General features: G+C 44.0%; 69 protein-coding genes (2 of these 69 cut by a window edge). 14 read left to right on the plus strand and 55 right to left on the minus strand.

Going from position 1 to position 55885, the window contains the following annotated elements:
- Positions 1-111: the 3' end of a D-alanyl-D-alanine carboxypeptidase family protein gene (locus R2J37_RS08805; RefSeq protein WP_230106154.1), read on the plus strand. It extends 861 nt beyond the left edge of the window; 111 of the gene's 972 nt are visible here — the last part of the coding sequence; its start codon lies off the left edge, out of view; it ends in the stop codon at positions 109-111.
- 75 nt (positions 112-186) lie between these two features.
- Here the strand turns inward: R2J37_RS08805 and R2J37_RS08810 are convergent, their stop codons facing one another.
- Positions 187-399 (minus strand): DUF378 domain-containing protein, encoded by a 213-nt coding sequence (locus R2J37_RS08810; protein ID WP_230106153.1) that lies wholly within the window; start codon positions 397-399, stop codon positions 187-189.
- Between the two features lie 94 nt (positions 400-493).
- Here R2J37_RS08810 and mnmL point away from each other — a divergent pair, with 94 nt between their 5' ends.
- From mnmL to R2J37_RS08850, 8 genes are all read left to right on the plus strand, one after another.
- Positions 494-1453: a tRNA modification radical SAM protein MnmL/YtqA gene (gene mnmL / locus R2J37_RS08815; RefSeq protein ID WP_230106152.1), complete on the plus strand. Its 960-nt coding sequence runs from the start codon at positions 494-496 to the stop codon at positions 1451-1453.
- On the plus strand, positions 1450-2835 hold the full coding sequence (locus R2J37_RS08820; protein ID WP_230106151.1) for a biotin/lipoyl attachment domain-containing protein: 1386 nt from the start codon (positions 1450-1452) through the stop codon (positions 2833-2835). The genes mnmL and R2J37_RS08820 overlap by 4 nt, the downstream gene beginning before the upstream one ends.
- 30 nt (positions 2836-2865) lie before the next feature.
- Positions 2866-3561: a YggS family pyridoxal phosphate-dependent enzyme gene (locus tag R2J37_RS08825; RefSeq protein ID WP_230106150.1), complete on the plus strand. Its 696-nt coding sequence runs from the start codon at positions 2866-2868 to the stop codon at positions 3559-3561.
- A 26-nt stretch (positions 3562-3587) separates the two neighbouring features.
- Positions 3588-4190 carry a cell division protein SepF gene (locus R2J37_RS08830; protein ID WP_316264592.1) on the plus strand — a complete coding sequence of 201 codons (603 nt, stop codon included), beginning with the start codon at positions 3588-3590 and terminating at the stop codon, positions 4188-4190.
- Between the two features lie 9 nt (positions 4191-4199).
- The gene (locus R2J37_RS08835) at positions 4200-4955 is read left to right on the plus strand and encodes a YlmH family RNA-binding protein (protein WP_230106148.1); all 756 of its coding nucleotides are present in this window, start codon (positions 4200-4202) and stop codon (positions 4953-4955) included.
- Positions 4956-4995: 40 nt separating this feature from the next.
- Positions 4996-5535, plus strand: coding sequence for a signal peptidase II (lspA, locus tag R2J37_RS08840; RefSeq protein WP_230107617.1), 540 nt, complete (start codon positions 4996-4998; stop codon positions 5533-5535).
- The gene (locus R2J37_RS08845) at positions 5486-6400 is read left to right on the plus strand and encodes an RluA family pseudouridine synthase (protein ID WP_316264594.1); all 915 of its coding nucleotides are present in this window, start codon (positions 5486-5488) and stop codon (positions 6398-6400) included. The genes lspA and R2J37_RS08845 overlap by 50 nt, the downstream gene beginning before the upstream one ends.
- 95 nt (positions 6401-6495) lie before the next feature.
- Positions 6496-7140 (plus strand): cytidylate kinase-like family protein, encoded by a 645-nt coding sequence (locus R2J37_RS08850; RefSeq protein WP_230106146.1) that lies wholly within the window; start codon positions 6496-6498, stop codon positions 7138-7140.
- Positions 7141-7280: 140 nt separating this feature from the next.
- Here the strand turns inward: R2J37_RS08850 and R2J37_RS08855 are convergent, their stop codons facing one another.
- From R2J37_RS08855 to yneA, 3 genes are all read right to left on the minus strand, one after another.
- The gene (locus tag R2J37_RS08855; protein WP_230106145.1) at positions 7281-8015 is read right to left on the minus strand and encodes a tRNA 2-thiocytidine biosynthesis TtcA family protein; all 735 of its coding nucleotides are present in this window, start codon (positions 8013-8015) and stop codon (positions 7281-7283) included.
- A 173-nt stretch (positions 8016-8188) separates the two neighbouring features.
- Entirely contained in the window at positions 8189-9256 is a 1068-nt protein-coding gene (locus R2J37_RS08860) for a tyrosine-type recombinase/integrase (RefSeq protein ID WP_230106144.1), read from the minus strand.
- 404 nt (positions 9257-9660) lie between these two features.
- Positions 9661-10020 (minus strand): cell division suppressor protein YneA, encoded by a 360-nt coding sequence (gene yneA / locus R2J37_RS08865; protein ID WP_316264597.1) that lies wholly within the window; start codon positions 10018-10020, stop codon positions 9661-9663.
- Between the two features lie 263 nt (positions 10021-10283).
- Here yneA and lexA point away from each other — a divergent pair, with 263 nt between their 5' ends.
- Positions 10284-10901, plus strand: a complete 618-nt coding sequence (gene lexA, locus R2J37_RS08870; RefSeq protein WP_230106142.1) for a transcriptional repressor LexA — start codon at positions 10284-10286, stop codon at positions 10899-10901.
- Positions 10902-11102: 201 nt separating this feature from the next.
- Here the strand turns inward: lexA and R2J37_RS08875 are convergent, their stop codons facing one another.
- On the minus strand, positions 11103-11330 hold the full coding sequence (locus R2J37_RS08875) for an aldo/keto reductase (protein ID WP_256196240.1): 228 nt from the start codon (positions 11328-11330) through the stop codon (positions 11103-11105).
- 45 nt (positions 11331-11375) lie between these two features.
- Between R2J37_RS08875 and R2J37_RS08880 the strand changes: the two genes are divergently transcribed.
- From R2J37_RS08880 to R2J37_RS08890, 3 genes are all read left to right on the plus strand, one after another.
- Positions 11376-11738 (plus strand): RNA polymerase sigma factor, encoded by a 363-nt coding sequence (locus R2J37_RS08880; RefSeq protein WP_316264601.1) that lies wholly within the window; start codon positions 11376-11378, stop codon positions 11736-11738.
- A 65-nt stretch (positions 11739-11803) separates the two neighbouring features.
- Entirely contained in the window at positions 11804-12277 is a 474-nt protein-coding gene (locus tag R2J37_RS08885) for a GNAT family N-acetyltransferase (protein ID WP_316264603.1), read from the plus strand.
- Positions 12278-12495: 218 nt separating this feature from the next.
- On the plus strand, positions 12496-12675 hold the full coding sequence (locus R2J37_RS08890; protein WP_256196244.1) for a transposon-encoded TnpW family protein: 180 nt from the start codon (positions 12496-12498) through the stop codon (positions 12673-12675).
- 13 nt (positions 12676-12688) lie between these two features.
- On the opposite strand, the gene R2J37_RS08895 is transcribed toward R2J37_RS08890, so the two are convergent.
- From R2J37_RS08895 to R2J37_RS09085, 39 genes are all read right to left on the minus strand, one after another.
- Positions 12689-13387 (minus strand): flavodoxin, encoded by a 699-nt coding sequence (locus R2J37_RS08895; RefSeq protein WP_316264605.1) that lies wholly within the window; start codon positions 13385-13387, stop codon positions 12689-12691.
- Positions 13351-13680: a hypothetical protein gene (locus tag R2J37_RS08900; protein ID WP_316264607.1), complete on the minus strand. Its 330-nt coding sequence runs from the start codon at positions 13678-13680 to the stop codon at positions 13351-13353. Before R2J37_RS08900 ends, R2J37_RS08895 begins: the two co-directional genes overlap by 37 nt.
- Before the next feature lie 434 nt (positions 13681-14114).
- Complete coding sequence (locus R2J37_RS08905; RefSeq protein WP_230105002.1) at positions 14115-15404, minus strand: IS30 family transposase; 1290 nt, start codon at positions 15402-15404, stop codon at positions 14115-14117.
- A gap of 131 nt (positions 15405-15535) precedes the next feature.
- Positions 15536-15880 (minus strand): hypothetical protein, encoded by a 345-nt coding sequence (locus R2J37_RS08910; protein ID WP_316264609.1) that lies wholly within the window; start codon positions 15878-15880, stop codon positions 15536-15538.
- Between the two features lie 193 nt (positions 15881-16073).
- Complete coding sequence (rsfS, locus tag R2J37_RS08915; protein ID WP_230106115.1) at positions 16074-16430, minus strand: ribosome silencing factor; 357 nt, start codon at positions 16428-16430, stop codon at positions 16074-16076.
- 3 nt (positions 16431-16433) lie between these two features.
- Complete coding sequence (yqeK, locus tag R2J37_RS08920; protein ID WP_256195183.1) at positions 16434-17021, minus strand: bis(5'-nucleosyl)-tetraphosphatase (symmetrical) YqeK; 588 nt, start codon at positions 17019-17021, stop codon at positions 16434-16436.
- Positions 17022-17041: 20 nt separating this feature from the next.
- Positions 17042-17650, minus strand: coding sequence for a nicotinate-nucleotide adenylyltransferase (gene nadD / locus R2J37_RS08925; protein ID WP_256195185.1), 609 nt, complete (start codon positions 17648-17650; stop codon positions 17042-17044).
- A 32-nt stretch (positions 17651-17682) separates the two neighbouring features.
- Entirely contained in the window at positions 17683-17973 is a 291-nt protein-coding gene (gene yhbY / locus R2J37_RS08930) for a ribosome assembly RNA-binding protein YhbY (RefSeq protein WP_230106112.1), read from the minus strand.
- 12 nt (positions 17974-17985) lie between these two features.
- Positions 17986-19269 carry a GTPase ObgE gene (gene obgE, locus R2J37_RS08935; protein ID WP_316264614.1) on the minus strand — a complete coding sequence of 428 codons (1284 nt, stop codon included), beginning with the start codon at positions 19267-19269 and terminating at the stop codon, positions 17986-17988.
- Positions 19270-19379: 110 nt separating this feature from the next.
- Positions 19380-19664: a 50S ribosomal protein L27 gene (rpmA, locus tag R2J37_RS08940; protein WP_033125260.1), complete on the minus strand. Its 285-nt coding sequence runs from the start codon at positions 19662-19664 to the stop codon at positions 19380-19382.
- Positions 19665-19669: 5 nt separating this feature from the next.
- Positions 19670-20002, minus strand: coding sequence for a ribosomal-processing cysteine protease Prp (locus tag R2J37_RS08945; protein ID WP_230106110.1), 333 nt, complete (start codon positions 20000-20002; stop codon positions 19670-19672).
- A gap of 18 nt (positions 20003-20020) precedes the next feature.
- Complete coding sequence (rplU, locus tag R2J37_RS08950) at positions 20021-20329, minus strand: 50S ribosomal protein L21 (protein WP_230106109.1); 309 nt, start codon at positions 20327-20329, stop codon at positions 20021-20023.
- Positions 20330-20480: 151 nt separating this feature from the next.
- Positions 20481-21491 carry an aspartate--ammonia ligase gene (asnA, locus tag R2J37_RS08955; RefSeq protein ID WP_230106108.1) on the minus strand — a complete coding sequence of 337 codons (1011 nt, stop codon included), beginning with the start codon at positions 21489-21491 and terminating at the stop codon, positions 20481-20483.
- Between the two features lie 60 nt (positions 21492-21551).
- On the minus strand, positions 21552-22340 hold the full coding sequence (locus R2J37_RS08960; protein ID WP_316264618.1) for an amidohydrolase family protein: 789 nt from the start codon (positions 22338-22340) through the stop codon (positions 21552-21554).
- Positions 22337-22762 carry a CBS domain-containing protein gene (locus tag R2J37_RS08965; RefSeq protein WP_230106106.1) on the minus strand — a complete coding sequence of 142 codons (426 nt, stop codon included), beginning with the start codon at positions 22760-22762 and terminating at the stop codon, positions 22337-22339. Before R2J37_RS08965 ends, R2J37_RS08960 begins: the two co-directional genes overlap by 4 nt.
- Positions 22763-22790: 28 nt before the next feature.
- Positions 22791-24125 (minus strand): aspartate kinase, encoded by a 1335-nt coding sequence (locus R2J37_RS08970; protein ID WP_230106105.1) that lies wholly within the window; start codon positions 24123-24125, stop codon positions 22791-22793.
- A 3-nt stretch (positions 24126-24128) separates the two neighbouring features.
- The gene (locus tag R2J37_RS08975; protein WP_230106104.1) at positions 24129-24800 is read right to left on the minus strand and encodes an HAD family hydrolase; all 672 of its coding nucleotides are present in this window, start codon (positions 24798-24800) and stop codon (positions 24129-24131) included.
- A gap of 25 nt (positions 24801-24825) precedes the next feature.
- Complete coding sequence (gene ybaK / locus R2J37_RS08980) at positions 24826-25305, minus strand: Cys-tRNA(Pro) deacylase (protein WP_316264622.1); 480 nt, start codon at positions 25303-25305, stop codon at positions 24826-24828.
- Positions 25306-25360: 55 nt separating this feature from the next.
- Positions 25361-26077 (minus strand): TIGR03936 family radical SAM-associated protein, encoded by a 717-nt coding sequence (locus R2J37_RS08985; protein ID WP_316264624.1) that lies wholly within the window; start codon positions 26075-26077, stop codon positions 25361-25363.
- Positions 26061-27926 (minus strand): TIGR03960 family B12-binding radical SAM protein, encoded by a 1866-nt coding sequence (locus R2J37_RS08990; RefSeq protein ID WP_316264625.1) that lies wholly within the window; start codon positions 27924-27926, stop codon positions 26061-26063. The genes R2J37_RS08985 and R2J37_RS08990 overlap by 17 nt, the downstream gene beginning before the upstream one ends.
- Before the next feature lie 106 nt (positions 27927-28032).
- Positions 28033-29430: a DUF2142 domain-containing protein gene (locus tag R2J37_RS08995; protein WP_316264627.1), complete on the minus strand. Its 1398-nt coding sequence runs from the start codon at positions 29428-29430 to the stop codon at positions 28033-28035.
- Positions 29411-30427, minus strand: coding sequence for a glycosyltransferase family 2 protein (locus R2J37_RS09000; protein ID WP_316264629.1), 1017 nt, complete (start codon positions 30425-30427; stop codon positions 29411-29413). Before R2J37_RS09000 ends, R2J37_RS08995 begins: the two co-directional genes overlap by 20 nt.
- Positions 30428-30536: 109 nt before the next feature.
- Positions 30537-31157, minus strand: a complete 621-nt coding sequence (locus R2J37_RS09005) for a hypothetical protein (RefSeq protein ID WP_316264631.1) — start codon at positions 31155-31157, stop codon at positions 30537-30539.
- A gap of 162 nt (positions 31158-31319) precedes the next feature.
- Entirely contained in the window at positions 31320-31568 is a 249-nt protein-coding gene (locus R2J37_RS09010; protein ID WP_316264633.1) for a hypothetical protein, read from the minus strand.
- 125 nt (positions 31569-31693) lie between these two features.
- A complete protein-coding gene (locus tag R2J37_RS09015) occupies positions 31694-32014 on the minus strand; it encodes a hypothetical protein (RefSeq protein WP_316264635.1) in 321 nt (106 codons plus the stop codon).
- 137 nt (positions 32015-32151) lie between these two features.
- Positions 32152-33435, minus strand: coding sequence for a bifunctional phosphoribosyl-AMP cyclohydrolase/phosphoribosyl-ATP diphosphatase HisIE (gene hisIE / locus R2J37_RS09020; RefSeq protein WP_256195221.1), 1284 nt, complete (start codon positions 33433-33435; stop codon positions 32152-32154).
- Between the two features lie 19 nt (positions 33436-33454).
- On the minus strand, positions 33455-34045 hold the full coding sequence (gene hisB, locus R2J37_RS09025; RefSeq protein ID WP_230106087.1) for an imidazoleglycerol-phosphate dehydratase HisB: 591 nt from the start codon (positions 34043-34045) through the stop codon (positions 33455-33457).
- A gap of 2 nt (positions 34046-34047) precedes the next feature.
- Positions 34048-35349, minus strand: a complete 1302-nt coding sequence (hisD, locus tag R2J37_RS09030; RefSeq protein WP_230106086.1) for a histidinol dehydrogenase — start codon at positions 35347-35349, stop codon at positions 34048-34050.
- A 16-nt stretch (positions 35350-35365) separates the two neighbouring features.
- Positions 35366-36001 carry an ATP phosphoribosyltransferase gene (gene hisG, locus R2J37_RS09035; protein ID WP_230106085.1) on the minus strand — a complete coding sequence of 212 codons (636 nt, stop codon included), beginning with the start codon at positions 35999-36001 and terminating at the stop codon, positions 35366-35368.
- Positions 36002-36009: 8 nt separating this feature from the next.
- Positions 36010-37257, minus strand: a complete 1248-nt coding sequence (gene hisZ / locus R2J37_RS09040) for an ATP phosphoribosyltransferase regulatory subunit (RefSeq protein WP_316264638.1) — start codon at positions 37255-37257, stop codon at positions 36010-36012.
- 74 nt (positions 37258-37331) lie between these two features.
- Entirely contained in the window at positions 37332-37877 is a 546-nt protein-coding gene (locus tag R2J37_RS09045) for a Holliday junction resolvase RecU (protein WP_230106083.1), read from the minus strand.
- Positions 37878-37910: 33 nt separating this feature from the next.
- Complete coding sequence (locus tag R2J37_RS09050) at positions 37911-38906, minus strand: RluA family pseudouridine synthase (RefSeq protein WP_316264641.1); 996 nt, start codon at positions 38904-38906, stop codon at positions 37911-37913.
- Positions 38907-38934: 28 nt separating this feature from the next.
- Positions 38935-39510, minus strand: a complete 576-nt coding sequence (locus tag R2J37_RS09055) for a hypothetical protein (protein ID WP_230106081.1) — start codon at positions 39508-39510, stop codon at positions 38935-38937.
- Positions 39507-40295 (minus strand): SDR family NAD(P)-dependent oxidoreductase, encoded by a 789-nt coding sequence (locus R2J37_RS09060; protein ID WP_316264643.1) that lies wholly within the window; start codon positions 40293-40295, stop codon positions 39507-39509. The genes R2J37_RS09055 and R2J37_RS09060 overlap by 4 nt, the downstream gene beginning before the upstream one ends.
- A 16-nt stretch (positions 40296-40311) precedes the next feature.
- Positions 40312-42192 (minus strand): YgiQ family radical SAM protein, encoded by a 1881-nt coding sequence (locus tag R2J37_RS09065; protein ID WP_316264645.1) that lies wholly within the window; start codon positions 42190-42192, stop codon positions 40312-40314.
- A complete protein-coding gene (locus tag R2J37_RS09070; RefSeq protein WP_316264647.1) occupies positions 42189-42911 on the minus strand; it encodes a pseudouridine synthase in 723 nt (240 codons plus the stop codon). Before R2J37_RS09070 ends, R2J37_RS09065 begins: the two co-directional genes overlap by 4 nt.
- 1 nt (position 42912) lies before the next feature.
- The gene (locus R2J37_RS09075; RefSeq protein ID WP_316264648.1) at positions 42913-44301 is read right to left on the minus strand and encodes an RsmF rRNA methyltransferase first C-terminal domain-containing protein; all 1389 of its coding nucleotides are present in this window, start codon (positions 44299-44301) and stop codon (positions 42913-42915) included.
- A 55-nt stretch (positions 44302-44356) separates the two neighbouring features.
- Positions 44357-45058: a M23 family metallopeptidase gene (locus tag R2J37_RS09080; RefSeq protein WP_316264650.1), complete on the minus strand. Its 702-nt coding sequence runs from the start codon at positions 45056-45058 to the stop codon at positions 44357-44359.
- Positions 45059-45131: 73 nt separating this feature from the next.
- Positions 45132-46586: an aminoacyl-histidine dipeptidase gene (locus R2J37_RS09085; protein ID WP_316264652.1), complete on the minus strand. Its 1455-nt coding sequence runs from the start codon at positions 46584-46586 to the stop codon at positions 45132-45134.
- Between the two features lie 100 nt (positions 46587-46686).
- Here R2J37_RS09085 and R2J37_RS09090 point away from each other — a divergent pair, with 100 nt between their 5' ends.
- Positions 46687-47625: a transporter gene (locus R2J37_RS09090; protein ID WP_230106074.1), complete on the plus strand. Its 939-nt coding sequence runs from the start codon at positions 46687-46689 to the stop codon at positions 47623-47625.
- On the opposite strand, the gene R2J37_RS09095 is transcribed toward R2J37_RS09090, so the two are convergent.
- The 11 genes from R2J37_RS09095 to R2J37_RS09145 all read right to left on the minus strand — a co-directional run.
- The gene (locus tag R2J37_RS09095; protein ID WP_230106073.1) at positions 47617-48240 is read right to left on the minus strand and encodes an ATPase; all 624 of its coding nucleotides are present in this window, start codon (positions 48238-48240) and stop codon (positions 47617-47619) included. The genes R2J37_RS09090 and R2J37_RS09095 overlap by 9 nt on opposite strands.
- A gap of 3 nt (positions 48241-48243) precedes the next feature.
- On the minus strand, positions 48244-48735 hold the full coding sequence (coaD, locus tag R2J37_RS09100) for a pantetheine-phosphate adenylyltransferase (RefSeq protein WP_230106072.1): 492 nt from the start codon (positions 48733-48735) through the stop codon (positions 48244-48246).
- Positions 48729-49298: a 16S rRNA (guanine(966)-N(2))-methyltransferase RsmD gene (rsmD, locus tag R2J37_RS09105; RefSeq protein WP_230106071.1), complete on the minus strand. Its 570-nt coding sequence runs from the start codon at positions 49296-49298 to the stop codon at positions 48729-48731. Before rsmD ends, coaD begins: the two co-directional genes overlap by 7 nt.
- Positions 49299-49474: 176 nt before the next feature.
- Positions 49475-49681, minus strand: coding sequence for an alpha/beta-type small acid-soluble spore protein (locus R2J37_RS09110; RefSeq protein ID WP_033125229.1), 207 nt, complete (start codon positions 49679-49681; stop codon positions 49475-49477).
- A 63-nt stretch (positions 49682-49744) separates the two neighbouring features.
- Positions 49745-51775 (minus strand): ATP-dependent DNA helicase RecG, encoded by a 2031-nt coding sequence (recG, locus tag R2J37_RS09115; protein ID WP_316264655.1) that lies wholly within the window; start codon positions 51773-51775, stop codon positions 49745-49747.
- On the minus strand, positions 51776-53452 hold the full coding sequence (locus R2J37_RS09120) for a DAK2 domain-containing protein (RefSeq protein ID WP_316264656.1): 1677 nt from the start codon (positions 53450-53452) through the stop codon (positions 51776-51778). It abuts the gene before it with no gap.
- A gap of 17 nt (positions 53453-53469) precedes the next feature.
- Complete coding sequence (locus R2J37_RS09125; protein ID WP_230106068.1) at positions 53470-53829, minus strand: Asp23/Gls24 family envelope stress response protein; 360 nt, start codon at positions 53827-53829, stop codon at positions 53470-53472.
- A 224-nt stretch (positions 53830-54053) separates the two neighbouring features.
- The gene (rpmB, locus tag R2J37_RS09130) at positions 54054-54239 is read right to left on the minus strand and encodes a 50S ribosomal protein L28 (protein WP_230106067.1); all 186 of its coding nucleotides are present in this window, start codon (positions 54237-54239) and stop codon (positions 54054-54056) included.
- Positions 54240-54367: 128 nt separating this feature from the next.
- The gene (locus tag R2J37_RS09135) at positions 54368-54517 is read right to left on the minus strand and encodes a hypothetical protein (protein WP_230106066.1); all 150 of its coding nucleotides are present in this window, start codon (positions 54515-54517) and stop codon (positions 54368-54370) included.
- 81 nt (positions 54518-54598) lie between these two features.
- On the minus strand, positions 54599-54988 hold the full coding sequence (locus tag R2J37_RS09140; RefSeq protein ID WP_230106065.1) for a GerW family sporulation protein: 390 nt from the start codon (positions 54986-54988) through the stop codon (positions 54599-54601).
- A gap of 42 nt (positions 54989-55030) precedes the next feature.
- On the minus strand, positions 55031-55885 hold the 3' portion of the coding sequence (locus R2J37_RS09145) for a DUF2953 domain-containing protein (RefSeq protein WP_316264659.1). It continues 129 nt past the right edge of the window; the window shows 855 of its 984 coding nt (coding positions 130-984); the start codon falls outside the window, past its right edge — the gene reads right to left on this strand; it ends in the stop codon at positions 55031-55033.

Genomic DNA, 55885 nt, shown 5'->3' on the forward strand with positions numbered 1-55885 from the left:
GAGAACGACAGTGGAGATCAATATATATCTATTGTTATGGGAGCAGCGGATAAGCCGACTTTATATGAAGATATGACAGCACTGATCGATCAGATCCCTTCGTTGGAATAAAGAAAACAAACTTTCAGCAGGAAAAGTTGCAAATAAAAAGAGGGGAACCCGTTTTTCCGGGCTGCCCCTCTTGATTTATGAACGGGAATCGGAGAAAGTTCCAATTCTTCCAAACAGACTGATCAGGTAAAGTCCGCACAATCCGACCAGTGTGTAAATGATCCGCGAGATCCATGTGAGATTGCCGAAAAGAAATGCCACCAGATCAAAACGGAAAATGCCGATCAACAGCCAGTTGATCGCCCCGATAATAACAAGGGTTAATGCAATATTGTCAAACCATTTCATATGATTTCCTCCTTTTTATCAGATGATGATATTATGTGCGGGAAATCCCAAAATATGCATGCCATAAAATTGATGGAAAGGACCTTTTTCTTTTATGATGAAAAAGACATTCTATTATCCTTATTCGGAATATTTGAAAAAAACGTATGGGGAAAAAGTTTATAAACTGCCGATCAATCTTCCCGTTACCTGTCCCAACAGATTAGGGAGACAAAAAGGCTGTACGTTCTGCGCGGAATCCGGCACCGGATTTGAGGCTTTGTCTTCCGAAGTCAGGATAACGGACCAGCTGATGAGCACAAGAAGTCTGATCGAAAAAAAGTATCATGCGCATAAGTTTATCGCTTATTTTCAAAACTATACCAATACCTTTATGAAAATCGAACGGTTTCGGGCATACATTGAAGAGGCAGCACGGGTGCCGGATATTGTGGAGATTGCAGTATCCACACGCCCGGACTGTATACGGGGAGAATACCTTGAGGCGCTGAAGGAAACAGCCACTGCCGGCGGACAGAGAGTTACGGTGGAGCTGGGTCTTCAGACGGCCAATTATCATACGCTTCAAAAAATCCAGCGGGGACATTCTCTGGCTGAATTTATCGATGCTGTTCTTGAAATCAAAAAATACGGTTTTGATATCTGCGCCCATGTAATTTTAAATCTTCCCGGTGATACCATGGAGGATGCAAAAGAAACAGCCAAGATTCTTTCTGCACTTGGAATTGACATTGTGAAGATCCATTCTCTTTATATCGCCAAAAACACCTTATTGTGCGAAGCTTATGAAAATGGTACAATAACCATATGTTCCAAAGAAGAATATCTGCAGCGCCTGCAGGTATTTCTGGAATTTTTAAATCCTGATATCGCAGTAGAGCGCCTGTTTTCGAGGATTCCGGAAGAAGAGGCCGTGTTCTGCAACTGGGAGACAAGCTGGTGGAAGCTTAAGGATGAATTTGAAGAAAAAATGCGGGCAGACGGCTCTTTTCAGGGAAAGAGATTCAGCTATCTGAAAGGAGCTGCACTTGAGAAATTGGAGGCAGTATATTGACTGGAAATGAGATAAACAACATTCAGGTTTACCGCAAAAAGTGGAATATAAATATAGGGGTCATTATTTTCGGAGTTATCTTTGTTTATTTGGTTGTTACTGTTTTGATGTACGCAACCGCTAAACATGTGTCATCTTATGAAGTGCGGGAGGGATCAATCTTAAAGGATACTTCCTATACCGGCCTTGTTCTCAGAGAGGAAACTGTTATTGGAGCAGAGGCAGATGGATATATCAATTACTTTGCACCGGAAGGCAGTAAAGTAGGCAGAAAGACCAATGTTTACAGTATTTCTTCTGAAAAATTGGATTTTTCCGGTCAGGAAAACACAGAGGAATCAGAGGATTCCGGTTTAACTTCCGAGGAAAGAGACTCTATTATCCAAAAAGCCCAAAGTTTTAGTGAAAATTTTCAGAACAATAAATATGAGGATACCTATACGTTTAAAGATTCCATTGAAAATATTCTGTCAAGCAGCACAGCCCAGAGCCGGCAGGCACAGCTTAGCGCCATGATAGAAAGCGGTCAGGAGGGGCTGACAACCTATGTCGCATCTGATGACGGGATTATTGTATATTCGGTAGACGGATATGAAGATCTTGCTATGGATCAGGTAACTGCCGACATGATATCGCGGGCAGATTATCAGAAAACAGAGCTTTTTAACAATACAAAGGTCAAAAGCGGCGATCCTGCCTACAAGCTTGTGACAAACGAAGAGTGGACGCTTGTGATCCAGCTGGATGAGGAAATGACAAAAGAGCTGGCAGACACAACCAGTGTAAAGGTCAGATTTACAAAAGATGATCAGACAACATGGGCAGGATTCCAGATTTATAATACGGAAGACGCCGACCTTGGTTTCCTCACATTTGATCATTCAATGGTAAGATATGTAGGAGAGCGTTTTCTGGATATTGAACTGATCCTGGAGGATGAAACAGGTCTTAAAATTCCCAAATCCTCTGTAACAGAAAAAGAATTCTACATAATTCCTGAAGATTACATCACTTTGGGCGGCAACAGCAGCCAGTCCGGCGTTCTGGTCCAGAGCGATGGAGAAGATGCTTCCTTCCACGCAGTGGATGTATATTATCGTGACAGTGAGACAGGTATGGTCTATCTGAATATGGATGAGTTAAAAAAGGGAGATGTTTTGATCAAACCGGATTCAGCAGATACATATACCATTTCCGAGAAGGCTTCTTTGCAGGGAGTTTACAATATTAATAAAGGATATGCAGAGTTTAAACCTGTGGAAATTCTCTGTGAGAGTGAGGAATATTATATTGTGAAATCCGGCAATGATTATGGATTGACAAATTACGATCATATTGCTTTAGATGGAAGTGAAATTCAGGAAAATGAGCTTGTAATGTAAAAAATCTGTCATGAAAAGGAGTGTTTATATATGTTACAGGATAATTTCAGGGAAGTAGAACAGAGGATTGAAGCAGCCTGCAGACGTTCCGGCCGTGATCCGAAGGAGGTTACACTGATTGCTGTCAGTAAAACAAAACCTGTGGAAATGCTGCAGGAAGCCTATGATTTTGGCACAAGGATCTTCGGCGAAAATAAAGTTCAGGAATTGACCGAAAAATACGATCAGCTTCCCAAAGATATTCATTGGCATCTGATCGGACATTTGCAGAGAAATAAGGTCAAATATATCATCGATAAAGTTGATCTGATCCATTCTGTAGATTCCGTCCGTCTGGCAGAAGCAATAGACAAAGAAGCGCAGAAACATGGGATTACCGCTAATATTCTGATTGAGGTAAATGTGGCGGGAGAGGAGAGCAAATTCGGTATCTCACCGGAAGAAACCGAAAGCTTTATAGAAAAAATTGCTGGATTTTCCCATATAAAAGTGTGTGGATTGATGACAATTGCTCCTTTTGTAGAAAATCCGGAAGAAAATCGGCCATATTTTCAGCGTTTACGTAAATTATCTGTTGACATCGCGGCAAAAAAAGTTAATAATGTTACTATGAGTATTCTCTCAATGGGCATGACCAATGATTTTGAAGTGGCGGTCGAAGAGGGCGCCACGATGGTTCGCGTTGGAACCGGGTTATTTGGTGTGCGTGATTATGCTCGTATTTAGGATAACGTAAGATAGGAGATTTTAAAATGAGAGTATTAGATAAGTTTCTTGACATTATGAAATTAAGCGACGAAGATGACGATTACGATAACGATGATTTTTTCGATGATGAATATGATGATGATTATGATGACAGACCTGCAAAAAAAGGCGGTCTTCTTTCACGATTTAAAGGGAAAGAATATGATGATAATTATGATGATGACTACGATGATTATGATGACAGAGCGCCTAGATCTTCATCCAGAAATTCCCAGAGTTCTTCCCACGCTGTAAGCAGTGCCGGAAATAATAAAGTGACGCCTATGCGTCAGCCGGCATCCCGAAGAAACGCGCCGAATATGGAAGTATGTGTCATTAAGCCGTCTTCTGTTGAAGATGCCCGTGAGATTACAGAAACTCTTCTCAGTGGACGCACTGTTATTCTGAATCTGGAAGGCCTGGATCTTGAAGTGGCACAAAGGATCATTGATTTTACATCCGGTGCAACTTTTGCTATCAGCGGCAATCTGCAGAAGATTTCCAATTACATATTCCTTGTTACACCTACAAATGTAGATATTTCCGGAGATCTTCAGGATCTTTTGAATACCTCTTTTGACGCATCTTCTATGCGTACCAGATTTTAGGTCTGTTTCATGAATAAGGAAGAATTATTGCTTCAGAAACGTCTTGTGGAGCTTTCTAACACGGCATATCAAAGAGATATTGTTACTTTTACAGACTTTCTGAACCTGAATGAACTGAATATTTTACATTCCACTCCGAAACATATGTTTCCGGCAGCATATGAAACATATGGCGGATACGAAGCAGCAGAGCGTCAGATGGTTGCCTTTCTACCTGATGCTCTTTATTATGAGTACCGGTATCCTGTAGAAATCCTGAAGATTTCTCCGGTTAATCTGAAATTTGCGGAGAATCTTTCTCACCGGGATTATCTGGGCGGAATCCTTCATCTCGGAATTGAACGGTGCTGCCTCGGAGATCTTCTTGTATCAGAAGAGTGCTGCCGTGTATTTGTCACAGATTCCATGGCGGACTATATCTGCCGAAATTTGACAAGGATCCGCCATACGACAGTGAAAGTATCTGTGGAAAATATGGAGAATTTCCACTATACGCCGAATCTTGAACTTCACAAAGGAACTGTTTCCACGGTACGTCTGGATTCCGTTCTCTCTGTTGCATTCCCTTTGTCGCGCAGCAAGCTGACCGGACTTATAGAGGGCGGAAAAGTGTTTGTCAACGGAAAGCTGATCACCACAAATGCCTGCAGACTGAAAGAAAATGATATTATTTCTGTCCGGGGCATGGGACGTATAAAGTACCTGGGCATACTTTCAGAGACAAAAAAAGGGCGTTTGTATATCGAAATAGGAAAGTATATCTGATCCCAGAAGAGTAAGTAAAGAAGGATTGACAGAATTGATCATGGAAGAAAATCAGAAAAGACAAAATAAACATTATATTGCGGCATTCATCCTGGCGGCGGCAGGTGTTCTGCTTGATCAATGGAGCAAATATCTGGCTGTCACATATTTGAAGGATAAGAATCCTATCGATTTGATCCCCGGCATTTTTCAGCTTACCTATCTTGAAAATCGCGGGGCTGCTTTTGGTATTCTCCAGGGAAAACAATGGTTTTTCTATATCAGTACCTTTCTTGTGATGGGCGCGGTTATCTGGATTTATATGAAAATTCCGGCCTCAAAAAAGTTCCTGCCTCTTCGGATCTGCGCTATTTTGATCGTTTCCGGGGCAATCGGCAATTTGATCGATCGCATCCGGCTGCAGTATGTGATTGATTTCTTTTATTTTAAGCTGATCGATTTCCCGGTTTTCAATGTTGCGGATATTTTTGTGACAGTATCGACGATCCTTCTGTTAGTTCTGGTACTGTTTTATTATAAGGAGGAAGACTTTGAACAAATACTTTACAGCGGAAGAGACAAGCGGGATCCGGATCGATAAGTATCTGGCAGAAGAGATGCCGGAATTGTCCCGCTCTCACATACAGAAGCTGATAAAAGAAAAGATGGTCTGTGTCAACGGAAAGCCTGTAAAAAGCGGTTACAGGCTTTGTTTTGATGACAGCATAGAAGTTTCCATACCGGAGGTAAAAGAACCGGAAATCGAGGCAGAAAACATCCCTCTTGACGTTCTCTATGAGGATGAAGATATCATCGTTGTAAATAAACCGAAAGGAATGGTGGTACATCCGGCTCCCGGGCATTACAGCGGCACTCTGGTCAATGCATTGATGTATCACTGCAAAGATCAGCTTTCCGGTATTAACGGCGTTATGCGTCCGGGAATCGTCCACAGAATTGATATGGATACAACCGGATCCCTTCTTGTCTGCAAAAATGATATGGCTCACCAGAATCTTGCTCTTCAGTTAAAAGAACATTCTATCCGACGTGTATATGAAGCGATCGTTACGGGAAATTTAAAAACAGACAGCGGTACAATAGATGCGCCTATTGGCAGAAGTCCTGTAGACCGGAAAAAAATGAGCACCAGGGCGAAAAACGGAAGGCGTGCGGTAACTCATTATAAAGTATTGGAGCGATTCGGGGATTACACCTATATACAGTGTGAGCTTGAGACAGGACGCACCCACCAGATCAGGGTGCATATGGCATCCATCGGCCATCCGCTTCTCGGCGACACTGTATATGGATCTTCAAAGGTTCCGATCCGCGGTCTTCAGGGACAGACACTTCACGCTAAAACTTTAGGGATCATTCATCCAAGGACAGGCGAATACCTGGAAGTAAATGCGCCCCTGCCAGAATATTTTCTGAATCTATTAGACAGACTAACAAAAAAATAGTTCGAAATTTTCATAAAATTCTATACTTTTTCTCGAAATTGTTATATAATACATATATCTAGTTGGTAACAACGAGGAAGAGGAGCGTGAATGGTATGGAAAAAACAAATACAATTATTACCATAGGAAGAGAGTTTGGCAGTGCCGGACGTGAGATCGGTTATAAGGTTGCAAAGGATTTCGGCATCAAATTATACGATAAGGAAATGCTTGGCAGAGCGGCAAAAGAAAGTGGTATCTGTGAAGAATTATTTGAAGCCCACGACGAAAAACCGACCAACAGCTTCTTATATTCTCTGGTTATGGATACATATTCCCTGGGATATTCCGGCGGGAATTATACAGATATGCCGATCAACCACAAAGTATTTCTGGCACAGTTTGACGCCATCAAAAAAATAGCGGACGAAGGCCCCTGTATTCTGGTCGGACGATGTGCGGACTATGCACTGGAGGAATATGACAATGTTCTGAGTGTATTTATTCACGCCAAGATGGAAGCCCGTATCCGCCGGATCGCAAGAATTTATGACCTGACAGACGCAAAAGCAAAGGATCTGATCCAGAAGACTGATAAAAAGCGTTCCAGCTATTATAATTATTATACGAACAAACGCTGGTCTGACGCAGAAAGCTATGATATCTGCCTTGACAGCTCTGTCCTTGGCATTGAAGGAACTGCGGAAGCCATCAAACAGCTTGTAGCAATTAAAGAAAACGGCGGAGACCGTAAATTGTAAAACATCATAATGTAAAAATGATAAATTCCAAATAGAAAAGAAGAACCGCCGGCATTCCGATGCTTTCAAAAAAGTGTGTGATCGGAGTGTCGGCGGTATTTTTATGTTTTAACCTTATCTGATATTTTATCTGAAATATCTTATCTGACATGGGGGATCCGTTCCGGCCATCCCTTAATGTCTCCATTCAAAATTGCTGTAAACATTCGCTGCTTTGCCCCAGGATGCTCTGCATTCAACTGATGCACCAGCTCTTTTGCGTATTGGCGTTTTGTGTAACCGTCAATAGGGCACCTGCTTTTTACAACAGGAAGATCATATTTATTTTTAAATCCAATGACATCTGCTTCATCCACAAACATAATGGGGCGGATAACGGTCAGATCCATGCGGTCCAGATAAGTTCTCGGCGAGAAGGAATAGAACCTTCCCTCAAAGATCAGAGAAAGAAGCATTGTTTCAATGATATCATCCTTGTGATGAGCATAGGCAACTTTATTGCAGCCCATTTCTTTTACTGCCTGATTCAGAGCGCCTTTTCTCATCTTTGCACAGAGAGAGCAGGGATTGCTTTCTTTTCGTTCCTCGAATAAAATGTGAGCAATATCCGTTTTAACAATTTTGTAGGGAACATCAAGTTCTCTGCAAAGCTCCACAACCGGGCTGAAATCGCATTTTTCATAACCCAGGTCTACTGTAATGGCGCTCAGATTAAATGTCTGTGGATAAAAACGTTTCAATCCATGCAGCGCATAGAGAAGAGTAAGACTGTCTTTTCCGCCGGAGATACCTACTGCAATATGGTCGCCTTTTTCAATCATCTGGTATTCATCTACGGCTTTTCTTGTATAGCTCAATAATTGCTGTAATTTCATCTGATATGTAAAATCCCTTCTATTTTTTATTCTTGAATTATAACATAGTGATACTTTGCTATCGTACCTTATTCTTTTTTGGTTGTAAAGTATATTTAAAAAAGATTGATAAAAGGAAAACAATTAATGATTTATCAAACGAAAAGTGATAATATATCAATAAAGGCAGAATATTAAGGTTCTCTTAGACGGACAGCAGACGCCGCCTGCCGGCGTCTGTTTTCATCGATTGCAGCATAATGCTTTTTCGTTGTATTTACATCTTTATGTCCCAAAACGTCCGCTACCAGATAAATATCTCCGGTTTCTTTATAAAGAGAAGTTCCATAGGTGCTGCGAAGCTTGTGGGGAGTGATTTTTTTATTAGGTGTTACCTGGCGGGCATATTTTTTCACCATATTTTCCACTGCCTGAACCCCCATACGCCGGCGCTGGGTGGAGAGGAAGAGGGCATTTTCATGTCCGGGAAGGGGATCCACAGCCTTTCGGCTTCCCCCAATATATTTCATAAGAGCGGATTCCACCTCATCTCCGAAATACACAACCATCTGATTGCCGCCTTTTCTGGTGACAGTAACCCCGTCATTTTTAAAATCTACATCCGTAATATCAAGTCCGACACACTCGGAAACACGGATTCCTGTACCCAAAAGAAGTGTGAGAATAGCAAGATCTCTTTCTTTTGTCTTTTCGTAATATCTTCTGGCCTGTCCGGACAAAGATTCTCCGCAGGATTCCACATGGTCCAGAAGAAGCGCCACTTCATCTGCATCCAGGCGGATAATGGCTTTTTCATGCTGTTTCGGCATATCTACAAGAAGTGTAGGATTATGAGAAATATACTGGTGTTTATGATAATAGGCATAGAAGCTTCTAAGCGCGGACATTTTCCGGGCAAGACCTTTTTCCCCGTTTGTCATCACCTCATCATCCTCACGCCTGTATACTTTCAGATATTCCATATATTCCTCAATATCTACAGGCTCCAGATCATCCAAATCAGCCACTGTAAACTGGGTGATAGAATATTTACTGTAGATCGGATTATTTTCCATTAAAAAGTGAAAAAAAACACGTATATCATAAGCGTAATTCATTCGGGTACGAATAGATGATGTCGGTTCGATAGCACGAAAGAAATCCTTTGCAAAAGGAGGCAGCGTTTTCAGAATTTCACGAAGTCTTATCGTATAATCGATTTCTGTCTGTTCATGATATGTTTTATTCTTTGCATTTGGCATTTCCTTAATTTCACCCCTTATTTTTATTTCTTTCATTTTATTGGGATTGCTGGATTCTATTTATTCAGTATACTAGAATCCGGATTTTTTGTCTATATCTTTTGGAAAAATCGGTATTTTACGTATAGATCTTTTTCGCTGGTCTATAATACATATATCATTAATTCTTGTGACTGCAAATATATCACCGATGGAATTTTAAAATAAGACGAACTGCCATCCTGTTTTATAAGGAAGTGTCCGCCTTATTTTAATAAAGTATTGGGAGTATAATTATATATATAAAGCTGTTCTCTGATTATATTATAGATGAATCATTATATAACCATTAAGGAGAAAAGCTTATATATCAAATTGAAAAGAATAATTTCTTAAAAAGAATAAATAACTTTAAATTATTTGTTCTATTTGTAATAGGCAACTGTCAAATGCTGCCCAGCGTAAATCGTTTCATCTGTAAGCTGGTTCATACTTTTCAGCTGATCTACATATTCAGATACGCTCATGTTTGTTCCTTTTGCATATGTTTCAGCAATATCCCACAGCGTATCTCCGGAATCGATTTCAATACTTCCATAATATGCCTCTGAAGAAGTCTCTGTCTGTACAGAAGCCGTTTCATCCTGTGCCCATACCAGTCTTGCTCCGATCATAACACTAAAACAAAGCGCAATGAAAGCGGCTATCGTTATTAAAGTAAATTTTTCACGAAATACTTCTCTTCTACGTTTGCTTGCTGCATGTAATCTGTGTGCTCCCATCATTTTCCCCTCCATAACTGCAAGACCAGTGTCTCTCCTGTTCTCTTAATTTTATTTGTTTTAGATTTTCTATTTTTTCTTAATAAGAATATATGTTCCGAACACCTGTTCTTTATGATGAAATTATATTATACGAACAAATGTTTGTCAATAGATTTTATAAAAATAATCGAACATACTTTCTAAACATTTGTTTGCCTTTTGAAAGATGTTATGATAAAATACAGATATATTTAACATCACGACTATTTTAAGGGGGAAATATCATGGCACAGGGAAAGATCAGTCCCAAACAGAAAGAAATATTGGAATATATCAAGGATCAGATCCTTCAGAGAGGATTTCCGCCTGCAGTGCGTGACATCTGTGAAGCTGTGCATCTGAAATCTACATCTTCCGTTCACTCTCACCTGGAAACACTGGAAAAGAACGGATATATCAGAAGGGATCCCACAAAGCCCCGTGCGATTGAAATTTTAGATGATACCTTTAATCTTACAAGACGGGAAGTGACAAATGTACCGCTGATCGGACATGTTGCAGCCGGTGAACCTATTCTTGCCCAGGAAAATATTGAGAACTACTTTCCTATCCCGGTGGAAATGCTTCCCAATAACAATACATTTATGCTGACAGTAAAGGGAGAAAGCATGATCAACGCCGGTATTCTGGATGGGGATTACGTTCTTGTAGAGGAACAGCACACTGCTCACAACGGCGATATGGTAGTTGCGCTGATCGAGGATGGCGCGACAGTCAAGACTTTCTATAAAGAAGAAGGTGTGATCCGCCTGCAGCCGGAGAATGATTTCATGGATCCCATCATTGTAAGAGATGTGCAGATCCTGGGGAAAGTGATCGGAGTTTTCCGGTTCTTTGGATAAGGTTACACCATCCTCTTATCCTGATTATTTTTCAAGTTGTATTTTAAAAGACCGCCAGATTTAGAGCACAGCTTCATCTGACGGCCTTTTAATCAGGTCTGTCAGCCGATCAGGGAGGAAATTGCATACTCCGATGGATTTCATCCTTGTCAGTGTCTTTTCAAATGAGGCCATCATCTTTTCATACCCTGCATCCTGAATTCAGACTTTTGATACCAGAAACACATCTTCCCTTCTGATCCCGCTTTCTTTCACAGCTTCACCCACTGCCCTCTCATTTCCGTAGCATGCGGCGGTATCTATCATCCGGTAGCCCGTTTTCAGAGCTTCTTTTACGGCCTTTTTACATTCATCGTGATCTGTAATCTGAAAAACTCCGAATCCAAGAAGCGGCATTTCCAACTGATTATTTAACTGTATTGTATCCATAGTAAAATCTTACAACGCCAGTTTGACGTATATTGTACGAAAGTCTTGAAATACGCATCTATCAGCTATTACCACTCCAACCGCCGCCGCATGGAGCATGAAATGTCCTTTTCTTCCCTACTGGAAAAGGATTTAGCCGAGGTCAGCACCACAGACCGCTACCCTTGTATGCTTTACCGTTTCCAAGTGAGGGAATGGCTTGTAGAAGTGCAGAACGAGCCGTTAGGACACGCCATAGAACGGCTTACCCCGTACAGGCAGGAAATCATCTTATTGTATTTTTTCTTAGGCTTTAAGAACAAGGAGATCGCCGCCCTCTACGGCTGTAATGCAAGAAAAATCAGCTACCACAAAATGAGGGCTGTCCGGCAGATACGGGCAGAAATGGAGGTGCGCCGCCATGAGTAAAAGATACAAAAACCGCATAAGTGCTAAAATAATGATATGATTAAAAGGAATTAAGGAGTTGTGTTATGGAATATAAAATACGACAAATGAAGAATACAGAATATCCATTGTTGAATGACTTTTTGTATGAAGCAATCTATGTTCCAAATGGTATAGAGCCGCCGCCTAAGACAGTAATATATTCTCCCGAATTGCAAGTATATGTTTCTGATTTTGGGAAGAAAGAACATGATATAGCTTTAGTTGCAGAAGTAAACAAAAAAATCATAGGGGCTGTATGGGTGCGTATTATGAACGATTACGGGCATATTGATAATACTACACCCTCTCTTGCAATGTCTGTTTTTAAGGAATATCGAGGGTTGGGAGTAGGTACAGCATTGTTAGAGGAGTTAATTGCAATTTTGAAGTCAAAAGGATATGCCCGAATATCGTTGTCAGTTCAGAAAGATAATTATGCAGTAAAGATGTATCAAAAAGTCGGGTTTACGATTTTAAAAGAAGTTGACGAGGAGTATATCATGGTAATTGCTTTATAGTTACGCAGTAGGCGGCTTGAAACGCCTATTCTACAAGGCTTTTTAAGCGTCAAAATCACAAAGATGTTTTATATCTCTACCCTCAAAAACAGGCTTCTATTGCGTAACACAGCCATTGAAAACTGAATAACCGCTACCCTTACAGTAGCACTACCGAGCAGGAAATCTTGAAAAGGACTTCTTGCTTTTTCTTTTGCCAAAATTAGAAAGGAGAGCCTATGCAGGAAATCACACAGACAGCCACTAAGACCACCGCCGCCCCGAAGCCGCAGACCGTTAAGCGAAAAATCGGAAAGACCACCTATGAATTATCGCTCCATTTCAGTCAGACAAGCACAGAGCGCATGAGCGATAAAGTCATGCGGCTACTGGAAAATGACCTATCTACAAAGAAATGAGGGAAACTTTTCTCTATGTCCTTGACAAACAGACCGAAAAGGAATCGCCCTGGTACAGGATCAGATCTCCGGCCTCGGTTGTGATCTGTTCGTCATTGGCAGGAAGTTCCTGTCCAAGACTTCCCACCTTTTCCATATCAGCATAATCCTGCATAGCGATCTCTAAAGACCCGTCCGCAAGCAGATCCCGAAGCGCCTCTGCTGAAGAATTGTCGGCAAGTTCAGCTGTCAGCACAGTGTCGCCGATCTGCAGGTTCAGAGCATTTCCCTGGACGGTATCTTCGCCCTGTGCACTGCTGTATCCCAGTTCCTGAACCCACTGACGGATCACTTCCACAGAGGACGCCGCATCTTCTTCGTAACAGTCAAAGATATTATCGGAAATTTCCGCATCCGGCACTGCTTCTGTTATGATGTCCACGCTGTCAGCCAGTCCTCCTGTGCCGTGGGAACAGAAGAGATATACGTCTTTACCGGACAGGTCATTTTCTTCAAGGAATGTAAGCAGCGCCATGGGAACGCCGTACCACCAGTTAGGATATCCCAGAAAGACCGTATCGTACTGCTCCAGGTTTTCTACGCTTGCCGTAAGCTCCGGCCTTGCGTTTTCTGAAAGTTCTTCATTAGCACGTTCCAGACATTCATCCCAGTCACTGGGATAGGGATCTTCTACCTTTATAGAAAACAGATCTCCTCCTGTCTCCTCCTGCACCCAGTCTGCAAGCTGCTGACATTTCCGGGCGGGATCACGCTTGGCGATGTCATTGCATCCACATCATCCGCAAGAACGGCGTTGTCTGCCCAGGAGAAATATGCCACGAGAACGTTTCCCTGGCCGTCTGCAGCATTTTGTCCATCTTCTTCCTGCGATTCTCCGGTATTTGCATCATCCCTGGTCTGCACAGTCTGGCTGCTGTCATCGGTTCCTTCGGACTGTGCACCGCAGCCTGCAGTTCCCGCTGCAAGTGTTAATGCCAATAATAAAGTTATTGCTCTCTTCTTCATGTTCGACTCCTTTTCAACGCCGGATATCCGGCTGATTTCTAAAATCGGATAGTTCTTGTTTTCATAACTTTATTATACGAATCGGCAGTTGCAATGTCTAATACCTTTGTAACATATTGAAAAATGCCTAAACAGCATAAAAGTTCTTCCAAGTGATAAACCGAGGTTGATTGAAATCCTTACTGCAACATTGAAGTTGTAACTGCACATTGAAAACTTTATGAAGTTGTAACTGCACGCTGTCATGAGTAACTGCAACAGTTTTAATCTGTTTTTCTAGCTTTGGATTGCTTTTTTTCGATTTTCCTTGTAAAATTTCTTAAAGGAAGGCATCACAAAACACAGACTGCATTTTTTACTTTTCGCAGAAGTTGTAAATGCACCCCGTTTGTGTTCTCTTTTTTATCGTGTCCTGCCTTCTCTAAAATTCCGGTTTACTTCTTAAACAAAGCCGGTGTAAGGGTTATGGAATTGGACGGGATTTTCTCAAGGCCCAGGAGGTTCGCAGTTTCCTGACCGTAGATCTTGACAAAAAGATCGATTGGAGCCTGTCCGTTCCATTTTTTTCGCGGATAGGAATTGATATGGTTCATCATTTTCCTAATCTCTTCCTCCGTATATTCATCCTTTCCATGTTTCTTAGGTATGATATAGCGGATCAGTTCATGGTTCCTTTCACAGTTGCTCTTCTGATTTGTATTCATCGGATCACAATAGAATACGCGGCATTGAATTTCCCCGGTCTCCATATCTGCTTCGATTTTTTGGGGATCGCTAAATTCACTTCCCCGATCGGTAATAATAACCTGGAAAAGTATCCGAAACTTTTCGTCTCCAAGTGCTTTCCTCAGCCGACAGAATATTTCCGTTACAGATCCTGCTGTATTGCGTTCTCTCAGAAACATGAGCTGCAAGTCACAGTTGGTAAACAGGATTGTCAGCAGTGTCTGGCCTCCTTTGTGTATGACCACACTGTCCATCTGGCTGACCATGGCATCTGGATTCTGGTGCATATATTCCTCGTATTCTTCATAACTGCGTCCGATATGGCATTTCCGGTCTACCCGGAGAACCGGGCCGCTCTTTTTCCGTTCCGGCCTGCGCAGTTTCCTTCTCAAGTCTATATTTCTGGCATCCAGAAGACCTGCATCAATATAGGAATAGATTGTCCGTTCCGATACTGGCAGTTCATCTCTGTGACGTTCACAGATAATCGGGAGTGACTGTCCTTTTTTTAACAGCGGTGTGATCGTATCATTGATCCGATTTAATTCCTGCTCCGAGAGAGAGATGCCTTTCCGTGATTCAGAGAGCATCTGTTCATACTGTTGCTGAGCATACCTGGCGTCGTAAAGCATCCTGCGCAGACGGCAACGAAGCCGGTGGTCACATACATTGCATACAAACGGCGACTTTTCATAGTCTATACAGAACTCTTCCTGATAATCAGGGCACCCTTCCTGACATCGTCCACAGGCTGTCTGGCACTGCTTCTTCCCACGAAAGCAGCCTAGACGACAGTTCGGGATTCTGGTGCAGGTACGATGATGGATACAGTTGTTGCCTTTGGAAGTGGAGACCAGCCTCCTGTGTGCTTTAATCTCTCTGCCGACAGTAGACCGATCCTTTCCAATGTTTTTGGCGATCTGTGCGACCTTCAATCCCTGCTGCAGACCTGCCTGGATGGCAAGCCTGTCATCATATGTAAGGTGTTTATTACTCATGGTTACCTCCAATCCGAAGGCAGGACAAGGATAGTATACTGGAAAAAAGGCAAAAAGAAACCATGAAGTTACAACTGCAACTCCATGGCCCATATGCCTTATAATTCTAACTGCAACGACCTATGTTGCAACTAATTTTTCAATTGACCAGTGATAAACCGATAAAGAATATCGTACCGGGTATCCGTGTCATTCTCATCGTATCCATAGGGCAAATAGACAAAAGCAGGTTTTGTGATAGCAGTATCGTTCCCGGTATAATCCTGACTTTGATAAGTCACCTGAATGACCTGTCCCTGTTGTTCTGCATTTTCAAAATACTCCTCTGGAATCGCTTCTAGATATTCTGTCTGTTTCTGTGATGCTGTAGATGCGTTTCCATTATCATTGCCAATATTATCGTTCGCCCGACCACAGGCCACCATACTGACAGCAATCAAAAGTATCAGGAAAGTTGCCATAAACGAGCGTTTCACTATATAATTACCTCCTCGCATTATATTTGTGTAAAAAGGATTTTCTGTTTCTTTGCTTTTAAATATATTTTGGAGGATGAACCCAAAAAAGTACAATGGCGATTAGTTACTGCACTATATTTAAAGAAGTGCCGATCAGAACAAAGAGCAGAAACATCTGTATCATAAAACAGATATTCCTGCTCTTTTATAGTTATGCTAACGTCTCCGGATCTACTGCCTGGCCGTCGCTCCACACGTGTTCCAGGTTATAGAAAGAACGGTTCTCCTTATCAAAAATATGAACGATAATATCATTATAATCCAGAAGAACCCAGCTTCCGCCTGCCCGTCCTTCTTTCTGTCTTAAGGAAAATCCAGCTTTGTGCATCTTCTCTTCCACACTGTCCACCAGAGCGTTTACCTGGCTGGAACTGTTTCCGGTTGCGATCACGAAATAATCGGCAATGACGGAAACATTGGAAATATCAATGACACGGATCTCACTTCCCTTTTTTTCGTCCAGTGCACGGTATGCAGCAAGGGCCATTTTCTTTGAACTTTCGGTCATATACTACGCCTCCTCCTTTCCCAGATATTTTTTATAATATAAATAAGTCTTTTCTGTCATAGGATCAATGGGGATTCCTCTTGAATTGAGATAAACAAGGGAATCCTTCAAGATACGATAAAGGCATTCATCAATATCTTCAAATGCCAGACGACGGACAACAGCCATGTTTGGAAGTTCCTGACGCCCGGGCTCGATATAGTCCGCAATATAGATGATCTTGTCAAGCAAAGTCATTTCCGGCCGCCCTGTCGTATGACATGCAATTGCATTGATCACCGTTTTATCATCCACATGATATCTTTTCGCTGCAAGAAAAGCGCCCAGCCTTGCATGTAGCAAAGAAGGATTCGCAAGCTCTACCTCCGACACGTGGAGATGATATTTGTCGCACATCCGGATCTTCTTTTCTCCCGGTATACATTTGGCACAGTCGTGAAGCAGTCCGGCTGTCAGCGCCTGTTCCAGGTCACTTCCATAACGCATTGCAAGGGCTCCTGCTGTGTACATAACGCCGAGAGTGTGCTCATATCTCTCACGATCAAGATGCTTTTTCAGCCTCTTCTGCATTTTGGTGATCGTTTCATTCATTGGTTCCACCTTCTTTATCTTCACTGTCTGTATAACTGATGTTCGTTTATATATGCTTCCACTGTCTTCGGGATAAGTGCACTCACATCTTTTCCCTCCCGTATCCAGCTGCGGAGCTCGTGGGAGGAAACATCCATGACAGGCGTATCCAAAAGCCGGATATCCGCGTCATATTTCCGTCTAAGCCTTCTGATCTTCCCGTTCATGATAGCCCGGCTGTTCTTGTCCCCTCGAAAGGCTGCCAAAATCGTACAGGTTGCGAAAAGACGCTCCGGCGACCTCCACGTTTCAATGGCAAAGAGAGAATCCGCGCCGATGATAAAATAAAAACTGTCTTTTGGATAAAGTTTCGTCAGATGTTCCATCGTTTCATAGGAACAACTGACACCTCTTCTCTTTATCTCATAATCCTCCAAACGGAAACTTGGATATTCCCTGATCGCCAGAGATACCATCCTGGCCCTCTCCTCGGCAGAAAGCTCAATAGAAGCATTGTCTTTGTGAGGCGGATTTCCATTTGGCATGAACCAGACTTCATCCAGGAAATATTCCCTGCAGGCATAATCTCCCAGCATCAGATGTCCATTATGAATGGGATCAAAAGTTCCGCCCATAATTCCGATTTTCATAGGTCTCCTTTATGATGAGTTACATAAAATAATTATGGCAACTCAATCTTTTTCTTTTCGTCTTTTCCTTCTTTATAGAGGACGATCTTCTTTCCGATGACCTGTACCACCTGGGAGCGGGTCCGCTCAGCCAGCACTGCGGCAAGTTCTTTTGGATCATCCGCACAGTTTTGAAGAACACTTATCTTAATGAGCTCCCGGGCTTCAAGCGCCTCGGAAACGGCCTTTGTAAGCTCCGGAGTCATACTGTTTTTTCCGATCTGAAAAATCGGATCCATTGTCATGGCAAGACTTTTCAGATAGGCTCTTTGTTTTGTCGTCATAACAGTCTCCTTCTATTTATAATAATCAAACTGAAGGCCATACATTTTTACTGTATCTCCCTCCTGTATTCCGGCAGCTTCCAGCTCATCCAAGATTCCTGTATCTTTCAGGAATTTCTGGAAAAACTGAAATCCTTTTTCGGAACCCAGATTTGTATATCCCAGCATTTTTTCAATCTTAGGACCTTCCACCACATACATGTCATCCTCTTTGACAACTGTGTAGGGAAGATCTGCATGAATGAGCTCCTCTTCCGGAAAGTATTCCTGCTGGAAGATTACAGGCTGGTCATCCATTTGATCCAAAAGTGCAGAAACTTCATATAAGAGTTCCTTAATTCCCTCGCCGGTCACGCCGGAAATCGGAAAGACTTTCATGCCTTTTGGTTCAAATTCTTTTTTCAGTCTCTCTACAGGGTCTTCTCCTTTACTGTAGACAGCGTCAATCTTGTTGGCGGCAATGATCTGCGGTCTTGCCGCAATCTCCGGATTATAAGCCGCAAGCTCGGCGTTGATCTTATAAATATCTTCCACAGGATCGCGGCCTTCCGTTCCGGCTGCATCTACCACATGGATGATCAGTTTTGTTCTCTCAATATGACGCAAGAACTCATGGCCCAGGCCGACACCCTCGGAAGCCCCTTCAATAAGCCCCGGTATATCTGCGATCACAAATCCTTTTGCTCCAGGAATATCTACCACACCAAGATTGGGATTTAAGGTTGTAAAATGATAGTTGGCAATCTTGGGGCGCGCATTTGTCACCCTGGAAAGGAAGGTGGATTTTCCCACGTTCGGAAATCCTACCAGTCCTACATCTGCAATCACCTTAAGTTCCAGATTGACCCAAAGTTCCTGTGCAGGCTGTCCGGGCTGTGCGTATTTGGGAATCTGCATCGTAGCTGTCGCAAAATGCTGGTTGCCAAGTCCGCCTTTTCCGCCTTTCAAAATGATCTGACGGCGGTTCTCACCGGACATATCGGCGATGACCTTACCGGATTCAGCCTCTTTTATAACAGTTCCCTCCGGCACTCGCAGTACAATATCATCGGCATCAGCGCCGTGACACTTCCTTTTCCCTCCCGGTTCGCCATCCTTTGCTGCAAATTTTTTTCTATGGCGGTAATCCTGAAGGGTATTAAGCCCTTCATCTACCTCAAAGATCACATCCCCGCCACGTCCGCCGTCACCGCCGTCCGGTCCTCCGTTGGGAACATACAGTTCACGGCGGAAACTGACGTGTCCGTCTCCTCCTTTGCCGGAGCGGATGAATATTTTTGCTCTGTCTGCAAACATGTTTTGTCTCCTCAAATTAGAATAAATGAAAAGGAACCTTGTTCCCTGCATTACCAATATTACAAAAAGGCCCTGCCGCGTTCAAAACGGCAGGGTCATACCATCGATGATTACTGTGCTACCGGATAGATAGAAACCTGTTTCTTATCTCTTCCTTTTCTTTCAAATCTGACAACACCATCTACTAAAGCGAACAGTGTGTCATCTCCACCGCGTCCTACATTGACACCCGGATGGATCTTTGTACCGCGCTGTCTGTAAAGGATGTTTCCAGCTTTTACAAACTGTCCGTCAGCTCTTTTAGCACCTAATCTCTTAGACTCGGAGTCACGTCCGTTCTTTGTAGAACCTACCCCTTTTTTATGAGCGAAAAACTGAAGGTTTAATTTCATCATGGTCTTTACACCTCCTCAAATCTTACCTGAATATATTCTGAATAGTTTTCATCGTCTGCCATGTCTGTAAGACCAAGAATCATGGCTTTTAAAAGCAGTGACGCTTCCCTGGAAGGTCTGCCGTTAAGCCGGTAGTCGATCAGTCCCTCCATATCATCAGATACGAGGGAGGTTTTATCACTGGCAAATGCTTCAATCGCATTGACGGTATTGATCATCAGAACGGAAGCCGCTGCACAGACAATATCCTGTCCTTCTTCGCTGAAGCCCGCATGCCCTCTTGCCAGGAAACCCGAACACTCTTCTTTTTCATTACGATAAATCGTTACCTGGATCATAAAGTTCCTCCAGGAAGATTAAGCATTGATCTTTTCAATCTTAACTGCTGTGTACTGCTGTCTGTGACCGTTTTTCTTGTGATAACCGGTTTTTCTCTTATACTTGTAAACAATAACTTTTTTAGCTTTTCCGTTTTCTACTACGGACGCCTCAACAGTTGCACCTGCTACAGTAGGATTTCCGATCTTCAGTTCGTTATCGCTTACTGCAAGCACCTGGTCAAATGTATAAGTCTCTCCAGCTTCCACACCAAGTTTTTCTACTTTAATGATATCGCCTTCGGCTACTTTGTACTGTTTACCACCTGTTGCTATAATCGCGTACATATGGCACCTCCTATTATCATTACTCGCCAGCTTCGGTGGCATATCCGTATCTGGACAGCACTTTAAAACCCCGCTGTGCGGCATACTATTGAAGTGTAGCATAAAGCATTTATAAAATCAAGAGTTTTTGTACAAATAATTACCCGAATTATTACAAAAGCGGTATCTGATGCGCCTCTGCATCTGCCACCATCTCATCCGGCCAGATGGAGGACTGTACCTCTCCGATATGTGCTTTTCTAAGGCAGTACATACAGATACGGGACTGACCGATTCCGCCTCCTATCGTATAGGGAAGCTCCCCTGCAAGCAGAGCTTTCTGGAAGGCAAGATTTGCGCGGTCTTCACATCCGGCTGCCTTAAGCTGGCTTTTGAGCGCTTCCTCATCTACACGGATCCCCATGGAAGAAAGCTCCAGGGCAATGTCAAGTACCGGATAATAGACAATGATATCTCCGTTCAGTTCCCAATCATCATAGTCCGGCGCCCGTCCGTCATGCTTCTCGCCTGAAGCAAGCGTTTTTCCTATCTGGGCGATAAATACTGCTTTTTTTGCTCTGGCAATTGCCTTTTCTCTCTCCTTTGGTGTAAGGTCCGGATACATATCTTCCAGCTCCTGTGAGGTGATAAAGAAGATCTCATCCGGAAGAAGAGGCTCGATATAGTTATATCTTCTTGACATATAGGCCTCTGTATCCTTCAATGCCTCATATACTTTACGGACAGTATACTGAAGTGTCTCCATGTTTCTTTCCTCTTTGGAAATAACCTTCTCCCAGTCCCACTGATCCACATAAATAGAATGAATGTTGTCTGTATCCTCATCCCGGCGGATGGCATTCATATCTGTATAAAGCCCTTCTCCGGAATGGAATCCGTAGCGCTTCAGAGCGTATCTTTTCCACTTTGCAAGGGAATGTACGATCTCTGCCACATCATCATCCTGTTCTTTGATACCGAATGCAACCGGCCGTTCCACCCCGTTAAGATTATCATTAAGTCCGGTGGCCGGTTTAACAAACAGAGGGGCGGATACTCTCGTCAAATGCAAAGACTTGGCAAGAGAACGTTCAAAATGGTCTTTCACTTCTTTGATGGCAACCTCTGTCTCTCTTATAGTAAGCGGGGAAGAATATCCCTCTGGTTTGATCAGACTGCTCATATGTATTCTCTCCTTTTTTTGTAATTTTCATCTGTTTCCGGAAGCAGTGCAATGGAAAAATCAGGACATTCCAAGAAGCTTTCTTGCATTTCCTCTGGCAATCGCTTCCTTTTCCTCATCAGGCAGCGGAAGATTCCTGAAATATTCTGCAAATTCTTTCTGTCCTCCCCATGGGGAATCTGTTGCAAAAAGAATCCTGTCTGCACCGTGGGCACGCACGATACGTACAAACTGCTCTTCCGGTATGTGTCCAAAGACAGCCGCCGTATCCATCCATATATTTTCTCCTGTAAGATACGCTTCCACCTCATCCCACATCATAAAGCCGCCCATATGCGCAAGCACCAGCTTTTGGGGCTGTACATCCCGAATAACATCAAGCGCTTTTTGGGGAGGACAGTGGATGCAGTCCGGATATCCCGGATCAAATCCTGCATGCACACTGACAATCAAATCCAGCTCTGAAGCATAGCTGATGATCCGTTTATAGCGTATATCGTCAATAAAAGTCTCCTGGTAGTCGGGATGAAGTTTGATGCCCTTAAACCCCATATGTTTCAATTCTTTCAGCTTCTCTTTGTAATCCTCATTATCAGGATGGATTCCTCCAAAAGATAAAAGGGATCCTTCCTGAAACTGCATGGCAAACCGATTAATAGACTGAAATTGTGACGGTTTTGTTACTACCGGAAGAATGACAGACATTTCCAGCCCTGCCTCTTTTGTTGAAGCTGAAAGTCCCGGGGCGGTTCCGTCCGTGTAAGGATCAATATGACATCTTGATGCCAGGAATTTCAGTGTTTTCTCTGCAATTTTTTCAGGGAAAATATGTGTATGAAAATCAATCACAACAAATCGCCTCCCTGCATCATCATCTGGCTGTAACAGTAGCTGATGATATCTCTTCTTGTAATAATTCCGATAAAGTTTTCCTGATCATCTACTACAGGGACAAAATTCTGCTCCATAGCCCTGCCTATCATATCTTCCATTCTTGACTCGGCGCTGACACTTTGATAGTCAAAGCGGCGCGCCACTTTCATAATGCTTATATTTTCCGCATCGCGGATACTGGAAAGCCCTCTTTTCTTAATATCCCACAAAAGGTCTCCTTCTGTAATGGATCCTACATATTTGCCATAACGGTTCAAAATAGGCACACAGGAATATTTGTGATGTTCCATGATCTCCAGCGCCTGCCGCATCGTATGATAATCATATATGTAAGCAATCTCTGCTTTCGGCTTCAGAAAAAATAATATGTTTTTCATTTCTTCTCTGTTTCTACTCCTTTAACGCTTAAATCTGAGTGGTAACGAAAATATCATAAATAGCCCGTATTGCTGCATCAAAATCATGGTTGCGGACTCCGATTATAATATTAAGCTCACTGGACCCCTGATCGATCATTTTGACATTGACATTGGCATGGGCCAGGGCAGAAAAGATGCGCCCCGAGGTTCCTCTTGTTGCTTTCATGCCTCTTCCCACAACAGCGATCAAAGCAAGATCTGATTCCAGTTCTACCAGATCCGGTTCCACCGCCCTGTGAATGCCGGCAATGACTTTCTGTTCTTTTTCCTCAAACTCATCCTGATGTACGAAAACTGTCAGGGTATCAATCCCTGAAGGCATATGTTCAATGGAAATATCATTCTCTGCAAAGACGCCGAGCACTTTGTGGCAGAATCCCACCTGCCCGTTCATCATGGCTTTTTCTATTGTGATGGAAGCAAAATCTCTTTTTCCGGCAATGCCAGTGATAGTAAAGCGCGGAGTACGGCAGGTTGCCTCCACGATCAGAGTCCCCTTATCTTCCGGGGCATTGGTATTCCTGATATTAATAGGGATTCCTTCGCCGCGTACCGGAAAAATAGCGTCCTCGTGGAGCACAGTAGCTCCCATGTAGGAAAGCTCGCGAAGCTCACGGTAGGTAATCACATCAATGGCTTTAGGGTTTTTAACAATACCCGGATCCGCCACAAGAAATCCGGAAACATCTGTCCAGTTTTCATAAAGATCCGCATGTACCGCTTTTGCTACAATAGATCCTGTCACATCGGATCCGCCTCTGGAGAAGGTTTTGATCTTTCCGTTGGGAAGGGCTCCGTAAAATCCCGGAATAACTGCTCTTTCACAGGAAGATAGCCTCTCTGAAAGAACACGGTTTGTCTTTCTTGCGTCAAAATTGCCGGATTCCTTAAAGAAAATCACTTCTGCCGCATCAATAAATTCATATCCCAGATATTCTGCCATCACAAGACCATTTAAATACTCTCCACGCGATGCGGCATAATCACGTCCGATCTTCCGGCTGAAGTTTTCACGGATCACACGAAATTCCGGTTCCAGATCCAGGTGAAGTCCCAGACCGCTGATAATCTCATCATACCTCTCCTTGATGGCCTGCAGCAAAGCCTCAAATTCCTCTTCCTGTTCTTCTTCCTCCCGAAGCGCCAGAAGATAACAGCTGTACAGCATATCTGTCACCTTGGTGTCTCCTGCAAAACGTTTCCCCGGCGCCGAGGGGACAACATATCGCCTTGTATCATCCTGCCGGATGATATATCCTACTTTTTTAAACTGTTCGGCACTTGCCAGAGAGCTGCCGCCAAATTTTACAACTTTCTTCATCCGTTAAGTCTCCTTTGTCTTGTCCTTGCTTCTCAAATATTCCAGTATATGATATGGGGTTTCCGAAGTAAACACCGCCCCATTCAGCCCTATATCCAACGCCGCCTTCACATTTTCCTCGCGGTCATCCAGGAAAAGAGCGTTGTACGGAGAAATAGAATATGTCTCCAACAGGAGCCTGTATATATGTCTGTCCGGTTTAATGCATCCCGCCTTGTAAGAAAAAATCCCTCCGTCAAAAATATCCAGAAAGCCCATCAGATGTTTCGTAGCATGATAGAGGTGTTCTGAATAATTGGAAAGATAGAAAAGCCGGTATCCCTGCCTTTTCAATCCTTCCGTCAGTTCCGTTGTATAGGGAAGAGGACGGATCGTATGGGAAAGTCCGTCAAAAACCTGCCGGATTTCCTTCTCATATCCCGGAGCATTTTCCAGAAAAAGCTCTTCCCACTGCCGGGAAGTAATCCCGCCCTGATCTCCCCTTTCCCAGTCTTCATTCAGGAACACTGCCTCTGCAATGATCCGAAAGACCTCCGGCGAGAAATCAAATTCCTGAAGATAGCTCCTCCAGTCATAAGCAAGAAGTACATTTCCGATATCAAAAATTATGGTATCTGTCCTTTTCAGAACAGATACAATATCTTCTCCTCTATTTGTGATCTTGACACTTTCCATTTTTTATCTCCGCTGTCCTTGATTTTTAAACTGTAACATCGGCAAATTCAGCCGAAGTTACTTTTTTCAGATCCAGCGGAGAAAGCCGAATCTGCATTCCCAGCTTACCGCCGCTGATATAGATCCATTCCATTTCCTGTGCCTCCCTTTGTATGACAGTTGGAAACGGTTTCTTCATACCTATTGAGGTACATCCTCCCCGCACATAACCAGTTACTTTGGTAAGCTCTTTTAAAGGAAGCATTTCCAGAGACTTTTCATGTACCGCGCGGGCTGCTTTTTTCAGATCAATTTCTCTGGCAATTGGAATGACAAAAACATAATGACCACCTGTCTTTCCAATCGTAACCAGTGTTTTAAACACCTGTTCATGGGGAAGCCCCAGCTGGTCAGCTACATGGATTCCGTCTGTAAATTCGCTGCATTCATAAGTCTGATATGTATAAGAGACTTTTTCCCTGTCAAGAATGCGCATCGCATTTGTCTTTAACTCTTTTTTACCCATAACTCCTCCAGTTTCCTATCATACCACTAATTCCGTGCTTTGCGCAAGTATCAGCTTATACAATGTCTGTCCCAAGAGATTCCAGCGTACAGAAACGGCTTTCCTGACTGCCCGGATTCTTTGCATACAATTCCAGTCTGTGAAAATGGAGCTTTTCTTTCTTGTCATGCCCGCTCTTTTCATAGAAAGCATCCATGACAAGATCCGGCTTCAGATTTGCTTCGCTTCCGGCAGCCAGTTTCAGGTACATGCCCTGCTCTCTAAGCTCCATCTGATAGATCAAAGGCCGGATATCCGTCTCTTTCTCACTGCGCTTTGTTTTCTTCATGATCAGAATTTCCGGACTGTCAAGGAAAGTTTTCAGCTCATTTTTCCAGAAATCCGGGAATCCTTGTCCTTTACTGTCGCTTTCTTTGACCGTCACAAGATAATCTGCCGCCGCAACAATGGTCATGCCGCTGCTTTTCTTATCCTCCGCGATCTGACGAAAGCTTAAAACTTCAATTCCTTCTGCCATTACCTGATTTAACGCCTGTAATGCCTCTGAAGAAGAAATCTCTCCTGCCAGCTCAATATCCATGTATTCTGCGTCGCTGGTAAGCCCAATCCCCAACGGCTGTGCAAAAGACATGATCATATGGGGGCTGTATCCGCCTGTAAAAGCAATGGGAATTTGTGCCCTTCTCATCGCTTTCTGAAAAAAACGCATTACATCCAGATGTCCGATAAAACGCATAATGCCGTATTTACGGAATTTAATTCTTACCTTCAACACAGACACCTCCTTTCCATTTTGCCACACCGCATCCGGAACATTGCTGGCGGCAGTTTGGAGTAACTTCCCCTTTCATAGCATGTTCCCACTCTCGTTTTAAAAACTCTTTTGTTACGCCGATATCAATAAAATCCCAGGGGAAAAGCTCGTCCAGGGAGCGTTCCCTCTCATTATAAAAAGCAATATCCAGCCCGTTGTCCTCAAAAGCTTTCAGCCATTTTTCATAATCAAAATGTTCTGTCCAGGCATCGTAAATGCACCCCATCTGATAGGCAGTCATAATGACATCCGCAACCCTTCTGTCTCCTCTGGCAAGAACGCCTTCCAGAACAGTCACTTCCGCATCGTGCCAATTGTATTTCAGACTTTTACGGTTCAGCTGATTCTGGAACGCATGTTTTACAATTGCCGCCCTGGCAATATATTCTTCATTCTTATACATCTTAGCCCACTGAAACGGAGTAAAAGGTTTGGGAATGAAGAAAGAAGAACTGGCCGTAATCTGACATTTTCCATTTCTTTGTTCCTTGGGAATCTCATAGTAACGCCTTGCCACCTTGTCTGCAAGAACAGCAATAGCTTCCATATCTTCCTGTGTTTCGGTTGGAAGCCCCAGCATAAAGTAAAGCTTTACTTTATTCCATCCTCCTTCAAATGCCGCTCCTGCTCCTTCCAGAATATCTTCCTCTGTCAGCCCTTTGTTAATGACATTGCGCATACGCTGAGAGCCTGCCTCCGGTGCGAAGGTAAGACTGCTTTTACGAATATCCTGTACTTTGCTCATTACATCCAAAGAGAAAGCGTCTATCCTAAGCGATGGAAGAGAAATATTGATTCCCGTATCCTTAAATTCTTCAATCAGGAAAGTAACAATTTCTTTTAATTGGCTGTAATCGCTGGAACTTAACGAACTTAATGAAATCTCCTCATGTCCCGTATTTTTCAGCATTTTCCATGCATATTCTTTTAAATCTTCTACATTTCTCTCCCGGGTAGGACGGTAAAGCATTCCGGCCTGACAGAAACGGCACCCCCGGATACAGCCCCTCTGGATCTCCAGCACAACCCGGTCCTGGGTCACTTTGATAAAAGGAACTACCGGAGCTTCCGGATATGTTGTTTCCTCCATATCCATCACAACCTGTTTCTTTACAGTTACCGGTGCACAGGGCCGGTCAGGAGTAAAGGAAGCAAGGGTCCCGTCCTCATGATAGGAAACGGTATAGAAAGCAGGCACATAAATCCCCTCTACACTTGCCGCCATCTCAAGAAAATCCATGCGGCTTCCGCCTCTTTTCTTATTCTCTTTATAAAGATCCAGAAGCTGCCGGTACACCGTCTCGCCCTCACCGATATAGAAAAGGTCGAAGAATGGCGCAAGAGGCTCCGGATTGTAGGCACAGGGGCCTCCTCCTATGACAATTGGGTCCTCCTCTGTCCGTTCCAAAGAACGCAGCGGAATATGACTAAGATCCAGTACCTGAAGAATGTTTGTGTAACACATTTCGTACTGGATCGTAATGCCCAGGAAATCAAAATCCCGGATAGGATCCTGGGATTCCAGCGCAAAAAGAGGAATGTCCTCCCGGCGCATGATCTCATCTAAGTCCACCCAGGGGGAATATACCCGTTCACACCACACATCTTCCATCCGATTAAACATATCATAAAGAATCTGGATGCCCAGGTGAGACATTCCAATTTCGTAAACGTCCGGGAAGCACATGGCAAAGCGGACTTCCACTTTATCTTTATCCTTCATCACAGAATTAACCTCACCGCCAATGTAACGGGCCGGCTTCTCGATTTTCAATAATATTTCATCATCTAATGCTAATTTTCTCATATATACTCCTGTTTTTTTTGTTTTTCTAAAGGTCTTTTATACCTTGTAAACAATTAGTAGTGTAACGTATTATGAAAAGATTTTCAAATTTATACACATTTTTTAATCAGCTGGGCAGGTAAATCTTCCATGTAACAAATAGTGTTACAGAAACCACAATAACAAGAAAAAGCACCGTAATTATGGTTTTGAAGGATTCTGATAGTTTCATTTTTTTTAAAAGCCAGAGTAATCCTTGCGTTCCAAACCAGAAGAAAGCGGCAATCATAGGATAACAATAACGTCCCTGTGGCTGATAATCTACGGCATAACTATAGTAAATACAAAGAATAATAGGTGTTAGGAAACTGATAATCATTCCACCATAAAAAAGCAGCGTTTTTTTTCTTGTCTTATTGCGAACCTCCTTGCGCATTTTTACCCAGTCTCGTAAGTTTCCCAAAACTCCCATAAACATCACGACAAATAAAATTCCATATAGTCCGTAAATCCAATTAGGAAGAAATACATTGGCATATCCAAATGCGCCCACAAAAGTATCGAACACTTTTATAATCCATGATGTGTGTGAAAAAGACGTAGGAAGAAGCATCTCAAACACCGAAAGTCCTAAATTCTTTGGTGTATTTCGTGCTGAAGGTTTCCATTCTGGATCTGCATATTTTTCGGAGTATTCATTCAGGATCTCCATACCTAAAAAGTCCCCGTCATAAAGAACCGCGTTTCGTATAAAAAAGTATCCAATCCCCACCAGTACCACAACAGAAATCAGCAAACCGATCTTCATCATACGTAGATGCTCTTTTTTTTCTTTGTACTCTTCACACAACCAAAATCCCACAAAAAGGATCATACTAGCTAAAATCCAACCATACCCGTTATAATAAGATAATGCAATAATAATAATTCCAACTGCCAGTAACAGGCCATTCTTAATATTCCACCTATCCCCAAAAGCACTTACCCAGGAGAAAAGAATTACAACAGAACCCAAAATGCAGATAATATCATTGTTTACATAGCTGGTCAGAAACACAAATTGCGGAATCATAGACAAAAGTACCGTATAAATCCAAGCACCTCTTTTTCCAAAAGCCCTCTTTCCAATCCCAAAAGCAAAAAATACTATTGCTGTTCCGCATAATACGCTTGGGAAGCGAGCAGCTATAACTAACATAGAACTATCCATCGTAAACAGAGAAACTACTTTCATACAAGCCGCACTAAGCAGAGGTCCCAAAAAATTAGGATAAAAAGCATAGGAAAAGCCCCACAAATCATTACGGATTTCTGGTAGCCTGCCATCTGGCAACTGACCTGTATGGAAAATGTATTCCGGTATCAGATAACGCATCTCTTCATCTGGTGCATAATTTAACTCCTTGGCGATACTCCAAATGAAATATAGCAAAAAGCAAAACAAGATATAAAAGATTTCTCCTTTTTCCAGTTTCAATCCAATCGATGTATTTCTGGCTGTCCTATCATTTTTTTTCAGACACATTACGATACTCCCCCTTATCCTGCAGAGTGCTCGGCGAATTTTCATATATATCGCCGATTCGTTCGCTGATAATGTAGCGCGGTCTTTTTTTCACTTCCATATAAATTTTCCCAATGTATTCCCCAATTACTCCTATACACAACAACTGGATTCCACCTATAAAACAGATAGTACTAATTGTACTAGCCCATCCGTCTACACTATAGCCCATAAGTCTTACAGATACAGACCAAATAACTCCAATAAAACTAATCAGGGAAATCAGGATTCCCAAACCTACGATCATACGAATTGGTTTTACACTTAAGCTCGTAATTCCGTCAAATGCAAGAGATAGCATTTTGGATAATGGATAATGGGTTTCTCCAGCTATACGTTCATGCCGTTCATAATATACACTTGTACTTTTGAAGCCCACAAGAGGGAACATTCCTCTGAGGAAAAGATTTACTTCTTTAAAATCTGTAAAAGCGTCCAAAACTCTGCTTGATACAAGTCTGTAATCAGCGTGATTATATACGAGTTCTACCCCCATATAACTCATAAATTTATAAAACCCTTGAGCCGTTGTACGTTTAAACCACGTATCTGTACTTCGGTCACTTCTTACCCCATAAACAATCTCACAGCCATTTAAATATTCTTCTACCATTTGATCCATGGCGTTAATATCATCCTGTCCATCACAGTCAATAGATATAGTAATATCACATTTATCTTTTGCCTCCATAAGACCAGCCAGAACGGCCTTTTGGTGTCCGCGGTTTCTGCTTTGTGATATTCCGATATAATGTTCATCCTCCTTTGCCAGCCTAACAATAATATTCCATGTCTCATCTTTACTGCCATCATTTACAAATAAAATTCTGCTTTGCTCATCAATTTTCTCTTTTTTAATAAGATCAAGAAGTTTATTCAGAAACATTTTAGATGTAACAGGCAGTACTTCCTCTTCATTGTAACAGGGTACTACAATAAATAGTAACGGTCTATACACTTGTTTTCCTCCATTCCTTTATCACCATAACACATTGTTTCTATTCAATGTGTTTGTACTTTCTGTAATATATCATATCTTATCTGATCCAACAAGCAGCTTATTATAACTACACCAAAGCCGCGATACAAAATATCAAAACAATTCCCAGTATGATATAGGAAAGGAGATTCTCGAAATTAAATGTCCATCCGACTCCGACTGTCTTTGGCACAATAAGGGGCTGCTTCCATTTTGAAATTCCGTCGCTGCCTGAAATTTTCCTTTTTGCACGCTGACTTAAAATCATATGCAGGAACAAGTTGATAAACACTCCTACTACGAAATATATAACAGGCAGGTTCCCTTTTGTTTCATCAAATGCGCACACATAAACCATTCCGGCAGATAATGCCAGTGAAACACCATATAACCCCACAAAAGCATTTTGCCGGCTCATGGATTTTTCTGTTGTCTCTCCATTATTCTTCTGCTCTTCTTTGTGTATCAAAACGCAGTGCTCCATACCGGTGTAACCGGCCGCCGCTAAAACAGATATAAACATAATAACGGCCGGAAGTATCTCTTCTTTTCTTATTCCCTGTATAAGGACAAAAGCCAGCATAAGGACCGGTACTGCATAAAAGGAAACCGGAATTTCAGCCTGCTCATCCTTCCAGAAGAGATAGAGAAGAAACAAAATCGTCTGCCCCGCCGCAAACACTGTCAGCAACAAAATGGGCATCTGCATATATCCTGCCTCCAAAGGGAGCAGGGCAATACAGACGCCCAAAATCATCATTCCTATCTTTTTTGTGAACGAGAAAAGCTTCGTGCGTATAAAAGGCATTGAACAAGAAGAATTCCTGACAATACAGTAAACATATGCTCCCACCTCCAATTAGTGGCTTCATTATAGCACTAATTGCTGCGCCCGTTCATAATCTTCCTTGGAAACAAACAATTCATAAATAGTTTGCCTCTCTCCGTTTGTTCCATAACTGCCCTGTCCGGTTATAAACAGAAGAGCGCCAAAATCTCTTAAACTGCTTCCCGATCTTATTTTTTCCCGATAAGGAATCCCCTGCTCATCCAGCTGGTATTTCAACTGCAGAATCTGATCCAGAGAATCTGTCTTGATCAGGCAAGTGTCATATTTCATACGACCTCCTCCTTTGTCCCATTCTCTCTCTTTATAAGGGTATATACGATCCATAAAGAGAGAAAAACAAAATAATATATTTATTATACTCTCAATGTATCAAAAAACAAAGGAAAACACAAGAATTATCTGACACTTTCCGCCAGATCCATCCACACATCCTGCACCTGTGTCTCTTCTTCCACCGCCGAAACGATCTGATCTGTACTGACCTGTGCAATATCGATATCTTGATTGTCCATCAAAACAAATGCCATAAAAAGTAAAATGCAAAGAACAGTCCTGACGCCGAATGTTTCTGTGTTTTCTGCCCCGTCCTCCTCATATATTTTATGATATGCAGCCCGGTATCTGGGATGAATGGCGGGTACTTCTCTGTCTCCATAAAGACTCCTGGTCCTGTCAAGAAGCTCTTTTCTCCGCCTTGCGCTCTCTCCTCTTTCCAATCTGTCTGCCTCCGTTTCCCTATTTGGTTCCGTTCCTCTTTTGTTCATATTTATGCGGGCAGAGGCATGTTTAGAATCATCCGAACAAGCAATAAGGAGACAGGATAATCTTCATCTCCTGTCCCCTTATAAAAGAATTACCGATCCGCTAATTCCCTTACAATATCTTCCCAGTTAATACCTCTTTCCACCATCAGCACCATAGCATGATAGAGAAAATCGGCCATTTCATATTTGATCTCTTCCGGATTTGGGTTCTTGGCGGCAATAATGATCTCAGTTGCTTCTTCTCCCACTTTTTTAAGGATCTTGTCAATTCCCTTTTCAAACAGATAATTGGTGTAAGATCCTTCCTTCGGATGTTCCCGTCGGTCCACAATGGTCTGATATACACTTTCAAACACCTGAAGAGGATTCGTTTCATCATAATCTGAACCGACAAGCGGTTGAAAGAAGCAAGTAGGATTACCGGTATGGCAGGCTGCCCCTACCTGATCCACTTTGGCAAGCAATGTATCTTTGTCACAGTCAATCGTAAGCGAACGGACGTACTGGAAATGCCCGCTTGTCTCTCCTTTCACCCACAGACATTGCCTGCTTCTGCTGAAATAGGTCATTCGCCCTGTCTTGATGGTCTGATCAAAGGATTCTTCATTCATATAGGCCATCATCAGCACTTCCTGAGTCTTATAATGCTGCACAATGACCGGAATCAAACCTTTCTCATCTGTTTTAAATTCTGAGAAATCCATAATACTCTCAAAGGTAGTCATCTGGATATCTTCCTGCTCACATCGATTTTTAAATTCTGCAAAATCCATATCTGTCTGACTGACATACTTCCCTGACAATCCCCGTACGCCGGAACATTTCAATATTTTGAAAAGTTCAGGTTCCTCCATGGTATCTGTCACCACTACGCAGGGAATGTCCGTAACATTAACAACAGAATCCAGATCCAGACGATGCATGAAGATAATCTCGCTGGCATACTCATTGATAATGTGCTGGTGTTTAAACAGCGCATCGAAATCATTCAGAGAGACTGCAAGCTTTTCTTTGCCGAACCGCTTTGCCACATCTTCAATCAGCTTCTGATTGTCAGATTTGGAAAAATTCAGCATGGCTCTTTTTGCTCCGGCGTAGAGGATTTTCTTTACATCCTCCTGCCGTTTGATATTTCCGCCCGCCACCATGGGAATACGGATGATGCGGTTGATTTTTTTCATCAGGTCAATGGCCTCGTCGTGCTCTTCATCTGATTCAGACAGATCAAATACAAGCAGCTCATCTGCTCCGTGTTCGCTGTAATACCGGGCAAGTGAGAGGACGTCCTCACTTAAAACCGTGCGGTCGTCGAACCATTTTACTGCCTTCCCGGAATCTATAAAAATACATGGTATGACTCTTTTATAACTCATTTATCTTATCCCTCCTTCGTTATGCAAGGGTTCCTTTCGTTGTCCAGGCGCCTTCAATGCGCTCTTCTTTTCTAACCGCCTGCAAAAGCGCTCTTCCGAAACCTTTAAACAGCGCTTCAGCAATATGATGATTGTTGCCGCCGTCCAGCATCTTTAAATGCAGGTTCATCTTTGCACTGTAAGAGACGGCATAGAAAAATTCACGGATCATTTCCGTATCAAGATCCCCGATCCTTCCCGGCGTAAATGCCGCGTCAAAATTCAGATAAGGACGTCCCGACAGATCCACTGCGCAGAGGATCAGTGTTTCATCCATAGGCAGCATAAAATTCCCATAACGGCAAATACCTGCCTTATCGCCAAGTGCCTGAATGATGGCAGTTCCAAGGACAATCCCTGTATCCTCCACCGTATGATGGCAGTCCACCTCAAGATCTCCTTTTGCACGCACAGTAAGATCAAAAAGCCCGTGACGCGCAAATCCATCCAGCATGTGGTCGAAAAATCCGATACCGGTCTGAATATCTGTTTTTCCGGTGCCGTCCAGATTCAAGATGATCTCAATATCTGTTTCTTTTGTAGTTCGTTTTACTGACGCTGTCCTCTCCATATTTACCCCTCCTGCTCTTCAAAGCGGACCTTGATGGAATTTGCGTGTGCAGTAAGGTGCTCCGCCTCGGCAAATGCCTCAATTTTTGTGTGGATCTTTTCCAGCGCTTCCCTGGAATATCCGATAATACTGGACTTTTTAATAAAGTCATCTACAGACAATGGAGAGAAAAAGCGGGCGGTACCGTTGGTAGGAAGTACATGGTTCGGCCCTGCAAAATAATCTCCCAAAGGTTCACTTGCATATTCTCCTATGAAAATAGCTCCTGCATTGCGTATTTTCGTCATTACATTGTAGGGATCCTTTGTCTGGATCTCCAGATGCTCGGACGCAATTTCGTTTGCGATATCTATGGCATCCTCCATAGTTTCCGCCACAAGGATATACCCATAGTTGTCCAGGGATTTCCGGATGATCTCGCTTCTTGAAAGTGTTTCAAGAAAGCGGTCCACTTCTTCTGATACCTTTTCTGCCAGCGTTTCACTGGTAGTTACCAGTATGGCGGACGCCAGCTCATCATGCTCTGCCTGGGACAGAAGATCTGCCGCTACATACCGCGGATTTGCTGTCTCATCGGCAATAACCAGGATTTCACTTGGTCCTGCCACAGCATCAATGCTGACATGACCGTAAACTGCTTTCTTAGCCAATGCCACATAGATGTTTCCCGGTCCTACGATCTTATCTACTCTTTTAATACTTTCCGTTCCGTATGCCAAAGCTCCGATTGCCTGTGCTCCGCCTGCTTTATAGATCACATCCACTCCTGCTTCATGTGCTGCAACCAAAGTGGTAGGCGTTACTTTTCCGTCTCTCCCCGGGGGAGTAGTCATGACAATCTCATCCACTCCTGCCACTTTCGCCGGAATCACATTCATAAGCACAGAGGAAGGATAAGCGGCTTTCCCGCCCGGCACATAGACGCCGACTCTCTGAAGCGGCGTAACTTTTTGTCCCAGAATGGTTCCGTCGCTTTTGCTGTCAAACCAGCTGTACTGTTTCTGTTTCTCATGATAGACCCGGATATTTTCCATGGCCTCCCGGATAATGTCCACAAGGCCGCTGTCTATTTGTTCATAAGCCTCCCGGATTTCTTCTTCTGTGACCCTGATATTGTTCTTATCTATCTTAGCATGGTCAAACTCCTCTGTATAGGCAAACAGGGCATTGTCCCCCTCTTCTTTTATACGGCTTAGGATCTTTGCAACCCCTTCTTCATATTGTCCGTACTGATTGGGGCTTCGTTTTAAAAGATCCTCCAGCAGATTTTTCTTGGAACGGCTGTCCAGCTTCTGTATTCTCATCTTTCTTCATCCCTTTCTATATTACCGTACGCAGTCTGGATATCAGATCCTTGATCCGGTCACTTTCCATTCTCATACTGACAGGATTTACGATCATCCGCGCCGAGAGCGGACATACTTCCTCCAGAACAGTAAGTCCGTTTTCCCTCAGAGTGGATCCTGTTTCCACAATATCTACAATAACCTCTGCAAGACCTACAATAGGCGCCAGCTCAATAGAGCCGTTCAGCTTAATGATCTCCACAGTCTGGTGCTTGGTATTATAAAAGTAATCCTTCGCAATATTGGGATATTTGGTAGCGACCCGGATCCGTTCATGATGCAAAAGAAGGGGAGCGGCGCTTTTGGGCCCGCACACACACATCCTGCAGGTGCCGTATCCCAGATCCAGTACTTCATGAACCTTCCGCCCTTCCTCCAGAATCGTATCCTTCCCTACGATTCCAATATCAGCCGCGCCGTATTCCACATAAGTAGGCACATCCGGACCCTTTGAAAGGAAAAACCGGAGTTTCAAATCCTCGTTGACAAAAATCAGTTTCCTGGAATCTTTGTTTTTCATTTCCTCGCATGTGACACCGATTTTTTCGAATATTTCCAGCGTCTGTTTTGCAAGACGCCCCTTTCCGAGAGCAAATGTCAAGTATCTCATGATGTATTTTACTCCTTCGTATTTATTGTTTTTGTTTCACCGGTAACCAGGTTGAACATTTGGATCTGATCATCTTCCTGAATATAAATCATGTTTCCGGCATAATATTCTTTTCCGTACTGCATATAATCTTCCAGCGTCTTGTCAGGCGCCTTTCGCAGCAGCTCTGTATTTTTACATTTTTCCCGGAAGTCGCTGGCAATACGAATTGCCTTTTTTTCCATTCCTTTATCATACAGGATCAAAGTATTTTTGCGGGAATAGGTGATACGGATATGCTGTCTTGTCAGAGCGCTCATCAACTCATCGATAACAAGGGCAAAACCGATGGACGGAGATTCCTTGCCGAATTTTTCCAACAGATGGTCATAACGGCCGCCTTTGACTACTGCATCCCCTGTTCCAAACGTATATCCTCGGAAAATAATTCCGGTATAGTATCCATAAGTTCCGCTCATGCTGAAATCAAACTGAATATATTGCTCCGCACCATAGTATTTCAACATGTCATAAATCTGTTCCAGGCGGCGCACCGCCTTGATCCCTTTGGAATTTGGCGCAAAGTTCCTTGCCTGTGCAAGTATTTCCACACCGCCGTACAAATCGCCCAGCGCCACCAAAGCCTCCTTGGAACTCCGTTTCACCTGAATGCCGTCAAGATATTCCTCCAGGCCGAAATAATTCCGGTTATTGATCAGTTCCCGGACTCTCTCTTCTTCTTCCTCGTTGAGGGCAGCGTCTTCAATCAGGCTCTGAAATAAATCCACATTCCCCACACTCAGCTGAAAATCCCGCAGTCCGATAGTCGTCAGACAATCTGCCACCATGGCCAGCATTTCCGCATCCGCCTCAATGGAATCCACTCCGATGAGCTCCGCCCCCATCTGGGTATTTTCACGGAGCCGCCCCTGATAGCTGGAATGGTTTACAAAAGTATTCCCTGTATAGCACAGCCGGATCGGAATATCCTCATCTTTAAATAAAGTAGCTGCCGCTCTTGCAATAGAAGGCGTAATATCCGGCCTTAAAACAAGGGTGTTTCCTTCTTTATCAAAAAATTTATACAACTCTCTGGAAGGGATCGTACCGATCTCTTTACGAAAAACATCAAAATATTCAAAGGTAGGTGTCTGAATGTCATGATAGCCATACAGCTGGAGCACTTTATGAAGGCGGTTCTCCAAAGAAAGTTTCTTGCCGCATTCAATATTGCAAATATCCCGTACACCCTCCGGTGTATGTAATTGTTGTTCCATATAATGTGTATCCTCCCTTGGCACTTTATCATGCTAATACGTTAAAACCTTATTGAATTATACGCATTTTACGTTTACTTGTCAAGAGAATCGCGAATGTCAAGATCCAGATTCATATAATCCAAATAAGGGATATAGTAATTTTGTTTCAGGTTTATAAAGAAACGGGGATCCAGCTCTTCCATTCGGAAACTTTTGCGTCCCCCTTCCATGGAACGGTTCCAGAATTGTTTCAATTCCTCAAATCTCATATAGTAGGCAGTTCCCTCTCCCGTATAGTAGATCAGGAGGAAGGCAATCCCGCCCTGGCGCTCAAATTGTTCCATGAAAACGACCTGGTGTTCATGGATATTCTGAATAGGAAACGTGCTTCCGGCACATTCCTTTGCATCAAAACATACCGGTATCCCCTGTACCGCACCGATATAATCCACTGTACTTCGCTGTTCAAAATAGGCAAGGGTAATCTGTCGGTGCTCCTTATCCATGCGCACCGGAGTAATAGGAGTAGGTATTTTCTGGATCAAAGCCAGATTCTTCTCCAGATACTGCTCATTTGTTCGGTTGATCAATTCCTCCAGTGTAGAACCTCTAAGTCCTCTTGTATTCCATGTCCCCATGTGTGTTCGCTCTTTCTCCGTTATTTCTTTCTTTTAAGCCAGCCCTTCCTCTTTTAAGATTTTTTCAAAAACAGGCGGAATCGGCGCTTCAAATATCTGCTTGGACAAATGGCCCAGTCTTCCCTCCATCTGCGGAAATTCCAGACGGCAGGCATGGAGCAGCTGGGAATCCAGTCCATATTTTCTGCGGTACTCCTCATTTACTTTCCGGCTTCCATATTTATAATCTCCAATGAGGGGATGACCAATGGAAGCAAGGTGGGCCCGGATCTGATGAGGGCGCCCGGTAATAAGATGTACTTCCAGATAAGTGGCGCCATCTGTCATGGAAAGAGGCCGGTAAGATGTCTCGATCCATGCATCTCCCTCTTTGAGAGGCCTCTCACTGATCGTCACTTTATTTGTCCGTTCATCCTTTGAGAGATATCCTTTTATATGATCTCCTGTCCCTATTTTTCCGGATACAATGCATCGGTAATATTTTTTCAGATCCCGCTCTTTAAAAAGGCGGCTTAGAACCTGAAGTCCTGCAAGGCTCTTTCCGGCGGCGATCAGGCCGCTTGTATTGCGGTCAAGACGGTTGCAGACAGAAGGACGAAATGTTCGGAGATCCTCTTTGGAAAGTGCCCCTGTACTCAAAAGGTATCTAAGAATCCACTCCACCAGAGATTCCTCTTTTGTGTCTGCTCTCTGGGACAGGATACCCGCCGGCTTGTTGATCAGCAAAATATCCTTATCTTCATAGATGATCTGGCTTTTCTCTAATGTTCCTTTCTTTTGAGAAAGCTTTTTTTCCAAGAGTTCTTCTGCTTCAGAAAATCCCCGGATCGTCTCCTCTGCCAGGAAAAGGCGTACCTGATCACCAATGGACAGTTTCTCGTTTCCTGACGCTTTTTTCCCGTTAAGTACAATATTTTTTTTACGCAGCATTTTATAGAAAAAGCTCTTGGGCGCCTTTTTCATATATTTAGCCAGAAATTTATCCAGTCTCTGCCCCGCCTCATTTTCGCCGATGACAATTTCTCTCATATATTCTTTATCCTCTGCATCTTTTTTGCTACATGGAAATATTTAAAATAATCCTGCGTATTTTCCTTTCCCGCTTCCTGCGGTCCTCCTTTTCAACCTGCGCAATATTATTGAGGCCCTCCACCCGTGCGAGAAAGGGAGTGTAATCATTTAATATCTTTACGGTAATTTTTGACATTCTGTTTTCTTCCAGAATATTTTTGATATGCTTTGCTGCTTCTTCCGGATCTGTCTTTTTATCCGGCGCATAGCCGAACACGGTATTACCGGCAATCACAACTGCTGTCACGGGCATAATCTTTTCCCTGCTTGTAAGGACCATATCATAAGCTGTTGTAAGAAGAGAGGCCTTATCTTCTATCTCATCTACAATTTCCGGATCTATGGTCCGGTAAGGCAGGATCGTGATCAGTCCCACCAGCATTTTACATGCCGGCAGGCACCCTACGATCGCTACTACAGTCAGAAGATTCAATCTTGTGCCCGTCTGCATAATGCCAAGAACTAAAAGAGCAATGACCACTGCAAATTCCAGCACAGTCATAAGAAGCAGCTTCTGCTTCCTGGCGCGGATATATCCGGGCTGTCCTTTTTCTATTTTCATCTTACATTGTACTCCTTGTTATTCATTCTGTTCATAACCCAGTCCGTCACGCGGTCCGGTGACAGACGCACGGCCAGTTTTGCCCCCTTCATGGCTGCTCCGTAAATGGAAATACTGCGCCTGCGCCGCACATCCAGCAGGGCTTTCCGCACAACCTGCTCCGGCTTTGCCATCAGCTTTTGTTTGGCAGGAATCTTAAGAGTACCCGCCGTATCAAAGAAATTCGTATCTACCGGTCCAGGGCACACGGCCGTCACAAAAATCCCGTTCTCTGCAAGTTCCTTGCCCAAAGCCCGGCTGTAGTTTAATACATATGCCTTTGTCGCTGCATACACAGCAGCTCCCGGCTGCGGGGCGAAAGCTGCCGCCGAAGCAAGATTTACAATACGGCTTCCTCCTGACATGAAAGGAATACACTGGCTTGTCAGCCGTGTCAGTGCCTGACAGTTCAGCTGGATCATATCTGTAAGTATCTTCACATCTGTCGCCATGACCGATGCATTTTTCCCAAATCCTGCCGCATTGACAAGAATACGGATATCCGGCTTCAGTGCCTCCATATCTCTCTGCAGATGATTATAGACTTCATCCTGCAGAAGATCACTGTTATAAAGACGGCAGTAAACCCCATTTACAGATGTAAGCTCCTGCTTTACTTCTTCCAGTTTATCCGTATTTCTGGCAATAAGCCAGATTTCATCCAGACTGCGGTAGCATTTCGGAATCTGTCTTGCAAATTCTCTTCCAAGTCCCATGGACGCTCCTGTGATGACTGCTATTCTCATAAAAATCCCTTCTTTACTAATTATTTCTACTCTTTTTATGGACATGCCGGATCGTCTTTTTCTTTCCGGTTCTCTTTTGTTTTCTTTTCTCCCCCTGTTCCTTTTTGGGACGGATCAGACAGTTCCTGCCGTATCCTACCAGGTCCATTCTCCCTCCCTTTTTCAGCGCCTCTAAGACCAGATCATAATTTTCCGGTCTCCGGTATTGGATAAGCGCGCGCTGCATTGCCTTTTCATGAGGGCTCTTCGGCACATAAACCGGTTTCATATCCCGCGGATCCACTCCGGTATAGTACATACAAGTTGAGATCGTGGAAGGCGTCGGATAGAAATCCTGCACCTGCTCCGGCATATAGCCAAGATCTCTTAGGTATTCCGCCAGCTTAATGGCTTCCTTCAAGGTAGAGCCGGGATGGGAGGACATAAGATAAGGCACAAGATACTGGTCTTTTCCGATTTTCTGATTGATGCTTCTGTACTTGTCTGCAAATGCCTGGTATACCTTATGCTCCGGCTTCCCCATTTTGGACAGCACCGCATCGGATACATGTTCCGGCGCTACCTTCAGCTGTCCGCTGACATGATGCCGGCACAGTTCCCAGAGAAAACTGTCATCCGGATCTGCCATGACATAATCAAAACGGATTCCGGAACGGATAAACACTTTCTTCACTCCCGGAAGTTCTCTTAGTTTCCGTAATAATTTTATGTAATCTCTGTGGTCGGCCCGGAGGTTTCTGCAGGGCTTCGGAAAGAGACATTGTTTCGTTGGACATACGCCCTTTTCCATTTGCTTCTGGCAGGATGGCTGCCTGAAATTTGCCGTTGGTCCGCCCACGTCGTGGATATAGCCTTTAAAGTCCTTCTCTTTTGTAAATGCTTCCGCTTCTTTCAGCAAGGATTCATGGCTTCTTGTCTGCAGGATCCTTCCCTGATGAAAGGTCAGGGCGCAGAAACTGCAGCCTCCAAAACAACCCCTGTTGCTGACAAGGGAAAACCGGATTTCCTGAATAGCAGGCACGCCCCCTTCTTTCTCATAAGACGGATGGTAGGTACGCATATAAGGAAGACTGTACACCTGATCCATCTCACTTTGAGACAATGGTTTTGCCGCCGGATTCTGCACCACATAGAGATGATCGGAATAAGACTCCACCAGACGCTTTCCCGAAAACGGATCCGTATTGCAGTACTGGGTGTAAAAGCTCCTTGCATAATTCAGTTTGTCCGCCAAAAGTTCCTCGTAAGAGGGCAGCATAACCGCATCATAGGCAATGCCCGGATCCTTTACTTTACATACCGTTCCGTCAATATAGGTAATGTCCTTGATATCAATACCTGAGTCCAAAGCTTCCGCAATCTCCAGAATGGATCTCTCTCCCATTCCGTAAGAGATCAGATCTGCCCCGGAATCAAGAAGGATTGAACGTTTCAGCTTGTCTGACCAGTAATCATAATGGGCAAGCCGTCTAAGACTTGCCTCGATTCCTCCCAGTATGACAGGAACGTCTTTATAAACCTGCCGGATCAGATTGCTGTATACAACAGCTGCGTGATCCGGTCGTTTTCCCATAACCCCTCCCGGCGTATAGGCATCTGTTTTCCTCCGCTTCTTTGACACAGAATAGTGATTCACCATGGAATCCATATTCCCGGCAGATACAAGAAAGCCAAGTCTTGGCTTCCCGTACTCCATAATGCTCTCCTTACGCCGCCAGTCTGGCTGTGCAATGATGCAGACCCGATAGCCGTGAGCCTCCAAAAGCCTTGTGATAATTGCATGGCCGAAAGAAGGATGATCCACATAGGCATCTCCGGATACATAGACAAAATCAGCCTCGCTCCATCCTCTCTCCTTCATATCCTGTCTGCAGATGGGTAAAAATCCCTGTTTCATTCTAAAACTCCTAATTTTTTCTTCTCTTCAAGCGTCAGCGGCCGGTATTCTCCCGGCTTTAAGTCAGGATCCAGCACAAGGGGTCCCATTGTCTCCCTTTTCAGATAGACAACTTTCATTCCCACTGCCTGAAACATCCGCTTGATCTGATGATATTTCCCCTCCTGAATGGTAAGACGAACACAGGATACCGGACCGCTTTCCAGGATCACAAGCCTGGCAGGAAGGGTCATTTCCGGAGCATCTTCTGTTCCGATATCCACTCCGCTTTGAAACAGAGGAACGAGATCCTCCGTCACATTTCCTTCAATCCTGGCATAATAAGTCTTATCCACATGCCGTCGGGGAGACAAAAGCTGATGGGCCAGCTTCCCGTCATTGGTAAGGAGAAGCAGCCCTTCTGTGTCTTTGTCAAGACGGCCTGCCGGGAAAAGATCTTTTCGTTTTCTGTCCCCGATCAGCTCTACCACTGTGACATCTTTCGTATCTTCTGTGGCAGACACGACTCCGGAAGGCTTGTTCAGCATATAATACTCTACTGCCTCATAGGACACTTCCTGACCGTCCAGGCAGATTTTCTGCTGGGGATCCACCTTGCATTCCGGCGCTTTTTCTGTCTCGCCGTCAACAGTGACCCTGCCTTTTCGGATATACTTTTTTACTTCCTGCCGTGTTCCGACGCCCATTTCCGCCAGATATTTATCTAAACGCATCTTCATTTTAATGCCATCTCCATCCGGGTAAATACTTATTCTTTAATGTGCCCCCTGCCAGCTTGCCCCATCCGAGAGGATAGCCGTCCACACAAAAAAGATACCACCCTTTCTCTTTAGATGAGACAACATCATCAAGATCAATGGTCTCTCCCTTCAGATAGCGGATCACTCTCTCATCCTTTGCGGGAAGATCCAGGGTGAAGGGATAATCCTCCTTACTTAAGCACATGGCAAGTGCCTGACTCGGCTCGAACCGGTTTTTCTTCAATTCTCCCAGAAGAAGACCTGTCCTTAGGAAACGTACCCCTTTCAGATCAGGAATCCCCTCTGGCATATAATAAACCTTTTCCCCGCGGATATCCAGTCTGCCACCGCTTAAATCTATCTTAATTTTCTGTAAAAATTCTTTCAGTTCATCCGGCAGTTTCTGCTCTTTCCCCCTTTTTTCGCCGACCTTTTCCTTCAGCAAAGGTGCTCCCTCTCCCTTTTTCACAAGGGCGAGATAATGTCCTTCTCCATGCATCTTATGAGGGAAAATACGCACCGTCTTTTCCAGGTGTCTTTCCTCTCCATTCGCCGCTTCTTCGGAAAGGCCGGGTGTAAACCCTTCATAAGATTCCATATCCATAATACGAAATTCCGGATATTCTTCCAAAAGATGAGCGATAATATCTTCATTTTCCCGGCGGTCAAATGTACAGGTGGAATAAAGAAGCATTCCGCCCGGCCGCAGCATGGAAGCCGCCTGGGTAATAATATTTCTCTGAATACGGCTGAAATATTCCGGCCCATGTTCCTCCCACGCTTTTACCATCTTTTTGTCTTTACGGAACATTCCTTCTCCGGAACAGGGCGCATCGATGAGTATTTTATCGAAATATTCCGGGAAATGCTCTGTCAGGTTTCCCGGCTCTTCACTGGTCACAAGCACATTGCCGATACCAAACAGCTCAATATTCTTCAAAAGTCCCTTTGCCCTGGAACTACTGATATCATTTGCCACCAGAAGGCCGCGTCCTTTCAGCTTTGCGCCAAGTTCTGTGGCCTTTCCTCCGGGAGCAGCGCACAGATCCAGCACTCTTTCTCCCGGTTCGACGGGAAGACGGTTTGCCGGCGTCATGGCGCTTGGCTCCTGCAAATAGTAAAGTCCGGCGAAATAGTAAGGATGTTTTGCCGGGTAGTCTTTTTCTCCATCATAATAAAATCCGTTTTCAATCCACGGAATCGGCCGGATGGGAAACGGACAGATCTTTTGAAATTCTTCTTCTGTTATTTTTTTGGTATTTACCCGAAGTCCATAGTATCTCGGCTCATCGTAGCATGCAATATAGTCATTGTACTCTTCCTTCAGAAGTACTTTCATTTTTTCCTGGAATGTCTCTGGCAGGTTCATCCTGTCATCCTCCTTTGTATATACACCAACGCTATTATAGCATTTTATACATCTTCTAGGAATAGGCATATTTCAGTTTTTTCTTTTCCAATTCCCGAAGAACATAATAGGGATTGACGCTGATCTCATCCCCGGTGTCCCAGCAGTAAATGCCGAGATGCAGATGTACGGCGAATTTGCCGTATGTCCCCTCTTTTCCGTATCCTGAATCGCCCATAAATCCCAGGATCTGTCCGGCTTTCACTGTATCTCCCTTTTGAATATCTCCATAGGATTCCAAATGGGCATAATAGTAATAGACGCCCTGTGGGGAAGTGATGCCGACTCTCCACCCACCAAGTTCCAGCCAGCCAAGACTTGTCACCGTACCGTCTGAGATACTCACAATGGGATAAATACCTCTTTCATTTCTGGAAGCCATAATATCTGTCCCCTCGTGCATATTTGTTTTCTTATAGCTGCGCTCTGCCATCCACGAATTTTCATAGGAAACAGTAAGGGAATCGTCAAGTGTGGAAGATGGAATCGGAAAATACAGGCTGTCTTTTTCTACTTTGTTCAGAAAAATCCGGCATTCATCAGACAGGAAATCTTTGTTTTTACGCATATCCGGCGCAAAAAACTCCTGACGGTACTCGCTGTTGTCAATTCCCTGTCTGGCTCTGTCATTAAGATCCGCCTTCTCAAACATCTCCTGGATCCCTATGGCACAAAAAAGAGAAAGCAGCAGTAAAAGGATCAGTATTTTTCGAGACATACCGTTCTGCCTTTTTCTTTTACTATATGCCCCTGCCTTTCTCTTTTATGTCCGTCTGTTTTCACGGCGGATTTTAAATATCCTCCCGGCAGCATCCGGCAAGAACTGCTTTCAGATATTCATAGCTTCTTTCTGTGGACTCGATCGAGAGCCTCTCTTTCACTGAATGGACATCCCAGATATCAGGTCCGAAAGATACACAGTCCAGATCTTTCTTTTTGTCCAGGAAAAGTCCGCATTCCAGACCAGCGTGGATCGTAAGGACCTCCGGATCCCTGCCGAACATCTCCCGGTATGTCCGGGTCATCAGTTCCCGAAGGGAAGATTCCTTTTTATAGGCCCATCCGGGATATTCATTATCGGCCCGGAAGGATGCGCCGCACAGCCCGGCCAGGATCTTCAGTCTCTCTGCCAGCTCTGCTTTCTTGCTTCCAAGGGAACTTCTTACAAGGGTATCGATCGTCAGATATCCCTCTCTTACAGCCATGATTCCATGGTTTAGTGAGGTCTCTACCAGTCCCGGCAAAGTCCGGTTATATCCCACAGGACCGTCTGGCGCAGCCATCAGGTAGGCAACAATCTTCTTTGTTGTCTCTGCAGAAACAACATTCGCCGTCTGCATCCCCCTTTTCTCTGTCTGAACAGAAAGATTCGGTTCTTCATCCATAAATTCTTCCTTCCACAAGGCCTCCATTTTCACAGCCGCCTCCATAAGAGCAGAAGGATGTTCCGCCATCAAAAGGATCTCTGCCTGGCTTGCTATGACATTTTCCTTTCCGCCGCCCCCGGCATCCATGAGGAAAAGCTGTGTGCTGCGGGACGCCTCGTAGAGAAGCCTTCCTGAAAGCTTCAAAGCATTGGCTCTTTGCCGGTTGATCTCCGATCCGGAATGTCCTCCCGTAAGCCCGCTGATGATAATTTTTACAACCTCGCCTTCCCGTGAAGAAAAGTCCAGCGGGAAGGATGTATGACAGCTGATCCCTCCGGCACATCCCACCGTCAGGATTCCCTCTTCCTCTGAATCAATATTGATCAGCTTTCTTCCTTTTAGAAGCTGGAGATCAAGCGCTTTTGCTCCGCCCATTCCTGTCTCCTCGTCAGCTGTGAAAACAGCCTCAATAGGAGGATGGACTGCATCTTTTTCATCCAGCAGAGCAAGGATCATTGCCACGGCAATCCCGTCGTCGCCGCCAAGAGTCGTATTTCTCGCCTTGACAAATCCGTCCTCCACATAAAGTTCCAATGGATCCTTTGCAAAGTCATGTCCAGAGTCTGCCGTCTTTTCACACACCATATCCAGATGGCCCTGCAAAACAACAGGTTCTCTGTCCTCATATCCCGGCGATGCTTCTTTCCATATTAAAATATTATCCCCTTCATCCCGAAGTACTTTCAGTCCTCTTTCTTCGGCAAATCGGACACAGTACCTGCATATTGCATCAAGATTGCCGGATCCATGGGGAATCTGACATATTTCTTCAAAAAAGTGAAACACATTTTCTGGCATTAACTGATTTAATACTGGCATTAGCATACTCCTCCTTTTTTTATTTTGCCGGACTTTCCTATAGAATAAAAAGACGGCAGTTTCCATACAATGAATTGAAGTCTCTTTCTGGAAATGAATGATGAAACGACGTTTGTTTATGCTATCGGTTATTTTTCTTTTTATTACAATGCTTTTCTTTCCAACTCCTGTATTCGACGGTGCAAGTGAAGGAATCCTTCTGTGGTTTCAAATTGTCCTTCCCACCCTGCTTCCATTCATTCTGCTCTCCAACCTGATGATCCGGACAAACGCTGTCTATTATATTTCCCGGATTACCGGACCTTTGCTGGGAAAAATCTTTGCTGTGTCAGACAGCGGGTCTTTTGCTGTTATTGCGGGATTTCTCTGCGGATACCCTATGGGAGCGAAAGTGACATCCGACCTTTTAAGGACCGGACGGATTTCTTTCGAGGAAGCTTCTTATCTTCTCTCCTTCTGTAACAACACCAGTCCCATGTTCATCATCAGCTATGTGGTTATGCAGAACACGCCTTCCGCCTCCTGGATTTTTCCTTCCGTCGTCCTTCTCTTTTTGTCGCCTGTTATCTGCAGCAGGATCTTTTTGCCTTTTTACAGAAAAGGCAGCGTATCCACACGTTTTCCGGGACTGTCACCTGCCAGAGAACGCCCTTTTTCTCTGACAATACTGGACACTTGTATGATGGACAGCTTTGAAGCAATCACAAAAGTTGGAGGCTACATAATGCTCTTTTCTGTCATTACCAAACTGGCCTGCCTCCTGCCATGGAAAAACTGGCTTCCCTACCGCCTTCTGCTCTCTTTTCTGGAAATCACTGCCGGAATCCCCATGATTTCAGAGCTCACTGTTCTTCCATGGCGAATCCGCTGGCCCCTCCTTTTAGGGCTGACTTCCTTTGGCGGCTTGTGCGCTGCCGCGCAGACTTCCTGCATGATACAGGGCACAGGGCTTAAGATTTCTACCTACTTAACAGAAAAACTGGTTACTATGTCCGTAACCAGTCTTTTGTGCCTCGGCATCTTTGGAATTTTATTCTAATTCTTCTGCTGTTTCTTCTTCATATGCTTCTTCCGGAACAGAGCCAAATTCGGCTTCCAGACCTCTGGAGGACTGATCAGGGATTTCCAGCTCTGAACGGTTGTTGCGCACCATATCATAGCACTCCTGCAGCGAATTTACCAAACCGTCATATTTGGTTGTATAGCTGTCAAGAGTATGACCGATAATGCTCTCAGCATTGGCAAGAAGATCGTCTGTATACTGCATTGCTCCGATTCGGATGTCGTTAGCGTCGCTGGTGGCATTGTCAAGAATCTGCTGCGCCTGCTCTGTGGCAGCAGTGACAATCTCATTTGCCTGTGCATAGGCCTGCTGCATGATCTCATGCTCGCTGACAAGCTCTGTTGTCTGGATCTGCGCTTCCTGAAGCATGCTGTCCGCCTTTGCCTGAGCGTCTGCAAGAATAGCGTCTTTATTTGCAATGATCTTCTGATAACGTTTGATCTCATCCGGAGTTTTCATACGAAGCTCCCTAAGAAGCTCATCAATCTGATCTTTGTTTACAATAATCTTCGTTGTTGACAGAGGCTGAAATTTACAACTGTCAATGTACTCCTCAATTTCTTCAATAATCTGTTCAATACGGCTGCTCATAATTTACACTCTCCTTTTTTTATCTATTTTCTTCTGTATCTCTTCTATTACGATGTCCGGTACAAACTGCGAAATATCTCCCCCGAAAGCTGCCACTTCTTTTACCATAGAAGAGCTCAGATACGAGTACTGCAGGCTGGTTGTCAAAAAGACGGTTTCCAGTCCGCCGTCCAGCTTGCGATTTGTCTGCGCCATCTGAAGCTCATACTCAAAATCCGTAATGGCCCTCAGACCTCTTATGATCATTTTCGCTTCCATTTTTTTCGCAAAATCTACCAGCAATCCTTCAAATGGTATTACTCTGATATTCGGAATATTTTTAACAGTTTCCTCTAGTATTTTAACACGTTCTTCTAAGGAAAACAACGGACTTTTTGCGTTATTATACAATACTCCGACAATTAATTCGTCCACGATCTTCGCCGAACGGGTGATCATATCCAGATGCCCGAAAGTGACCGGATCAAAACTGCCCGGATAAATTGCTCTTAACATATTTCTTTCCTCCCCGCCGGTTCAATAAACACATGTTTATTGGTTTTGTAAACCTTCTCTTTGATCAATGCAAAACCAAGCTCGGCCAGATAATCAAAAGAAGTATCCTTTGATGCCTCCACGATGATCACACCCTCATCGGAAAGAAGCTGCGAGTCTGCCAAATACTCCAGTACCTTTTTCTCCAGTTCCTGATTGTAGGGCGGATCCATGAAAATAAAATCAAACTGCTTTTCTCCCTCCAGCCGATAAAGGGCTGTCATAACATCCGAAGATATGGTAAGCGCCTTTCTGTCCAGACGGGTATATTTCAAATTTTCTCTGATACACGCCATCGCCTTTGGATTCTTCTCTACAAAGACCGCCTCCATAGCGCCGCGGCTTAGAGCCTCGATCCCAATACCGCCGCTTCCTGCGAACAGATCCAGGAAAATGCAGTCGTACAGATACGGAGAAAGCATATTGAACAACGTTTCCTTGATCCGGTCTGTTGTCGGGCGGGTATCCATCCCATCCAGAGTCTTGAGCTGCAGCCGTTTCGCACTTCCTGCAATCACACGCATAAACTATCACTCCCCACTTGTTATGTATACAAAAGATTTCCTGTTCATTATACGAAGCAGCGCTGTAAAAGTCAAGAAAAAGCACCTGCCGGCGTACATGAAGCTTCCGGCAGATGCCTCTCCTTTTGTTTTTACTGTTTTGTTAAAATTTTTACTGATCGGTAAGATGGTGGCTGTTATTTACCTGCCATCTGTCTTTCCTGCTGTTCGATCATCTTTTTTACCATATATCCTCCCACAGAGCCATTCTGTCTGGAAGTAAGGTCGCCATTGTATCCGTCTGTGAGCGGTACTCCCAGCTCGCTTGCAACCTCATATTTGAATTTGTCTAATGCACCCTTTGCTTCAGGTACAGCTGCTTTGTTAGATGAACGATTTGTCATTTCTATACTCCTCCTTTTTTGTAACATTTTTTATTTGTGTTACAACGATAGTATATGGAGGATTTACAAAATTACACTAGAATTTCCTGTATGATTTTCCAGTTTTTTCAGCCATTCGCATTCTTTCTTGGAAAGCACGGATACTGCCTCACTGGCCATCTGCAAAACAGCCGCATCCTGGAACACATCTCCCAGCCGGAAGTTCATAAGCCCGCTCTGACGGATACCGAAAAGATCTCCCGGTCCTCTCTGCTTCAGGTCTTCTGATGCAATCTTAAAACCGTCATTGCTCTTATTTAAAATATCAAGTCTTTCTTTTGTATCCTTCGCCTTAGATCCTGTCATAAAAATGCAGTAAGACTGATATTTTCCTCTTCCCACACGGCCGCGAAGCTGGTGAAGCTGCGCCAGTCCAAACCTCTCTGCGTTTTCCACCATCATTACAGTGGCATTAGGAACATTGATTCCTACCTCGATAACGGTAGTGGACACGAGCACATCAATTTTACCCTCTCCAAAGTCTTCCATGATCCGGTCTTTCTGTTCCTGCTTCATTTTCCCGTGAAGACAGCCTACTACAATCTTGTTTCCCAGTTCTTCCTGAAGCATAGCGGAATAATCGGTCACATTTTCCACTTCCAGATGTTCGCTTTCCTCGACCATAGGACAGATAATATAGCACTGTCTGCCTTCCTCAATCTGATTTTTAATAAAGCGGTAAGCAGTGGGACGATATCCGGTGTCCACCACGCAGTTCTTGATCGGAAGACGGTTGGAGGGAAGTTCGTCAATGACAGAAATATCCAGATCTCCGTACAGAATAATCGCCAGTGTTCTCGGAATCGGCGTGGCGCTCATGACAAGCACATGGGGCATTTCTCCCTTTTCTGCAAAAATCTCTCTCTGCCGTACGCCGAAACGGTGCTGCTCGTCCGTCACCACAAGTGCAAGATCCTGATAGGCAACTTTCTCCTGGATCAGAGCATGAGTGCCGATAATGATCTGCGCCTCTCCCCCCTGGATCCTGCGGTATGCCTCCCGTTTCTCTTTGGCCGTCATGGAGCCGGTCAAAAGCGCCGTCTGAAATGGAATCCTGTGTTCTTCAAGGAGTTTTGTAATGGATTCATAATGTTGTTTTGCAAGCACTTCTGTAGGCGCCATCAAAGCTCCCTGGTATCCGCTGTAAGCCACAGTCAGAAGGGCAAGCAGAGCGATCACGGTCTTTCCTGAACCAACATCGCCTTGCACCAGTCTTGACATGGACAGATTCTTCTTAAGGTCTGCCTCTATCTCACGCCATACTCTTTTCTGTGCCTCTGTCAGTTCATAGGGGAGTTCTTTTATAAAGCGCTCCACTTCCCCGGAAGGAGAGATCCGGAAACGATTTTCGCTTCGCCCGCTTTCTTCCTTCAGCTTGCGAAGGGAATATATGAATGCGGCAAATTCATCGAATACCAGCCTTTTCCTGGCATGGCAGAATACCTCTTTGTCCTCCGGAAAATGGATACCGCGAAGCGCATAATTATACTCCGCCAGATGATATTTCAGCCGGATATGTTCCGGCAGAGGCTCCCGCTCAAGAGGAAGACTTTCCAGAGCCTGTTTCACCGCTTTCATGACTGTATTATTGGAAAGGCCGGACGTCAGCGGATAGACCGGCTGCATCGTACCGCGCTTCTCTTCGTATTTTCCGGAAGGATAGAAAATTTCCGGGTGTTCCATTACAAGCACATCCCGGCGTCTGACGATCATTCCCCGAAGCGTAATAACGCCGCCTCTTGAAAGTGTAGTACGCAGAAAAGGCATACGAAACCAAATAACCTTCAGTGTACCTGTAAGATCTTTTACATACAAAGAAGTCACCTGCATAGCGCGGTTCCCGGATACCTGGACTTTACCGTAAATCGCTCCGGTAACTGTCTGTACGCGCCCTTCTTCTGCTTCACTGATTGGTACAGCTTCCTCATAGATATCGTATGCCCTTGGATAATAGCGGATCAGGTCCCCGACGGTCCTGATCCCCAATTTCCAAAATAACTTTTCAGTTTTCTCTCCAATTCCTTTCAGTTCATGAATCGGTGTATATTCTGTCATTTACTCTACTGCCAGCACGTAATAGTAAATGGGCTGGCCGCCATAATGTGCATCCACATCAAGATCCGGATACTTCTCTTCGATTTCAGCGACAAAATTCTGTGCCGCCTCTTCATTGACTTCCTCGCCATAGTAAATGCTGATCAGCTCTGAATCTTCATCTACCAGCTGTTCCAGCATTTCCACAGCCGTCTTTTCGATGTCCTGCCCCACTGCAAGAATGCCGGAATCACCGATTCCCATAATATCCCCTTCGTGGATTTCTTTATCATCAATCCGGGTATCCCGCACGGCGTAAGTAACCTGACCTGATTTCACATTCTTGATCGCTTCCAGCATAGTCTCTTCATTTTCCTGCACGCCTGCCTCCGGCATGAAGCTGATGATCGCCGTAATTCCCTGCGGTACAGTTTTTGTCGGAATGACCACGATCTCTTTGTCTTTTACAAGAGCCTTGGCCTGATTTGCCGCCAATACAATATTTTTGTTGTTTGGAAGAATGAATACTGCATCAGCGTTTACATGTTCAATGGCGTTCAACATATCTTCCGTGCTGGGATTCATCGTCTGACCGCCTTCAATAATGTAGTCAGCACCAAGTTCACAGAATACACTGTTGAGCCCTTCTCCGATAGAAACTGTGATAAATCCCATCGGTTTTCTCGGCTCGGCGCTCTTTTTCTTCTGATCTTCTTCCTTCTGCTGCTGTGCAAGCTTCTGAGAATCACGGATCAGTTTTTCCTGATGCTCTTCTCTCATATTGTCAATTTTCATTCGTGACAGCTGTCCGTAAGTCAGCGCTTTCTGGATAGCAAGTCCCGGATCATTGGTATGGACATGAATCTTTACCACATCATCGTCTGCCACACAGACAATGGAATCTCCGATAGACTCCAGATAAGCCTTAAATTCCATCTCATCATTCTCTGTAAATTCCCGCTCTGTCATAATGATAAATTCCGTGCAGTATCCGAATTTAATGTCTGCCGCTGCCTCAGCGGAAACCTTTGTCATGCTGCTTCCCGCTCCTTCCGCGGAAATCGCACTGTAATCCACTTCCTTGCCAAGAAAGGCGTCGTAAGCGCCCTTAAGCACTTCCATCAGTCCCTGTCCCCCGGAATCTACCACTCCTGCCTCTTTTAATACAGGGAGCATTTCCGGCGTACGGGCAAGAACCGCATCTCCTTCTTCAAGGAGAGCCGGAATAAATTCTTCCAGATCCTCTGTCTCTTCTGCAAGAACTGCCGCTTTTTCTGCAATCCCCCTTGCAACTGTGAGGATCGTTCCTTCTTTCGGCTTCATAACTGCTTTGTAAGCAGTATCTTTTGCCCTTTCGCATGCTGCCGCCAGTATTTTTACATTCACTTCTTTCTCATCACGTACAGCCTTGGTAAATCCCCGAAGGAGCTGTGAGAGGATGACACCGGAATTTCCTCTGGCTCCGCGCAGGGAACCGGATGAAATCGCTTTTGCCAATGATTTCATATCCATGTTTTCAAGGGCGGTCACCTCTTTTGCCGCTGACATAATGGTCAAAGACATATTGGTTCCCGTATCCCCGTCCGGAACAGGAAATACGTTCAACTCATTAATAAATTCTTTTTTCGCCTCAATATTCTGTGCACCGGCAAGAAACATCTTAGCCAGCATTTCCACACTGATTGTCTTTACAGCCACTTAAATATCCTCCTTAACTAATCGATGACTCTGACGCCCTCGATATAGATATTGATTTTATCAACTTTCATACCGGAAAATTCTTCTACCTTATATTTGACATTGCTGATCAGATTATCCGTCACTGCAGAAATGCTGACTCCATATGCTACAATCACGTGAAAATCAATAGTGATCTCATTTTCGTCTGATATGGACACCTGGATTCCATGAGTCAGGCTGTCTTTCTTCAGCAGTCTTACCAGACCGTCCTTTACATTAACTGCCGCCATTCCGACAATTCCGAAGCATTCCACTGCCACGGTGCCGGCATACTTTGCGATCACATCAGTACTTACTGTGATGATACCCATATCTGTGCTCATGCTTCCCTTCATATAGTTCCCTCCAATTATCTCTATTTTATTTTCTGTCGATCCTTTTGCAAACTCCAGTTTAACACAAGTATTATACCCTGTTTTCACGCCTTTTACAAGAAAAAAGAGTTCCGCCGGCGGAACTCCCGCTCCAGGCGCGGCTGCTTGGCAGCAAATCCTTCTGCGGTACAAAAAAAGACTAACTTCCCTGCCTAGCGGAAAATTAGTCTCTCTTCAGATTTTCATTAAGCGCGCTCTACTTTTCCGGACTTCAAACAAGAAGTACATACATACATTCTCTTAGATCCGCCCTCTGTTTTTACACGAACAGATTTTACATTTGATTTCCACATTTTTGGTGTCTTTCTATGAGAGTGGCTGACACTGTTACCAAAGTGAGCACCCTTTTCGCAAATAGCACATTTAGCCATGACTGCACCTCCTAACACTCTAAATAAGTCTGTTCTCCAGACTCGCAACAATGATATTCTATCAGAATACTTTTAAAAAAGCAAGCATTTCTTCATAGATTTCACAAAAAGATTGAGGAAAGAACAGATCAGTCATCTCTGCAGCAAAAAAACAACTCATAAGCTGCCAGGAGACACAATATGATACATAAAATCTCCACAAACATATTAGGAAGCCAAAGGCTGATCGTAATTCCTGCCGCGATCCAGAATAAGGCAAACCCTGCCACCCTTTTCATCTGAATCCCTCCCGCCGGGGCCTTGTTTTATTCTATGCCCTGCCAGTCGGAAATATGTCTTTTCCTCATGGTATCTTTTGCTTATTCATCTGCCTCGTCAAGAATATCATTTACCTCCTCTTCCGTCATGCGGCTGCCATTTTTGGAAGTGAACCGGTCCAGAACATCCGGGACCATATCAAGGATCTTTGTCATTGTATCCTGATTTCTGATATTTACAAGTCTTGTTGTGCCATTTTGGATAACAAGAACCGCACTGGGAGTCATCTTTCCGCCGAGACCTCCTGCGCCTTTTTCCTTCTTTTCTCCATTAAAGGCTCCGGCTCCAATTGCAAAGGAAACATCTACAAGGGGAAGAATGATAGTATCCCCGATATGGATGGCGTCTCCCACTACTGTCCGTGATGAGATAACGGCATCCATGCCGTGAAAAAGAGCCTCTACTGTTCCTTTAAAATTATTATCTGCCATAATATGATCCTCCCAAATCTTTTGAACTTACTGTCAGGGCTTTTAAAATTCACTGATAAACTTCCGAACATCCTTATAGGTCTGTCTCACTGCTTTGCTGACAAGAAGACGAAGTGCAAAAGTCAGCAAATGTATCAAATAAAGCCTTCCATGTATATCCGCTTTTCCCTCAAACATCTTTTCTTCAAATTCCGGAACAATCTGAATCTCTCCCGGAAGAAAGGGATAAACAACCGCCAGTCCCGCAAGACTGGTTCCTGTCAGCGCCGGATCTCCCAGACCGTATCTTAAAAATATCCTTCCTTTTCCCGGACAAAGGCCTCTTAAAAGGCGGATGAGAGCTTTCTTTCCAGTGCCAAAGGCCTTTCTATGCAGCTCATCTTCCAGAAAATCTATCAGTTTTTCTTTTTTTTCACTGAATAGGTTTATTTTATCACAGATTGCTTTTATTGTACATTTTATCTTTTGAAAGAACGAAGATATCTTCTCGCCTGCTTTCTGAATCTTTTTTGCAATTCTGTTGTTCTTCTCAATATTGTCGGACCGTTTTTCTTCATGCGGCGGACTGTCTTCGGGATACGCGTACGGATTTTTTTCATCTGCTTCCAGTTCTTCAAAATCTTCCGGTTCAGGCTGCGTATCCGGCGCATCAGTTTCTTTCTCCGTTTCCAGATGCGTATCCATTTCCTCTTCTTCATGAGCTTCCTCATGGACTTTCCTGCAGACTTCATCAGTCTTCCCTTTTTCTTCATCTGATCTCTCTCCTCCTTTGATCCGCTTCCAGCCTATTCTTGCGGAAAATACACTCGACTTGTTCCCATATAGGATTTTCAATTCCAACAGGGAAAAAAGCCATGTCACCTTACATCTTACCTTTGTCCCCTTTTCTGTTCCGTC

The sequence above is a fragment of the Claveliimonas bilis genome (assembly GCF_030296775.1).
GTDB lineage: Bacteria > Bacillota > Clostridia > Lachnospirales > Lachnospiraceae > Claveliimonas > Claveliimonas bilis.

Bases quoted from the DNA above. Each gene is read 5' to 3' on its own strand.
- R2J37_RS08810 (WP_230106153.1), bottom strand. From the start codon at position 399: ATGAAATGGTTTGACAATATTGCATTAACCCTTGTTATTATCGGGGCG.
- mnmL (WP_230106152.1), top strand. From the start codon at position 494: ATGATGAAAAAGACATTCTATTATCCTTATTCGGAATATTTGAAAAAA.
- R2J37_RS08825 (WP_230106150.1), top strand. From the start codon at position 2,866: ATGTTACAGGATAATTTCAGGGAAGTAGAACAGAGGATTGAAGCAGCC.
- R2J37_RS08830 (WP_316264592.1), top strand. From the start codon at position 3,588: ATGAGAGTATTAGATAAGTTTCTTGACATTATGAAATTAAGCGACGAA.
- R2J37_RS08835 (WP_230106148.1), top strand. From the start codon at position 4,200: ATGAATAAGGAAGAATTATTGCTTCAGAAACGTCTTGTGGAGCTTTCT.
- lspA (WP_230107617.1), top strand. From the start codon at position 4,996: ATGGAAGAAAATCAGAAAAGACAAAATAAACATTATATTGCGGCATTC.
- R2J37_RS08850 (WP_230106146.1), top strand. From the start codon at position 6,496: ATGGAAAAAACAAATACAATTATTACCATAGGAAGAGAGTTTGGCAGT.
- R2J37_RS08855 (WP_230106145.1), bottom strand. From the start codon at position 8,015: ATGAAATTACAGCAATTATTGAGCTATACAAGAAAAGCCGTAGATGAA.
- R2J37_RS08860 (WP_230106144.1), bottom strand. From the start codon at position 9,256: ATGCCAAATGCAAAGAATAAAACATATCATGAACAGACAGAAATCGAT.
- yneA (WP_316264597.1), bottom strand. From the start codon at position 10,020: ATGATGGGAGCACACAGATTACATGCAGCAAGCAAACGTAGAAGAGAA.
- lexA (WP_230106142.1), top strand. From the start codon at position 10,284: ATGGCACAGGGAAAGATCAGTCCCAAACAGAAAGAAATATTGGAATAT.
- R2J37_RS08875 (WP_256196240.1), bottom strand. From the start codon at position 11,330: ATGGATACAATACAGTTAAATAATCAGTTGGAAATGCCGCTTCTTGGA.
- R2J37_RS08885 (WP_316264603.1), top strand. From the start codon at position 11,804: ATGGAATATAAAATACGACAAATGAAGAATACAGAATATCCATTGTTG.
- R2J37_RS08890 (WP_256196244.1), top strand. From the start codon at position 12,496: ATGCAGGAAATCACACAGACAGCCACTAAGACCACCGCCGCCCCGAAG.
- R2J37_RS08900 (WP_316264607.1), bottom strand. From the start codon at position 13,680: ATGAAGAAGAGAGCAATAACTTTATTATTGGCATTAACACTTGCAGCG.
- R2J37_RS08905 (WP_230105002.1), bottom strand. From the start codon at position 15,404: ATGAGTAATAAACACCTTACATATGATGACAGGCTTGCCATCCAGGCA.
- rsfS (WP_230106115.1), bottom strand. From the start codon at position 16,430: ATGACCGAAAGTTCAAAGAAAATGGCCCTTGCTGCATACCGTGCACTG.
- yqeK (WP_256195183.1), bottom strand. From the start codon at position 17,021: ATGAATGAAACGATCACCAAAATGCAGAAGAGGCTGAAAAAGCATCTT.
- nadD (WP_256195185.1), bottom strand. From the start codon at position 17,650: ATGAAAATCGGAATTATGGGCGGAACTTTTGATCCCATTCATAATGGA.
- yhbY (WP_230106112.1), bottom strand. From the start codon at position 17,973: ATGACGACAAAACAAAGAGCCTATCTGAAAAGTCTTGCCATGACAATG.
- obgE (WP_316264614.1), bottom strand. From the start codon at position 19,269: ATGTTTGCAGACAGAGCAAAAATATTCATCCGCTCCGGCAAAGGAGGA.
- rpmA (WP_033125260.1), bottom strand. From the start codon at position 19,664: ATGATGAAATTAAACCTTCAGTTTTTCGCTCATAAAAAAGGGGTAGGT.
- R2J37_RS08945 (WP_230106110.1), bottom strand. From the start codon at position 20,002: ATGATCCAGGTAACGATTTATCGTAATGAAAAAGAAGAGTGTTCGGGT.
- rplU (WP_230106109.1), bottom strand. From the start codon at position 20,329: ATGTACGCGATTATAGCAACAGGTGGTAAACAGTACAAAGTAGCCGAA.
- asnA (WP_230106108.1), bottom strand. From the start codon at position 21,491: ATGAGCAGTCTGATCAAACCAGAGGGATATTCTTCCCCGCTTACTATA.
- R2J37_RS08965 (WP_230106106.1), bottom strand. From the start codon at position 22,762: ATGAAAAACATATTATTTTTTCTGAAGCCGAAAGCAGAGATTGCTTAC.
- R2J37_RS08970 (WP_230106105.1), bottom strand. From the start codon at position 24,125: ATGAAGAAAGTTGTAAAATTTGGCGGCAGCTCTCTGGCAAGTGCCGAA.
- R2J37_RS08975 (WP_230106104.1), bottom strand. From the start codon at position 24,800: ATGGAAAGTGTCAAGATCACAAATAGAGGAGAAGATATTGTATCTGTT.
- ybaK (WP_316264622.1), bottom strand. From the start codon at position 25,305: ATGGGTAAAAAAGAGTTAAAGACAAATGCGATGCGCATTCTTGACAGG.
- R2J37_RS08990 (WP_316264625.1), bottom strand. From the start codon at position 27,926: ATGAGAAAATTAGCATTAGATGATGAAATATTATTGAAAATCGAGAAG.
- R2J37_RS08995 (WP_316264627.1), bottom strand. From the start codon at position 29,430: ATGTGTCTGAAAAAAAATGATAGGACAGCCAGAAATACATCGATTGGA.
- R2J37_RS09005 (WP_316264631.1), bottom strand. From the start codon at position 31,157: ATGCAGATGCCCATTTTGTTGCTGACAGTGTTTGCGGCGGGGCAGACG.
- R2J37_RS09010 (WP_316264633.1), bottom strand. From the start codon at position 31,568: ATGAAATATGACACTTGCCTGATCAAGACAGATTCTCTGGATCAGATT.
- hisIE (WP_256195221.1), bottom strand. From the start codon at position 33,435: ATGAGTTATAAAAGAGTCATACCATGTATTTTTATAGATTCCGGGAAG.
- hisB (WP_230106087.1), bottom strand. From the start codon at position 34,045: ATGGAGAGGACAGCGTCAGTAAAACGAACTACAAAAGAAACAGATATT.
- hisD (WP_230106086.1), bottom strand. From the start codon at position 35,349: ATGAGAATACAGAAGCTGGACAGCCGTTCCAAGAAAAATCTGCTGGAG.
- hisG (WP_230106085.1), bottom strand. From the start codon at position 36,001: ATGAGATACTTGACATTTGCTCTCGGAAAGGGGCGTCTTGCAAAACAG.
- hisZ (WP_316264638.1), bottom strand. From the start codon at position 37,257: ATGGAACAACAATTACATACACCGGAGGGTGTACGGGATATTTGCAAT.
- R2J37_RS09045 (WP_230106083.1), bottom strand. From the start codon at position 37,877: ATGGGGACATGGAATACAAGAGGACTTAGAGGTTCTACACTGGAGGAA.
- R2J37_RS09050 (WP_316264641.1), bottom strand. From the start codon at position 38,906: ATGAGAGAAATTGTCATCGGCGAAAATGAGGCGGGGCAGAGACTGGAT.
- R2J37_RS09055 (WP_230106081.1), bottom strand. From the start codon at position 39,510: ATGAAAATAGAAAAAGGACAGCCCGGATATATCCGCGCCAGGAAGCAG.
- R2J37_RS09060 (WP_316264643.1), bottom strand. From the start codon at position 40,295: ATGAGAATAGCAGTCATCACAGGAGCGTCCATGGGACTTGGAAGAGAA.
- R2J37_RS09065 (WP_316264645.1), bottom strand. From the start codon at position 42,192: ATGAAACAGGGATTTTTACCCATCTGCAGACAGGATATGAAGGAGAGA.
- R2J37_RS09070 (WP_316264647.1), bottom strand. From the start codon at position 42,911: ATGAAGATGCGTTTAGATAAATATCTGGCGGAAATGGGCGTCGGAACA.
- R2J37_RS09075 (WP_316264648.1), bottom strand. From the start codon at position 44,301: ATGAACCTGCCAGAGACATTCCAGGAAAAAATGAAAGTACTTCTGAAG.
- R2J37_RS09080 (WP_316264650.1), bottom strand. From the start codon at position 45,058: ATGTCTCGAAAAATACTGATCCTTTTACTGCTGCTTTCTCTTTTTTGT.
- R2J37_RS09085 (WP_316264652.1), bottom strand. From the start codon at position 46,586: ATGCCAGTATTAAATCAGTTAATGCCAGAAAATGTGTTTCACTTTTTT.
- R2J37_RS09090 (WP_230106074.1), top strand. From the start codon at position 46,687: ATGAAACGACGTTTGTTTATGCTATCGGTTATTTTTCTTTTTATTACA.
- R2J37_RS09095 (WP_230106073.1), bottom strand. From the start codon at position 48,240: ATGAGCAGCCGTATTGAACAGATTATTGAAGAAATTGAGGAGTACATT.
- coaD (WP_230106072.1), bottom strand. From the start codon at position 48,735: ATGTTAAGAGCAATTTATCCGGGCAGTTTTGATCCGGTCACTTTCGGG.
- rsmD (WP_230106071.1), bottom strand. From the start codon at position 49,298: ATGCGTGTGATTGCAGGAAGTGCGAAACGGCTGCAGCTCAAGACTCTG.
- R2J37_RS09110 (WP_033125229.1), bottom strand. From the start codon at position 49,681: ATGACAAATCGTTCATCTAACAAAGCAGCTGTACCTGAAGCAAAGGGT.
- recG (WP_316264655.1), bottom strand. From the start codon at position 51,775: ATGACAGAATATACACCGATTCATGAACTGAAAGGAATTGGAGAGAAA.
- R2J37_RS09125 (WP_230106068.1), bottom strand. From the start codon at position 53,829: ATGAAGGGAAGCATGAGCACAGATATGGGTATCATCACAGTAAGTACT.
- rpmB (WP_230106067.1), bottom strand. From the start codon at position 54,239: ATGGCTAAATGTGCTATTTGCGAAAAGGGTGCTCACTTTGGTAACAGT.
- R2J37_RS09135 (WP_230106066.1), bottom strand. From the start codon at position 54,517: ATGAAAAGGGTGGCAGGGTTTGCCTTATTCTGGATCGCGGCAGGAATT.
- R2J37_RS09140 (WP_230106065.1), bottom strand. From the start codon at position 54,988: ATGGCAGATAATAATTTTAAAGGAACAGTAGAGGCTCTTTTTCACGGC.